At 76.2% G+C, this 55,231-nt stretch carries 58 protein-coding genes and 2 pseudogenes (1 of these 60 running past the window's edge); 35 read left to right on the top strand and 25 right to left on the bottom strand.

Going from position 1 to position 55,231, the window contains the following annotated elements; genetic code table 11:
* Positions 1 to 398 carry the start of a glycosyltransferase family 2 protein gene (locus FKM96_RS15040; RefSeq protein WP_147795921.1) on the bottom strand. Its footprint begins 1,573 nt before the window's first position, so the window shows 398 of its 1,971 coding nt (coding positions 1-398); its start codon is at positions 396 to 398; its stop codon lies beyond the left edge, outside the window.
* Positions 395 to 1,579, bottom strand: coding sequence for a PP2C family protein-serine/threonine phosphatase (locus FKM96_RS15035; protein ID WP_147795920.1), 1,185 nt, complete (start codon positions 1,577 to 1,579; stop codon positions 395 to 397). The genes FKM96_RS15040 and FKM96_RS15035 overlap by 4 nt, the downstream gene beginning before the upstream one ends.
* A 117-nt stretch (positions 1,580 to 1,696) precedes the next feature.
* Between FKM96_RS15035 and FKM96_RS15030 the strand changes: the two genes are divergently transcribed.
* The 3 genes from FKM96_RS15030 (at position 1,697) to FKM96_RS15020 (ending at position 5,392) form a co-directional block, all read left to right on the top strand.
* Complete coding sequence (locus tag FKM96_RS15030) at positions 1,697 to 3,979, top strand: bifunctional diguanylate cyclase/phosphodiesterase (RefSeq protein WP_147795919.1); 2,283 nt, start codon at positions 1,697 to 1,699, stop codon at positions 3,977 to 3,979.
* A gap of 70 nt (positions 3,980 to 4,049) precedes the next feature.
* On the top strand, positions 4,050 to 4,694 hold the full coding sequence (locus FKM96_RS15025; RefSeq protein ID WP_147795918.1) for a DUF3105 domain-containing protein: 645 nt from the start codon (positions 4,050 to 4,052) through the stop codon (positions 4,692 to 4,694).
* On the top strand, positions 4,691 to 5,392 hold the full coding sequence (locus FKM96_RS15020) for a DUF305 domain-containing protein (protein WP_210417283.1): 702 nt from the start codon (positions 4,691 to 4,693) through the stop codon (positions 5,390 to 5,392). Before FKM96_RS15025 ends, FKM96_RS15020 begins: the two co-directional genes overlap by 4 nt.
* Positions 5,393 to 5,404: 12 nt before the next feature.
* On the opposite strand, the gene FKM96_RS15015 is transcribed toward FKM96_RS15020, so the two are convergent.
* Positions 5,405 to 7,246, bottom strand: coding sequence for a sodium:proton antiporter (locus tag FKM96_RS15015; protein ID WP_147795917.1), 1,842 nt, complete (start codon positions 7,244 to 7,246; stop codon positions 5,405 to 5,407).
* A gap of 34 nt (positions 7,247 to 7,280) precedes the next feature.
* Positions 7,281 to 7,694 carry a MerR family transcriptional regulator gene (locus FKM96_RS15010; RefSeq protein WP_147795916.1) on the bottom strand — a complete coding sequence of 138 codons (414 nt, stop codon included), beginning with the start codon at positions 7,692 to 7,694 and terminating at the stop codon, positions 7,281 to 7,283.
* 92 nt (positions 7,695 to 7,786) lie between these two features.
* Between FKM96_RS15010 and FKM96_RS15005 the strand changes: the two genes are divergently transcribed.
* The 3 genes from FKM96_RS15005 (at position 7,787) to FKM96_RS14995 (ending at position 11,382) form a co-directional block, all read left to right on the top strand.
* A complete protein-coding gene (locus FKM96_RS15005; protein ID WP_147795915.1) occupies positions 7,787 to 8,791 on the top strand; it encodes an aldo/keto reductase in 1,005 nt (334 codons plus the stop codon).
* A gap of 174 nt (positions 8,792 to 8,965) precedes the next feature.
* Positions 8,966 to 10,342 (top strand): zinc metallochaperone AztD, encoded by a 1,377-nt coding sequence (gene aztD, locus FKM96_RS15000; RefSeq protein WP_147795914.1) that lies wholly within the window; start codon positions 8,966 to 8,968, stop codon positions 10,340 to 10,342.
* A 107-nt stretch (positions 10,343 to 10,449) separates the two neighbouring features.
* A complete protein-coding gene (locus FKM96_RS14995; protein WP_147795913.1) occupies positions 10,450 to 11,382 on the top strand; it encodes a metal ABC transporter substrate-binding protein in 933 nt (310 codons plus the stop codon).
* A gap of 102 nt (positions 11,383 to 11,484) precedes the next feature.
* Here the strand turns inward: FKM96_RS14995 and FKM96_RS14990 are convergent, their stop codons facing one another.
* The 3 genes from FKM96_RS14990 to FKM96_RS14985 all read right to left on the bottom strand — a co-directional run bounded on the left by FKM96_RS14990 (position 11,485) and on the right by FKM96_RS14985 (position 12,941).
* Positions 11,485 to 11,754: a Rho termination factor N-terminal domain-containing protein gene (locus tag FKM96_RS14990; protein ID WP_147795912.1), complete on the bottom strand. Its 270-nt coding sequence runs from the start codon at positions 11,752 to 11,754 to the stop codon at positions 11,485 to 11,487.
* A 78-nt stretch (positions 11,755 to 11,832) separates the two neighbouring features.
* Positions 11,833 to 12,195: a GTP-binding protein gene (locus FKM96_RS21675; protein WP_246855004.1), complete on the bottom strand. Its 363-nt coding sequence runs from the start codon at positions 12,193 to 12,195 to the stop codon at positions 11,833 to 11,835.
* Entirely contained in the window at positions 12,177 to 12,941 is a 765-nt protein-coding gene (locus FKM96_RS14985) for a CobW-like GTP-binding protein (protein WP_246855003.1), read from the bottom strand. The genes FKM96_RS21675 and FKM96_RS14985 overlap by 19 nt, the downstream gene beginning before the upstream one ends.
* A 54-nt stretch (positions 12,942 to 12,995) precedes the next feature.
* Between FKM96_RS14985 and rpmB the strand changes: the two are divergent.
* The 7 genes and pseudogenes from rpmB (at position 12,996) to FKM96_RS14950 (ending at position 15,045) form a co-directional block, all read left to right on the top strand.
* Positions 12,996 to 13,233: pseudogene (gene rpmB, locus FKM96_RS14980) on the top strand (50S ribosomal protein L28).
* The gene (rpmG, locus tag FKM96_RS14975) at positions 13,233 to 13,400 is read left to right on the top strand and encodes a 50S ribosomal protein L33 (protein WP_147795911.1); all 168 of its coding nucleotides are present in this window, start codon (positions 13,233 to 13,235) and stop codon (positions 13,398 to 13,400) included. The pseudogene rpmB and the gene rpmG overlap by 1 nt, the downstream one beginning before the upstream one ends.
* Positions 13,400 to 13,705, top strand: coding sequence for a 30S ribosomal protein S14 (gene rpsN, locus FKM96_RS14970; RefSeq protein WP_147795910.1), 306 nt, complete (start codon positions 13,400 to 13,402; stop codon positions 13,703 to 13,705). Before rpmG ends, rpsN begins: the two co-directional genes overlap by 1 nt.
* An 11-nt stretch (positions 13,706 to 13,716) precedes the next feature.
* Positions 13,717 to 13,980 (top strand): type B 50S ribosomal protein L31, encoded by a 264-nt coding sequence (locus FKM96_RS14965; RefSeq protein ID WP_147795909.1) that lies wholly within the window; start codon positions 13,717 to 13,719, stop codon positions 13,978 to 13,980.
* Entirely contained in the window at positions 13,977 to 14,099 is a 123-nt protein-coding gene (ykgO, locus tag FKM96_RS14960) for a type B 50S ribosomal protein L36 (RefSeq protein WP_034227039.1), read from the top strand. Before FKM96_RS14965 ends, ykgO begins: the two co-directional genes overlap by 4 nt.
* Positions 14,099 to 14,269, top strand: coding sequence for a 50S ribosomal protein L32 (rpmF, locus tag FKM96_RS14955; RefSeq protein WP_147795908.1), 171 nt, complete (start codon positions 14,099 to 14,101; stop codon positions 14,267 to 14,269). Before ykgO ends, rpmF begins: the two co-directional genes overlap by 1 nt.
* A 125-nt stretch (positions 14,270 to 14,394) precedes the next feature.
* Positions 14,395 to 15,045 carry an alpha/beta family hydrolase gene (locus FKM96_RS14950; RefSeq protein ID WP_147795907.1) on the top strand — a complete coding sequence of 217 codons (651 nt, stop codon included), beginning with the start codon at positions 14,395 to 14,397 and terminating at the stop codon, positions 15,043 to 15,045.
* A 68-nt stretch (positions 15,046 to 15,113) separates the two neighbouring features.
* Here FKM96_RS14950 and FKM96_RS14945 read toward each other — a convergent pair whose 3' ends face one another.
* The 3 genes from FKM96_RS14945 to FKM96_RS14935 are packed head-to-tail and all read right to left on the bottom strand — an operon-like array spanning position 15,114 to position 17,483.
* The gene (locus FKM96_RS14945; protein ID WP_147795906.1) at positions 15,114 to 15,593 is read right to left on the bottom strand and encodes a heme-degrading domain-containing protein; all 480 of its coding nucleotides are present in this window, start codon (positions 15,591 to 15,593) and stop codon (positions 15,114 to 15,116) included.
* A gap of 58 nt (positions 15,594 to 15,651) precedes the next feature.
* A complete protein-coding gene (locus FKM96_RS14940; protein ID WP_246855002.1) occupies positions 15,652 to 16,422 on the bottom strand; it encodes a bifunctional 2-polyprenyl-6-hydroxyphenol methylase/3-demethylubiquinol 3-O-methyltransferase UbiG in 771 nt (256 codons plus the stop codon).
* Positions 16,419 to 17,483 carry an FAD-dependent oxidoreductase gene (locus FKM96_RS14935; RefSeq protein WP_210417282.1) on the bottom strand — a complete coding sequence of 355 codons (1,065 nt, stop codon included), beginning with the start codon at positions 17,481 to 17,483 and terminating at the stop codon, positions 16,419 to 16,421. The genes FKM96_RS14940 and FKM96_RS14935 overlap by 4 nt, the downstream gene beginning before the upstream one ends.
* 90 nt (positions 17,484 to 17,573) lie before the next feature.
* On the opposite strand from FKM96_RS14935, the gene FKM96_RS14930 reads away from it, so the two are divergent.
* Positions 17,574 to 18,218, top strand: coding sequence for a helix-turn-helix domain-containing protein (locus FKM96_RS14930; RefSeq protein WP_147795904.1), 645 nt, complete (start codon positions 17,574 to 17,576; stop codon positions 18,216 to 18,218).
* Positions 18,219 to 18,240: 22 nt separating this feature from the next.
* On the opposite strand, the gene FKM96_RS14925 is transcribed toward FKM96_RS14930, so the two are convergent.
* Together FKM96_RS14925 and FKM96_RS14920 are read right to left on the bottom strand one after the other, a co-directional pair.
* A complete protein-coding gene (locus tag FKM96_RS14925) occupies positions 18,241 to 19,413 on the bottom strand; it encodes an SLC13 family permease (RefSeq protein WP_147795903.1) in 1,173 nt (390 codons plus the stop codon).
* Positions 19,414 to 19,532: 119 nt separating this feature from the next.
* Positions 19,533 to 20,765, bottom strand: a complete 1,233-nt coding sequence (locus FKM96_RS14920) for an AGE family epimerase/isomerase (protein WP_147795902.1) — start codon at positions 20,763 to 20,765, stop codon at positions 19,533 to 19,535.
* Between the two features lie 320 nt (positions 20,766 to 21,085).
* Here FKM96_RS14920 and FKM96_RS21115 point away from each other — a divergent pair, with 320 nt between their 5' ends.
* The 4 genes from FKM96_RS21115 to FKM96_RS14905 all read left to right on the top strand — a co-directional run bounded on the left by FKM96_RS21115 (position 21,086) and on the right by FKM96_RS14905 (position 25,594).
* Positions 21,086 to 21,517 carry a LacI family DNA-binding transcriptional regulator gene (locus FKM96_RS21115; protein WP_210417281.1) on the top strand — a complete coding sequence of 144 codons (432 nt, stop codon included), beginning with the start codon at positions 21,086 to 21,088 and terminating at the stop codon, positions 21,515 to 21,517.
* Positions 21,518 to 21,655: 138 nt separating this feature from the next.
* On the top strand, positions 21,656 to 22,219 hold the full coding sequence (locus FKM96_RS21110) for a substrate-binding domain-containing protein (RefSeq protein WP_210417280.1): 564 nt from the start codon (positions 21,656 to 21,658) through the stop codon (positions 22,217 to 22,219).
* A gap of 88 nt (positions 22,220 to 22,307) precedes the next feature.
* The gene (locus FKM96_RS14910) at positions 22,308 to 23,084 is read left to right on the top strand and encodes an HAD family phosphatase (RefSeq protein WP_147795901.1); all 777 of its coding nucleotides are present in this window, start codon (positions 22,308 to 22,310) and stop codon (positions 23,082 to 23,084) included.
* Complete coding sequence (locus FKM96_RS14905; protein ID WP_147795900.1) at positions 23,081 to 25,594, top strand: glycoside hydrolase family 65 protein; 2,514 nt, start codon at positions 23,081 to 23,083, stop codon at positions 25,592 to 25,594. The genes FKM96_RS14910 and FKM96_RS14905 overlap by 4 nt, the downstream gene beginning before the upstream one ends.
* A gap of 23 nt (positions 25,595 to 25,617) precedes the next feature.
* On the opposite strand, the gene FKM96_RS14900 is transcribed toward FKM96_RS14905, so the two are convergent.
* The 3 genes from FKM96_RS14900 to FKM96_RS14890 form a co-directional block, all read right to left on the bottom strand.
* The gene (locus FKM96_RS14900; RefSeq protein ID WP_147795899.1) at positions 25,618 to 26,136 is read right to left on the bottom strand and encodes a hypothetical protein; all 519 of its coding nucleotides are present in this window, start codon (positions 26,134 to 26,136) and stop codon (positions 25,618 to 25,620) included.
* 31 nt (positions 26,137 to 26,167) lie between these two features.
* Positions 26,168 to 26,545 carry a hypothetical protein gene (locus FKM96_RS14895; protein ID WP_147795898.1) on the bottom strand — a complete coding sequence of 126 codons (378 nt, stop codon included), beginning with the start codon at positions 26,543 to 26,545 and terminating at the stop codon, positions 26,168 to 26,170.
* 125 nt (positions 26,546 to 26,670) lie between these two features.
* On the bottom strand, positions 26,671 to 27,039 hold the full coding sequence (locus FKM96_RS14890; RefSeq protein WP_246855001.1) for a hypothetical protein: 369 nt from the start codon (positions 27,037 to 27,039) through the stop codon (positions 26,671 to 26,673).
* Positions 27,040 to 27,386: 347 nt separating this feature from the next.
* Between FKM96_RS14890 and adhE the strand changes: the two genes are divergently transcribed.
* From adhE to FKM96_RS14860, 6 genes are all read left to right on the top strand, one after another.
* Positions 27,387 to 30,101: a bifunctional acetaldehyde-CoA/alcohol dehydrogenase gene (gene adhE / locus FKM96_RS14885; RefSeq protein WP_147795897.1), complete on the top strand. Its 2,715-nt coding sequence runs from the start codon at positions 27,387 to 27,389 to the stop codon at positions 30,099 to 30,101.
* A 140-nt stretch (positions 30,102 to 30,241) separates the two neighbouring features.
* Positions 30,242 to 30,766 carry a hypothetical protein gene (locus FKM96_RS14880; protein ID WP_147795896.1) on the top strand — a complete coding sequence of 175 codons (525 nt, stop codon included), beginning with the start codon at positions 30,242 to 30,244 and terminating at the stop codon, positions 30,764 to 30,766.
* Positions 30,767 to 30,881: 115 nt separating this feature from the next.
* Positions 30,882 to 31,004 carry a molybdopterin oxidoreductase gene (locus tag FKM96_RS14875; RefSeq protein WP_147795895.1) on the top strand — a complete coding sequence of 41 codons (123 nt, stop codon included), beginning with the start codon at positions 30,882 to 30,884 and terminating at the stop codon, positions 31,002 to 31,004.
* Positions 31,005 to 31,089: 85 nt separating this feature from the next.
* Entirely contained in the window at positions 31,090 to 31,347 is a 258-nt protein-coding gene (locus tag FKM96_RS14870; RefSeq protein WP_147795894.1) for a type II toxin-antitoxin system Phd/YefM family antitoxin, read from the top strand.
* On the top strand, positions 31,332 to 31,733 hold the full coding sequence (locus FKM96_RS14865) for a PIN domain-containing protein (RefSeq protein ID WP_147795893.1): 402 nt from the start codon (positions 31,332 to 31,334) through the stop codon (positions 31,731 to 31,733). Before FKM96_RS14870 ends, FKM96_RS14865 begins: the two co-directional genes overlap by 16 nt.
* An 82-nt stretch (positions 31,734 to 31,815) precedes the next feature.
* Complete coding sequence (locus FKM96_RS14860) at positions 31,816 to 33,096, top strand: aminotransferase class I/II-fold pyridoxal phosphate-dependent enzyme (RefSeq protein ID WP_147795892.1); 1,281 nt, start codon at positions 31,816 to 31,818, stop codon at positions 33,094 to 33,096.
* Between the two features lie 156 nt (positions 33,097 to 33,252).
* On the opposite strand, the gene FKM96_RS14855 is transcribed toward FKM96_RS14860, so the two are convergent.
* The 4 genes from FKM96_RS14855 to FKM96_RS14840 all read right to left on the bottom strand — a co-directional run bounded on the left by FKM96_RS14855 (position 33,253) and on the right by FKM96_RS14840 (position 37,048).
* Positions 33,253 to 34,560 (bottom strand): multidrug effflux MFS transporter, encoded by a 1,308-nt coding sequence (locus FKM96_RS14855; protein ID WP_371300536.1) that lies wholly within the window; start codon positions 34,558 to 34,560, stop codon positions 33,253 to 33,255.
* Between the two features lie 93 nt (positions 34,561 to 34,653).
* On the bottom strand, positions 34,654 to 35,100 hold the full coding sequence (locus FKM96_RS14850; RefSeq protein WP_246855000.1) for a glyoxalase/bleomycin resistance/extradiol dioxygenase family protein: 447 nt from the start codon (positions 35,098 to 35,100) through the stop codon (positions 34,654 to 34,656).
* A complete protein-coding gene (locus FKM96_RS14845) occupies positions 35,097 to 36,161 on the bottom strand; it encodes an adenylate/guanylate cyclase domain-containing protein (RefSeq protein ID WP_147795891.1) in 1,065 nt (354 codons plus the stop codon). The genes FKM96_RS14850 and FKM96_RS14845 overlap by 4 nt, the downstream gene beginning before the upstream one ends.
* The gene (locus FKM96_RS14840) at positions 36,158 to 37,048 is read right to left on the bottom strand and encodes a biotin--[acetyl-CoA-carboxylase] ligase (protein WP_147795890.1); all 891 of its coding nucleotides are present in this window, start codon (positions 37,046 to 37,048) and stop codon (positions 36,158 to 36,160) included. Before FKM96_RS14840 ends, FKM96_RS14845 begins: the two co-directional genes overlap by 4 nt.
* Positions 37,049 to 37,167: 119 nt before the next feature.
* Between FKM96_RS14840 and FKM96_RS14835 the strand changes: the two genes are divergently transcribed.
* The 4 genes from FKM96_RS14835 to FKM96_RS14820 are packed head-to-tail and all read left to right on the top strand — an operon-like array spanning position 37,168 to position 41,374.
* Positions 37,168 to 38,793, top strand: a complete 1,626-nt coding sequence (locus tag FKM96_RS14835) for an acyl-CoA carboxylase subunit beta (protein ID WP_147795889.1) — start codon at positions 37,168 to 37,170, stop codon at positions 38,791 to 38,793.
* Entirely contained in the window at positions 38,790 to 39,374 is a 585-nt protein-coding gene (locus tag FKM96_RS14830) for a hypothetical protein (protein WP_246854999.1), read from the top strand. The genes FKM96_RS14835 and FKM96_RS14830 overlap by 4 nt, the downstream gene beginning before the upstream one ends.
* Positions 39,371 to 39,604: an acyl-CoA carboxylase epsilon subunit gene (locus tag FKM96_RS14825; protein WP_246854998.1), complete on the top strand. Its 234-nt coding sequence runs from the start codon at positions 39,371 to 39,373 to the stop codon at positions 39,602 to 39,604. Before FKM96_RS14830 ends, FKM96_RS14825 begins: the two co-directional genes overlap by 4 nt.
* A gap of 51 nt (positions 39,605 to 39,655) precedes the next feature.
* Positions 39,656 to 41,374, top strand: a complete 1,719-nt coding sequence (locus tag FKM96_RS14820) for a DUF885 domain-containing protein (RefSeq protein ID WP_147795888.1) — start codon at positions 39,656 to 39,658, stop codon at positions 41,372 to 41,374.
* A 76-nt stretch (positions 41,375 to 41,450) separates the two neighbouring features.
* On the opposite strand, the gene FKM96_RS14815 is transcribed toward FKM96_RS14820, so the two are convergent.
* Positions 41,451 to 42,158 (bottom strand): vitamin K epoxide reductase family protein, encoded by a 708-nt coding sequence (locus FKM96_RS14815; RefSeq protein ID WP_147795887.1) that lies wholly within the window; start codon positions 42,156 to 42,158, stop codon positions 41,451 to 41,453.
* 97 nt (positions 42,159 to 42,255) lie between these two features.
* On the opposite strand from FKM96_RS14815, the gene FKM96_RS14810 reads away from it, so the two are divergent.
* The 4 genes from FKM96_RS14810 to FKM96_RS14795 all read left to right on the top strand — a co-directional run bounded on the left by FKM96_RS14810 (position 42,256) and on the right by FKM96_RS14795 (position 47,664).
* Entirely contained in the window at positions 42,256 to 42,933 is a 678-nt protein-coding gene (locus tag FKM96_RS14810; RefSeq protein ID WP_147795886.1) for a nucleoside triphosphate pyrophosphatase, read from the top strand.
* Positions 42,934 to 43,277: 344 nt separating this feature from the next.
* Positions 43,278 to 45,077, top strand: a complete 1,800-nt coding sequence (locus FKM96_RS14805) for a biotin carboxylase N-terminal domain-containing protein (RefSeq protein WP_147795885.1) — start codon at positions 43,278 to 43,280, stop codon at positions 45,075 to 45,077.
* Between the two features lie 5 nt (positions 45,078 to 45,082).
* Positions 45,083 to 45,583 carry an NUDIX domain-containing protein gene (locus FKM96_RS14800; protein ID WP_246854997.1) on the top strand — a complete coding sequence of 167 codons (501 nt, stop codon included), beginning with the start codon at positions 45,083 to 45,085 and terminating at the stop codon, positions 45,581 to 45,583.
* Between the two features lie 338 nt (positions 45,584 to 45,921).
* Positions 45,922 to 47,664 carry an endonuclease/exonuclease/phosphatase family protein gene (locus tag FKM96_RS14795; protein WP_246854996.1) on the top strand — a complete coding sequence of 581 codons (1,743 nt, stop codon included), beginning with the start codon at positions 45,922 to 45,924 and terminating at the stop codon, positions 47,662 to 47,664.
* 30 nt (positions 47,665 to 47,694) lie between these two features.
* On the opposite strand, the gene FKM96_RS14790 is transcribed toward FKM96_RS14795, so the two are convergent.
* Positions 47,695 to 49,110, bottom strand: a complete 1,416-nt coding sequence (locus tag FKM96_RS14790; protein ID WP_246855393.1) for an NAD(P)H-quinone dehydrogenase — start codon at positions 49,108 to 49,110, stop codon at positions 47,695 to 47,697.
* Between the two features lie 457 nt (positions 49,111 to 49,567).
* Here FKM96_RS14790 and FKM96_RS14785 point away from each other — a divergent pair, with 457 nt between their 5' ends.
* The 3 genes from FKM96_RS14785 (at position 49,568) to FKM96_RS14775 (ending at position 52,882) form a co-directional block, all read left to right on the top strand.
* A complete protein-coding gene (locus tag FKM96_RS14785) occupies positions 49,568 to 50,398 on the top strand; it encodes a purine-nucleoside phosphorylase (protein WP_147795882.1) in 831 nt (276 codons plus the stop codon).
* A 126-nt stretch (positions 50,399 to 50,524) separates the two neighbouring features.
* Positions 50,525 to 52,414 (top strand): phospho-sugar mutase, encoded by a 1,890-nt coding sequence (locus tag FKM96_RS14780; RefSeq protein WP_147795881.1) that lies wholly within the window; start codon positions 50,525 to 50,527, stop codon positions 52,412 to 52,414.
* A 117-nt stretch (positions 52,415 to 52,531) separates the two neighbouring features.
* Positions 52,532 to 52,882: a hypothetical protein gene (locus FKM96_RS14775; protein WP_147795880.1), complete on the top strand. Its 351-nt coding sequence runs from the start codon at positions 52,532 to 52,534 to the stop codon at positions 52,880 to 52,882.
* Positions 52,883 to 52,980: 98 nt separating this feature from the next.
* Here the strand turns inward: FKM96_RS14775 and deoC are convergent, their stop codons facing one another.
* From deoC to FKM96_RS14760, 4 genes and pseudogenes are all read right to left on the bottom strand, one after another.
* Positions 52,981 to 53,655, bottom strand: coding sequence for a deoxyribose-phosphate aldolase (gene deoC, locus FKM96_RS14770; protein WP_147797143.1), 675 nt, complete (start codon positions 53,653 to 53,655; stop codon positions 52,981 to 52,983).
* Between the two features lie 102 nt (positions 53,656 to 53,757).
* A pseudogene (locus tag FKM96_RS22305) lies at positions 53,758 to 54,102 on the bottom strand (adenosine deaminase); the annotation flags it as partial.
* A 35-nt stretch (positions 54,103 to 54,137) separates the two neighbouring features.
* A complete protein-coding gene (locus FKM96_RS22300) occupies positions 54,138 to 54,743 on the bottom strand; it encodes a hypothetical protein (RefSeq protein WP_371300429.1) in 606 nt (201 codons plus the stop codon).
* An 83-nt stretch (positions 54,744 to 54,826) separates the two neighbouring features.
* Positions 54,827 to 55,048, bottom strand: coding sequence for a hypothetical protein (locus FKM96_RS14760; protein WP_147795879.1), 222 nt, complete (start codon positions 55,046 to 55,048; stop codon positions 54,827 to 54,829).
* Positions 55,049 to 55,231: the final 183 nt, after the last annotated feature.

Below are 55,231 nucleotides of genomic sequence, written 5' to 3'. Positions count from 1 at the left end.
GAGCGCTCGATGTACCCGACCCCGGCGGCGCGCGCGGCGGCGGCCAGGTCGGGCCGCGATCCGTCGTCCAGCACGAAGGTGCGGTGCGGGTACGCGATGTCGCGCGCGGCCTCCGCGGTCCGCATCACCAGCTCCACGGGCTCGTCGTACGTGGTGACGAACACGTCGACCGTGATCCCGGGCGCCGGCGCGGGCGGGTCGTCGCGCCGCTTCGCCTTCCACATCGTCATGCCGAACAGCGCGACGTCGATCAGCGAGTACGTCTCCGCGATCACCAGCGGGACGGCGATCCACCACGCCGACCAGTTCACCGAGTCGAGCCAGCGCCAGGCGATGTAGTTCACGCCCAGCAGGAGCGTGAGCACCACGACGACCCGCAGCACGAGCTGCTGCCTCATCCGTTCTCCCTCTTCAGCACCACGACGGTCACGTCGTCGGGGCGGTCCGTGGCGGTACCGGCGGCCGCGAGCACGCGGGCCACGGCGTCCGCCGCCGACGTGGCGGCGCCGAGCGGCCCCGCCAGCACGTCCTCCGGGTCCAGCGCCCGGTCGCCGCGCTCGAGCAGGCCGTCGCTCACGACGGCCAGGGTGTCGCCGGGCGCGAGCACGACCTCGGCCGCCGCGCGCGGCACCCCCACGACCACGCCGAGCGGCGGACCCTGCGCGGGCAGCCGCCGCAGGGTCCCGTCGGCGGCGCGCAGCACCGCGAGGCCGTGTCCCGCGTCCGTGTACCGCAGCACGCCGGTCGCCGGGTCGAGCTCCGCGTGGAACGCGGTGACGAACGCGCCGGCCCGGTCGAGGTCGGGCTCGAGCACCCGCTCCGCGAGCGCCACCGCCGCCGCCACGTCCTCGTGCCGGCCGACGCCGCGGAGCACCGAGCGCACCGTCGCGGCGATGATCGCGGCCCCCAGGCCCCGGTCCATCACGTCCGCGAGGGTCAGCAGCAGGCGCTCCGGGGTCGCCTGCCAGTCGTAGAAGTCGCCGCCCACCCCGTGCGCGGGGAGGCAGGCGCCGGCCAGGTCCCACCCCGGGACGTCCGGCGCGCCGGTGGGCAGCAGCCCGCGCTGCACCTCGGCGGCGCGCCCGAGCTCGGCGTCCGCGGACAGCTCCTTCTCCACCCACGCGGCGAGGTCGACGAGCAGCGCCTCGTCCTCCGCGGAGAACTCCCGCGGCCGGCGGTCCATCAGGCACAGCGTGCCGACCCGCTGGCCGCCCGCGGTCGCCAGGGGCCGCCCGGCGTAGAACCGGATGTGCGGCTCGCCGGTCACGAAGGGGGCCACCGCGAACCGGGGGTCCAGGGCGGCGTCGGGGACCACCAGCGTCGCGGGCTGCTCGATCGCGACGGCGCAGAACATGCCGTCGCGCGGCGTCTCGCGGGCGCCGGTGCCCTGGTGCGACTTGAGGAACAGCCGGTCGGCGTCCACCAGCGAGACGAACGCCATCTGGACCCCGAACAGCTGCTGCGCCAGCCGGGTCACCCGGTCGAACCGCTCCTCCGGGGGCGTGTCGAGGACGTCCAGCTCGCGCAGCGCCGCGACGCGTCGTGCCTCGTCGACGTCGCCCCGTGCGGTCTCGCCCATGCCTCACCCCCCGGCGCGACCCTACCCACAGGACCCCTGACCCGCAGGGCGGCGCGGCGTGCCGAGACCACCCGCCTGACGGGTCAAGGAGCACCGCAGGATGCCGATGAGGAGTCCGTGCTCCACCGTGTCCCCGTCCCGCCGGTCGCGGTCGCCGTCGCCGCGCTGACGGTGCACGCGGTGCTGCCCCCGGGCACGCCGCGGGACGTGCTCTACGTGGCGGTCGGCGCGGTGTGCGCCGCGCGGGCGCTCAGCGCCGCGGGCCGCGTCGTCGGACCGCAGCGGCGCGCCTGGCGGCTGCTGGCGCTCGGGCTGGTCGCCTGGGTGGTCGGCGACGCGCTGTGGACCCTGCTGGAGCGCGGCCTCGGGGTGGAGCCGTTCCCGTCCGTGGCCGACGTGGCCTACGTCGCGTCCTACCCGCTGCTGGCCGCCGGGCTGGTCCGCGCGTTCCCCGCGCCGCGGGGGAGGCGCCCGACCTGGCTGCTCGACGCGGTGCTGGTGACGAGCGGCGCCCTGCTCGTCCTGTGGCTCGCGGTCCTGGAGCCGACGCTGTCCACCTGGGCCGCCGACCCGCTGGGCACCGCCGTCGGCGCGGCCTACCCCGTGGGCGACGCCGTGCTGCTCGTCCTCCTCGCCCGCGCCGCCACCGCCGCGGGTACCCGGCCGCCGGCCCTGCGGCTCTCGACCTGGGGCGTGCTGGCGATCCTGCTGGCCGACGAGCTGTTCCTGCTCGCGCCGGGCTGGCCCGCGCTCGACGCGCGCGTGCACCTGCTCGACTCCCTCTGGCTCGCGGGGTACGTGCTGCTCGCGGCCGCCGCCCGGCACGCCTCCGCCGGCCGGGTCGCTCCCCCGCGGGCCGACGGGGACCTCGGCACCGGGTACCTGATGCTCCTCGGCGCCTCGGTCTGCGTCCTGCCCGGCACGGCGCTCCTCGAGGCGGCGCTCGGTCTGCCCGTGCACGTCGCCGAGGTGTGCGTCGCCGCCATCGTCGTGATCGCCGCGTTCCTCCTCCGGTTCGGCGGGGTCCTGCGGGCGATGCGCCGCCAGCACGGCCGGCTGGAGCACCTCGCGGTGACCGACCCGCTCACCGGCCTCGCCAACGCCACCGGGCTCGCGCGCCGGCTGGAGACGCCGGCCGACGACGCGCCCGCCGGGACGGTGCCCGCCGTGCTGCTCGTGAGCCTCGACGGGTACCGCGACGTGGCGCAGACGCTCGGGCACGCGGTGGCCGACGACCTGCTGCGCGCGGTCGGCGCCGTGGTGGGCCGGGAGGCCGAGGAGGGCGGCACGCCCGCGCGGCTGGCGCGCGACGTGTTCGCGGTGGGGCTGGACGTCGCCGACCCCGCCGGGGCCGAGGAGGCCGCCCGCCGGCTGGTCGCCCGGCTGACCCCGCCCCTGGCGGTGGGCGGGCTCGACCTGTCGGTCCGGCCGATGGTCGGCGGTGCCGTGGGAGCCGGGCGGCCGGCCGCGGCGGACGCGCTCGTCGCGCGGGCCGACGCGGCGCTGGTCACCGCCCGGCACCGCGACGAGCGCGTGGCGCTGGACGTCGTCGGCGCCGCGCTGCCCGCTCAGCGCGGGCCGGGGCCCGGGCCCGCGGCCGGGCCGAGCGCCCCCGCGCTGTGCGCGACCGACCTGCTGCGCCGGCTGCCCGCGGCCGCCGCGTGCGGCGAGCTGGTGGTGCACTTCCAGCCGCAGGTCGCGGTCGCGGCCGGCCGGGTCGACGGAGCCGAGGCGCTGGTGCGCTGGCAGCACCCCGCGCACGGCCTGCTCGGCCCCGACGCGTTCGTGCCCGCCGCGGAGCGCACGGGGTTCGTCCGCCCGGTGACGCTGCACGTGCTCGACGTCGCCCTGACGCAGTGCGCCCGCTGGCGCGCGGCGGGCGCCCGGTCCTTCGTGGTGTCCGTCAACGTCTCCGCGCACGACCTCGACGACCCCCGGCTGGTCGGCGACGTGCGCGCCGCGCTGGACCGGCACGGGCTGGCCGCGGACGCGCTGGGGCTCGAGGTGACCGAGACGATGGCGATGCGCGACGCCGCGCAGGCCGGGCGGACGCTGCGGGCGCTCGCGGACCTCGGCGTCGTGCTCGCGGTCGACGACTACGGCGTCGGCTACGGCTCGCTGGACTACCTGCGCCGGCTGCCGTTCACCGTGCTCAAGGTCGACCGGGCGTTCGTGGCGCCCGCGGCCGACGACCGGGTGTGCGCCGAGATCCTCCGCTCGACGATCGACCTCGGGCACGCGCTCGGCATGCAGGTCGTCGCGGAGGGCGTCGAGGACGAGCGCACGCTCGCGCTGCTCCGGGAGCTGGGCTGCGACGCCGCGCAGGGCTGGGCGCTGGGGCGGCCGGGGCCGCCGGCGGCGCTCGACGCCCGCCTCGGCACCGGGGCACCTGTCAATTAGTAGATCCTTCAAGTATTCTCGCCGGACCGACCGGCCCGCGGGCCGCGCCGACCGACCGGAGGAGTACCCCATGCCCGACCGCCGTCCCACCGCGGCCGAGCGCCAGGCCCGCCTGGCCGCCGTCCGAGCCGAGCAGCGCAAGAAGGAGCGCGGCCGCGCCGTCTGGATCGGCTCGATCGCCGGCGTCCTCGTCCTCGCCCTCGTCGGCGTCAGCGCCTGGGTGATCGTCGACGCCGGCCGCGACAAGGCCGCCCTCCAGGCGCAGGCGGACGCCGACATCGAGGGCGTCGAGGCGTTCGACGGCCTCACGTTCGACCACGTCACGACCGCCGTCGACTACCCGCAGTCCCCGCCGGCCGGCGGGGACCACAACGCCGCGTGGCTGAACTGCGGCGTGTACACCGAGCCGGTGCCGGACGAGAACGCGGTGCACTCGCTCGAGCACGGCGCCGTGTGGATCACCTACGACCCCGCGCTGCCCGCCGCGGACGTCGCGACGCTGCAGGCGTTCGCCGAGAACCAGTCCTACGTGCTGGTGTCCCCGTACGAGGGCCTCGACTCCTCCCCGGTCGCCGTGAGCGCGTGGGGCTACCAGCTCAAGGTCGACTCGGTCGACGACGAGCGGCTGCCGGTCTTCATCCAGAAGTACCTGCTCAACCCGGAGCTCGCCGAGGTCGGCGCGCCCTGCTCGAGCGGCGTGGGCACCCCGGCGTGACGTCGGAGGACCTGCGCACCGACGCGCCCGTGGCGCCGGACCCCGCACCCGCGGGCCGGGGTCACGGGCGCGTCGTGCTCGTCGTGGTGGCGCTCGCCGCCCTGGTGCTGGGCGCGCTCGGCGGGGCGCTGCTCGCCCGGCAGCCGGCGCTCACCGCGGCCCCCGAGGGGTCGGTCGACGCCGGGTTCGCCCGGGACATGCAGGCGCACCACGCGCAGGCGGTCGACCTGGCGGTGCTGCTCCGGGACCGCAGCACCGACGAGGAGGTGCGGACGGTCGCGCTCGACATCCTGCTGACCCAGCAGAACCAGATCGGCCAGATGGCCGGCTGGCTGTCGACGTGGGGGCTGCCGGCCGCGGCGTCGGCGGCCCCGATGGCGTGGATGACCGGGACGGAGCACGGCCACGGGTCGACCGCGGCGACCGGCGACGCGTCGGGCTACGCCGCGATGCCGGGGTGGGTGTCCCGCGAGGACCTCGCCCGGCTCACCGCCGCGACCGGGACCGAGGCCGACCGGCTGTTCCTGCAGCTGATGATCCCGCACCACCAGGGCGGCGTGGAGATGGCCGAGTACGCCGTCGAGCACGCGCAGCGCCCGCAGGTGGTGGCGCTGGCCCGGAACATCGTCACGTCGCAGGAGCGCGAGCTGACCGCCCTGCAGGACATGCTCGACGCCCGGGGCGGCCCGGTCGGCTGACGCCGCCGCGCGCTAGTCCCGCTCGCGCAGCTCCAGGCTGATCTGGTCCGCGTCGAGCACCCGGAGCGCCTCGGTCAGCGCGCCGGAGCTCGCGGTGCCGAGGTCGCGGACCTTCAGCAGCGCCTCCCGCTGCGCGTCCAGCACCGCCAGCCGCAGCTCGCGCACCTGCGCGGCGGCGGAGGCGCGGTCCTCGGCCTCCTCGTCCTCGTCGAGCTCGCCGCCCTGCCGCTCCGCGATCCGCCGGGCCTTCTCCAGGACCCCCGCGTCGTACGGGGTGCCGTCGGGCCGGCGCAGGTCGGGGTCGCCGAGCAGCGCCGCGGCGGCCACCGCCATCTCCCCCGCCAGCCGGTCCACCTCGGCCCGGTCGTCGGCGCCGTCGCGGCCCAGGCCGAGCCGGCGCACCAGCCACCCGAGCGTGCCGCCCTGCACGAGCAGCGTGCCGGCCGCCACGACGAACGCGACGAGCACGAGCAGCGCGCGGTGCGGGGTGTCCCGCGGCAGCGACTGCGCGGCGGCGAGGGTGACGACGCCGCGCATCCCGGCCCACACGAGGATCGCCCCCTCGCGCGGCCCGAGGTGCTCGGCCTGCAGGTAGTCGATGTCGGCGATCCGGCGGGTGATCCGGTAACGCAGCCGGACGCCACGGGCCTCAGGCGCGTCGTCCCGGCCGAGACGCGGCCGGCGACGGCCGAGCACCCGGCGCACCTTCGCCGCGTCCACCGGTGCGGTGGTGGCGCGCGGCGCGGCCCCCGCCGGCGGCGCGCCCGGGATCCGGCGCTCGGCCAGGTCCTCCCGGGTCAGGGTGGCGAGCGAGTCCGCGCGGTCGTTGAGCGCGCTGAGGTAGCCGCGGACCGTGACGCCGCGGCGCGCGCGCCGGGACAGCCGGGACAGCAGGTAGGCGACGTACCCGGTGCGGACCACGAGCACCACGACGGCCGACAGCGCGCCGAGCCCGATCGCGACCCACAGGTGGCCGTGGTCCGCCTGCACCTCCGCGACGAGGCCGTACAGCTCGAGCCCCATCACCAGGAACACCGCGCCCTCGAGGAGCAGCTCGAGCGTGCGCCAGTTGGCGGCCTCGGCGATCCGGTCCTGCGGCCGCAGCCGGACGCTGCCCGACCCGGCGACGAGGCCGGCGCTGACGGTCGCGACCAGGCCGGACGCGTTCAGGTGCTCCGCGGGGATGTACGCGACGAACGGCACGATGAACGAGATCGCGGTCGTCAGGTGCGGGTCGGCGACCCGGGTCCGCACCCACAGGCTGACCTTGCCGATCAGCCCGCCGATCGCGACCGCCACGACCACCGCGTAGACGAAGTCCGTCGCCACCTCCCACAGGGTCACCGACGCGGCGGTCGCCGCCACCGCGGAGCGCAGGAGCACCAGGGCGGAGGCGTCGTTCAGCAGGCTCTCGCCCTCCAGCACCGTGACGATGCGGGGGCTCACCCCGGACTTCCGCACGATCGAGGTCGCCACGGCGTCGGTCGGGCTGAGGACGGCGCCCAGGGCGATCCCGGTCGCGAGCGTGACGTCCGGGATGAGCCAGGAGAAGATCACGCCCAGCACCACCGACGTCGCGACCACGAGCAGCACCGACAGGCCGCTGATCGCGGTGAGGTCGCGCCGGAAGTCCATCGTCGGCACCGACACCGAGGTCGCGTAGAGCAGCGGCGGCAGGACCACCCCGAGGATCCACTCCGGCTCGATCTCGACCGCCGGCACCACCGGGAGGAGGCTGATCCCGACGCCGAGCGCGACGAGCAGCAGCGGGGCCGACACCCCGACCCGCGGGGCCAGGGCGGTGACCGTGACCACCGCGACGGCGCCGATCACCCCGATCAGCAGCAGGTCCATGCGCTCCGCCCCTCCGTGGCCGCCCGCCGCGCGCTCAGCCGACGGACCCCGCGGCCGCGGGGGCCGGGTCCGCGTCCCGCACGAGGCCGCGGTAGTGCTCGATCTTCTCCGCGAGGTGCTCCTGCTGGTGCAGCAGCAGCTCGACGGTCGAGGCTACGTGCTCGGCGTGGGCCTCCAGCAGCGCGAGCCGCTCGGGCACGGTCGCGTCGGCACCCGGGCCGGTCGCCAGGGCGAGCCCCGCGTACCGGCGCATCGCGGCGATCGGCATGCCGGTGTCCCGGAGGCAGCGGAGCACGCCGAGCCAGTCCAGGTCGGCGTCGTCGTACTGCCGCCGTCCCGCGGCGTCGCGCCGGACGTCGCGGACCAGGCCGATCTTCTCGTAGTAGCGGAGCGTGTCGAGGCTGAAGCCGGAGCGCCGGGCGGCGTCGGCCGGGGCGTAGGTGGTCACGGTCGCCAGTGTGACGCGGCCCGGGCGGGCGCGGGGCGGGTTCGGCCCCGGGCCTTGCGCTGGAGCGCGCTCCAGCCGCCACGCTGGCGCGCATGACGACGACCGCGCCCGCCACGGGGCCCCGCACCTCCGACGACGCCACCACCCCGACCCCCGTCCCGCCGATCGCGCTCGGCGCGATGCTGTTCGGCACCCGGCACGACGACGCCGAGTCCTTCGACCTCCTCGACGCGTACGTCGCGGCCGGCGGCGTGTGGATCGACACCGCCGACTGCTACGCGTTCTGGGCCGACGACTCCGGCCGCGGCGGCCAGAGCGAGCCCGTGCTCGGCCGCTGGCTCGCCGCCCGGCCCGGGATGCGGGACCGGGTGCGGATCGCGACCAAGGTCGGCTGCGAGCCGCTGTGGCCAGGCTCGTTCCCGGAACGCACGACGGGCCTGCGCGCCGACGTCGTGCGGTCCGTGGCCCGGCAGAGCCTGGACCGGATGGGGATCGACCGCATCGACCTGTTCTGGGCGCACCGCGACGACCGCTCGACGCCGCTGCCGGAGGTCGTCGACGGGTTCGGCGGGCTGGTCGCGGACGGCGTGGTCGGCGCGTGGGGGTTCTCCAACACGGCGCTGTGGCGGGCCGAGCGCGCCGCCGGGCTCGCCCGCGCGCGGGGCCTCGCGGAGCCGACCGGGCTGCAGCTGCGCTACTCCTACCTGCAGCCCCGCCCGATGGTCCGGGACCACGAGCACGACCACCGGTTCGGCTGGATCACCGACGAGGTCCTGGACTACGCGGAGGCCAACCCCGCCGTCGGCCTGTGGGCGTACAGCCCGCTGATGTCGGGCGCGTACGAGCGCGCCGACCGGCCCGTCCCCGACGGCTTCGACCACCCGGGGACGGCGCGGCGGCTCGCGGTGCTGGCGGCGGTCGCCGCGGAGCTGGGGGTCAGCCGGAGCGAGGTGGTGCTCGCGTGGCTCGCGGGCGGGACGCCGCGGGTCAGCCCGGTGGCGGGGGTGAGCAGCCTCGCGCAGCTGGGCACCGCGATGGCGGGCGTGCGGCTGGTGCTGCCGCCCGAGGCCCGGGAGCGGCTCGACGCGGCCTGGTGAGCGCGCGCCGGGGGCAGGTCGGACGCGGGGTCGGGCGCGTGCGAGACCGGTAATGAGACTGAGTATCAGTTGTGTTAGCGTGGCCGCGCTGATCATCCGACCCGCGACCGGAGAGGAGACGGCGGCGAGGGCACCCGTGCGCCCGCACGGGCCCCGCGACCGCCGGCCCCCCACATGACCCTTTCGACCCGTACCCGCCCCCGACTCGCGGGGGCGCTCGGCCTCGGCGTGGCCGCCGCGCTGCTCGCCGCGTGCGGCTCCGGCGACGCCGCCGCGGAGCCCTCCGCGACCACCGAGGAGACGGCCGCCCCCGCCCCCACCGAGGTCGCCACCGCGAAGCCCCGCCTCGCGCTCACCTACGACGGCGGCATCCAGGTGCTCGACGCCGACACGCTCGAGGTCGTCTCCGACATCGAGCTCGCCGGCTTCAACCGGCTGAACCCGGCCGGCGACGAGCGGCACGTCCTCGTGTCCACCACCGGCGGCTTCCAGGTGCTCGACGCCGGCACCTGGACCGAGCCGCACGGCGACCACACCCACTCGTTCACCAGCGACCCGGTGCTCACCGAGGTGCTGTGGCCCGCCGAGAAGCCCGGCCACGCCGTCCGGCACGAGGGCCGCACCGCCCTGTTCGACGACGGCACCGGCCAGGTCACCGTCGTCGACTCCGACGCGCTCGCCGACCCGGACGCCGCGACCCGCGACTACACCACCCCGTCCGCGCACCACGGCGTCGCGGTCGAGCTCACCGACGGCACCCTCGTCGTGTCCGAGGGCGACGAGGACACCCGCACCGGCGTGCGGGTGCTCGACGCGGAGAACACCGAGATCGCCGCGCTCGACACCTGCCCCGGCGTGCACGGCGAGGCCGTCGCCGCCGACGAGGCCGTGGTCATCGGCTGCGAGGACGGGGCCGTGGTCTGGGCCGGCGGTGCGCTGACCAAGGTCACCGCCCCCGACGCGTACGGCCGCATCGGCAACCAGGCCGGGTCCGAGGTCTCGCCGTACGTCCTGGGCGACTACAAGTCCGACCCGGACGCCGACCTGGAGCGCCCGACCCGGGTCTCGCTGATCGACACCCGCGACGCCTCGATCCGCCTGGTCGACCTGCCGGCCTCCTACACGTTCCGCTCGCTCGCCCGCGGCGACGCCGGCGAGGCCCTGGTGCTCGGCACCGACGGCGCGCTGCACGTCATCGACCCGGAGTCCGGCACCGTCGTGCGCTCCGTCCCGGTGATCGACGCCTGGGAGGAGCCCGAGGAGTGGCAGCAGCCGCGCCCGGCGATCACGGTCCTGGACGGCTCGGCGTACATCACCGACCCGGCGACGAACAGCGTGCACGCGGTCGACGTCGAGACCGGCGAGGTCTGGCTGTCGGCCGAGCTCGAGGTGACGCCGAACGAGATCGCGGGCGTCTCGGGCGCCGTGGCGGAGCACGGGTCCCACGAGGACGGCGCGGACGCGCACGGCGACGAGGCGCACGAGGGTCACGACCACGAGGACGAGCACGACCACGCGCACGCGCACGACGAGGAGACCGCCCAGGGCTGACCCCTGGTCACCCCTCGCACCTCCGGAGTGGAGCGTGCTGCCCGGACACGCCGTGCGTGTCGGGCAGGACGCTCCACTCCGGCGCACCCCGACCCGGAAGGACCCCCGTGGCCCGCAGCACGACCCGCCCCCGCACGACCCGCCCCACCCGCGCCCTCGCCGCCGCGGCCGCCGTCGCCGTGGCCGCCGGCCTCGCCGCCTGCTCCCCCGCCGACGCGGACGACCGGCACGACGTCGTCGCCGCGTTCTACCCGCTGCAGTTCGTCGCCGAGCGGGTCGGGGGCGAGCACGTCGCCGTCACCTCGCTGACCCCGCCCGGCGGCGAGTCGCACGACCTGGAGCTGTCGCCCAGCGCGGTGTCGGGCCTGGGCGCCGCCGACCTCGTCGTCTACCTGTCCGGGTTCCAGGCCGCGACCGACGCCGCCGTCGCCGCCACCTCCCCCGCGCACGTGGTCGACGCCGCCGAGGCCGCGGGGCTCGAGGTCGCGCCCGACGGCGTCGCCCCGGGCGCCGGCGACAGCCTCGACCCGCACTTCTGGCTCGACCCGACCCGGCTCGCCGACGTCGCGCACCAGGTGGCGGACGCGCTCGCGGAGGTCGACCCGACGCACGCGGACGACTTCGCGACCGCGGCGGACGACCTGGTCGCCGACCTGGACGCCCTGGACGCCGAGCTCGCCGACGGGCTGGCCGCCTGCCGGGGCGCCACGCTCGTCGCGTCGCACGAGGCGTTCGGCTACCTCGCGCGGCGGTACGGCCTGCACCAGGTCGGGCTGAGCGGCATCGACCCCGAGGTCGAGCCGTCGCCCGCCCGTCTCCGCGACGTCGCCGCGACCGTCGAGGCCGAGGGTGTGCGGACGCTGTTCTTCGAGACGCTCACCAGCCCCAAGGTCACGCAGACGCTCGCCGACGACCTCGGGGTCGCCACGGCCGTGCTCGACCCGCTGGAGGGGCTGGCCGAGGACGACGAGCGCGACTACCTCGACGTCATGCGGGACAACCTGGCGGCGCTGACGGGCGGGCTGACCTGCGGGGCGTGAGCCCGACGCGTCGGGCCACCCCCGCGTCCGGTGGAAGGTTGTGACCGACTCGCCGTCGGCGTGTCCGTCACAACCTTCCACCGACGGGTCTGTGCGTGCCCGTCAGTGCGAGCGGAGCGCGTCCACCAGGTCGGCCTTCTTCATGGACGAGCGGCCCTCGATGCCGATCTCGGCCGCGCGCTTGCGCAGGTCCTCCACGGTCCAGTCCTCGTAGGACCCGGACTCGCCGCCCTTCTTCCCGACGGACGACCGCCCGCGCGCCGCGGCGGCGTTGGCGATGCGCGCGGACTTCTCCTTGCTGTTGCCCTCGTCCCGGAGCTCTTCGTACAGCCCCTTGTCCTTCACGCTCGGGCCCGGGTCACGGCGCGGCATGGCGACCTCCTCGATCTGGACGACGTCCGACCCTGACGACCATGCCCCTGGCCCGCGGCGCCCGCATCCGGGCGCCGATCACGCCGCGCGGTCCCCCAGCCACGGCGCCAGCACGTCGTCCGCGCCGAGCCACGGGTGCAGGCCCCGGGCGTGCTCGTCGGCGGTCAGCAGCACGTCGTCGAACGCCGCCAGCAGGTCGGCCCGCACGTCCTCGACCCCCGTGAACACCAGCCGCGTCCCCGCCGCGCGCCGGCCCCAGGTGCCGAGCGCCCCGACGCTGAGCTGTCCGCCGGCCCCGTCCCACACGCACACCGAGTCGGGCCGGCTCGGCACCCAGAAGTGCCCGCGGCTGCGGTGCCGGCCCTGCCCGAGCCGGGCGACCTCGGCCACCAGCCGCTCCGGGTGCAGCGGCCGGTCGGCGCTCAGCTCGAGCGTCCACACCCCGTGCGCGGTCGGCGCACCCGGCACCGGCGCGGCGAGCCGCGGGTCGAGCCGCCGGTCGCCGGCCCGCACGTCGTGCTGCCCGGCGAGCAGCGCCGCGACGTCCGCGGCGTACACCCCGTCGACCCGGCGACCGTCGGCCGCCCGCACGTGGTCGAGCAGGTCGGACGCGACCGGGTGCTCCGCCGGGTCCCCCGCCACCAGCACGACGTCGGCGTGCCCGACCTGGGCCGCGAGCGCCTCGCCGACCGCGCGCCCGTCGTCCTGGGTGAGCGCGAGCCCGCGCTCTCGTCGAGCAGGTCGTCGCCGAGCAGGTCGTGCTCCAACGTCGCGAGGTCGAGCGCCGCGACGACCCCGGCGAGGCGCAGCGACCGCAGCCCGCCCCCGCGGCGGACCGCCCAGCCGAGCGCGCGGGTCACGGGCAGCGACTCCGCCGACACCGGGAGCGCGAGCAGCACGGCGTCCCAGCGCGGGTCGCGCGCGAGCCGCTCCAGCGTGGGCACGGCGTCCTCGCGCACCGAGCAGCTCAGGCAGGCGTGCTCGAGCGGGACCAGCACGTCCTCGACGACGCCGGACGCGTCGGCGACCACCCGGCGGATGCCCCCGCCGTCGGGTCCGTCGACGATGTCGTGCCGCAGCACGACGGTCCGGGGCCGGTCGACGACGACGCCGAACGCGACGGCGTCGCGGAGCAGCGGGTCGACGGTGGCGAGCACGAGCAGGGGCGTGAGGTCGTGTCGGGACATGCGGCTCAGCCTAGCGCTTGTCGCGAACGATTCTCATTACCTATGATGGCTCGCATGTCCGCTCACTGCCAGGTCCTCGGCACGTCGCCCGGGTTCGGCCACTCGATCTCCCACTCGCACCGGCGCACCAAGCGCCGGTTCGACCCGAACATCCAGCGCAAGCGCTACTGGGTGCCCTCCCTCGGGCGTCACGTCACGCTGACCATCAGCGCCCGGGGCATCAAGACGGGTCGACAAGCTCGGCATCGAGGTCGTCGTCGCCCGGATCCGCGCCCGCGGGGAGCGCCTCTGATGGCCCGCGCCGCCGACGTCCGCCCGATCATCAAGCTGCGCTCCACAGCGGGGACCGGCTTCACCTACGTCACCCGCAAGAACCGCCGCAACGACCCCGACCGCCTCGTGCTGAGCAAGTACGACCCCGTGGTGCGGCGGCACGTCGACTTCAAGGAGGAGCGCTGATGGCCAAGAAGAGCAAGATCGCGAAGAACGAGCAGCGCCGGGCCGTCGTGGCCCGGTACGCCGAGCGGCGCCTGGAGCTGAAGGCCGCCGCGGTGGACCCGCACCGGTCCGAGGCCGAGCGGGTCGCGGCGCGCGCCGCACTGCAGGCGCTCCCCCGCGACGCCAGCCCCACCCGCGTCCGCAACCGGGACGTCGCCGACGGCCGGCCGCGCGGGTACGTGGGCAAGTTCGGGCTGTCGCGCGTGCGGATGCGGCAGATGGCGCACCGCGGCGAGCTGCCCGGTGTCACGAAGTCGAGCTGGTGAGGGAGATCGGCATGAAGCAGGGCATCCACCCCGAGTACCGACCCGTGGTGTTCCGTGACGTCAGCGCGGACTTCGCGTTCCTGACCCGGTCGACGATCACGTCTGAGAAGACCGTCGAGTGGTCGGACGGCAGGACGTACCCCGTCGTCGACGTCGACGTCTCCTCCGCGAGCCACCCGTTCTACACGGGCAGGTCCCGCGTCCTGGACACCGCGGGCCGCGTCGAGAAGTTCCGGCAGCGCTACGGCCTGGCCACCCCCAAGGAGACCCGATGAAGGTGCGCGCGTCGCTCGCGTCGCTGAAGAAGAAGGAGGGCTCGATCGTGGTGCGGCGCCACGGCAAGACCTTCGTGATCAACAAGAAGAACCCGCGCTGGAAGGCGAGGCAGGGCTGATGGCGGTCCCGAAGCGGAAGCTGTCCCGGTCGAACACCCGCGCCCGGCGGTCGCAGTGGAAGGCGACCCCGGTGCCGCTCGTGGCGGCGCGCACCCCGGACGGCGACGTGGTCGAGGTCCCGCGCCGCCTGCTCCGCGCGGTCGAGCGGGGCCTGGTGGACCCGCGCTGATTGCCCCACGGCCGCGAGGTCGTCACTCGTCGGCGAGGTCGTCACGTACGGGTGACGACCTCACCGGCTCGTGACGACCTCACCCCGGCGGCGTCGCCGCGCCGGCCGCGGGTACCGTGCCGGGCGTGAGCCCCGACGTCCCGAGCCTCGAGATCGACACCCCGCAGGGGCCCGCGCGGGCGCACCTGCACCTGCCCGCCGGCGCCGCGCCCGGCGCGGACGGGCGGGTGGCCGTCCCCGGCGCGCTCGTGCTCGGGCACGGGGCCGGCGGCGGGGTCGACGCCCCGGACCTCCGCGCGGTCACGGCGGCCGCCACCGCCCTGGGCCTGGCGGTGGCGCTCGTCGAGCAGCCGTACCGCGTCGCCGGCAAGCGGGTCGGCCCCCGCGGCCCCGCCCTGGACGAGGCGTGGACCGCGGTCGTCACGGACCTGCGGGCCCGCGCCCTGGACGTCCCGCTGGTCACGGGCGGCCGGTCGGCGGGCGCCCGCACCGCGTGCCGGACGGCGCTCGCCACCGGCGCCGTCGGCGTGCTCTGCCTGGCGTTCCCCACGCAGCCGCCGGGACGGCCGGACGCCCCGAGCCGGCTCCCCGAGCTCGACGCCGCGGGCGTGACGGTGCTGGTGGTCCAGGGCACGACCGACCCCTACGGCACCCCGCCGACCTCGCCGACGCGTCGGGTGGTCCCGGTCCCGGGTGACCACTCCCTGAAGAAGGACACCCACGCGGTCGCCACCGCCGTCACGGCCTGGCTCCCCACCGTCCTGCCGCTCCCCTGACACCGAGGTCGAGGGTGTCCGGCCGGATGCCGCCTCGACCTCGCCGGGAACGCTGGACCGCGCGGCGGTCAGCCGTCGAGGAAGGTCCGCACCGCCTCCGTCACCAGGGCGTGGTCGTCGGCCTGCGGGAGGCCCGAGACCGTCACCACGCCCACGACCCCGACGCCCTCGACGTGCACCGGGAAGGCCCCGCCGTGCGCGGCGTACTCCTGCAGCGGCAGCTCGTGCACCGCGCCGAACGTCGTCCCCTTCGCGCGCGCCCGCAGCCCCTGCAGGTACGACGACGTGCCGAACCGCTCGACGACCCGGACCTTGCGCTGGATCCAGGAGTCGTTGTCCGCGACCGTCCCGGGCCGCGCGGCGTGGAACAGCTGCTGCGCGCCGCGCCGGATGTCGACGGTCACGGGCAGCCCGCGCTCGGTGGCCAGCCGGACCAGCAGCGTCCCGAGCTCCCACGCGTCGTCGTTGGTGAAGGTGGCGAAGCGCAGGTCGCGCTCCTGCCGCTCGACCTCGGCGATCAGGGCCCGGACCTCGGTGTCGTCGCTCATGGGCGCGATCCTGCCACCCGCCGGCGCCGGCGGGTGGCAGGGACCGCGACGCCGGGCGTCAGCCCCGGCGCACCGCCCGCACGACCGTGTCCCGGATCGTGACCTCCCGGCCGTCCGGGTCGGTCGCCGTGCGGGGCCGCGCCTCGGCCACCGGCACCTCCCAGTCCGCGGGGTCGAGCGCCGCGACCACGTCCTCGGGGTCGAAGAACAGCTCCGGCAGGTCCGGGCGCCCGATGGTGGTGCGCAGGTCGCTCGCGTGGTGCGCGACGACCAGCAGCGTGCCGCCCGGGGCCACCGCGCGCGCCATCCGGTCGAACGCCACGGCCCGGACGGCCGGCGGCAGGTGCAGGAAGTGCGTCGTCACCAGGTCGTACGCGCCGTCCCCGGCGTCCCACGTCGCGATGTCGGCCCGCTCCGTCCGCACCCGCCCGGCGACCTCCGGCCCGGCCTCCGCGGCGGCGGCCGCGACCCGGTCGAGCGCCGTCTGCGCGAGGTCGACTGCCGTGACCGCCCAGCCGCGGCCGGCGAGCCACAGGGCGTCGCCGCCCTCGCCGCACGCGACGTCGAGCGCGCGCCCCGGCGCCAGGTCGCCGACCTCGTCGACCAGCTGCGGGTTCGGCCGGCCGCTCCACACCCGAGGCGCCGAGCGGTACCGGTCCTCCCAGAACTCCCGGTCGTGCCGCACCTCGCCCGGGTCCCCGCCGTGCCCGTGCGCGTGGCCGTGCGTACCGGCCTCCTCGGCCCCGCCGTGCTGCTGCCCCATGCCCCGCTCCTCCTCGTCGTCCCCGCCGCGGGACCACCCCGCGGCGACCTCGTCGCGCGCCGTCACAGCCCGATCGCCCCGGCGCCCGCCCGGCGCGCGGCCACCTCGCGCTCCGCGCGCCCCGAGAACGGCGCCGCCTGCTCCGCCCGGTACCGCGCCACGGCGGCGTCGGCGTCCTCGACGGCGAGCTCGGCGACCAGCGCGGCCCCCGCGGTCAGGCCGGCCGCCGCGGCGACCTGCACCTGCGCCCGCAGGTCCGTGACGTTGCCCGCGACCCGCACGCCGGGCACGGTCGTGGATCCGTCCGGCGCGGCGGCGACCCGGGTGCCGATCACGCGGTCGCCCATCGTCACCGGCTCGGTCGGCAGGCCCAGGCCCTCCAGCCCGTCGAGCCGCGCCCCCAGGCCCGTGGCGACGACGACGGCGTCGCACGCCAGCACCGTCCCGGTCGCCAGCTTCACGCCGGTCAGCACGTCGTCCGCCACCTCCAGCCCCGCCACGGGGCCCTCGACGACCCGTACGCCCAGCGCGGCGAGCCGCTCCCAGTCGTCGTCGGTCAGCCCGTCCCCGCCGGCCGCACCGGCCCCGCCGGTGCCGCCGGTGCCGCCCAGGAACAGCGTCACGTCCCCGGTCCAGCCGCGCCACAGCTGCGCCTGGTGCACCGCCACCGGGCCGGACCCGAGGACCGCGACGGCCCGGTCCCGGACCTCCCAGCCGTGGCAGAACGGGCAGTGCAGCACGTCGCGGCCCCAGCGCGCCGCGAGCCCGGGAACGTCCGGCAGGGCGTCCACGAGCCCGGTCGCGACCAGCACCCGGCGCGACCGGACGACGCGACCGCCCGCGAGCGCCGCGCGGAACCCGTCGCCGTCGCGCCGGACGTCGACGACCCGGTCCTCGACGACCTCGGCGCCGTAGCCCTCGACCTCGGCCCGGCCGCGCGCCAGCAGCTCGGCCGGCGGCAGCCCGTCCAGCCCGAGGTAGGCGTGCATGTGCGCCGCGGGCGCGTTCCGGGGCGCGCCGTCGTGCACCACGAGCACGCTGCGCCGCGCGCGGGCCAGGGTGAGCGCGCCGCCCAGCCCCGCCGCGCCGCCGCCGACCACCAGCACGTCGTGCTGCTCCGTCACCATCGGGTCCTCCACTCTTTCGTCCGTGGTGACCACCGTGCGCGCGGGGTGGCCCACTTGACAAACATCGTTGCCGGAACGGCAAATGAGGGCATGGCCGAGTCCCGTCGCCCCCGCACCGTCCCGCCGACGCCGGCGCCCCCCGCCGACGCACCCGCCGACCTGGAGCCCGTCCTCGAGGCCGTCGGCCCCCGGCTGCGCGACCTCCGCCAGCGCCGCGGCGCCACGCTGGCCGACCTGTCCCGCAGCACCGGGATCTCGGTCAGCACGCTGTCGCGCCTGGAGTCCGGGCAGCGCCGCCCGACCCTGGAGCTGCTGCTGCCGCTGGCCCGCGCGCACCAGGTCCCGCTGGACGAGCTGGTCGGCGCCCCCGAGACCGGCGACCCGCGGGTGCACCTGTCCCCCGTCGAGCGGCACGGGGTCACCTTCGTCCCGCTGAGCCGGCGGCAGGGCGGCCTCCAGGCCTACAAGCAGGTGTTCCCCGCGGGCCACAACCCGGGGCCCGTCGACCCCCGCACCCACGAGGGCTACGAGTGGATGTACGTGCTGTCCGGCCGGATGCGCCTGGTGCTCGGCGACCACGACCTGATGATCGAGCCCGGGGAGGCCGTCGAGTTCGACACCCGGATCCCGCACTGGTTCACCAACCCGGGGCCCGGCGCCGCCGAGGTGCTGACGCTCTGGGGCCCGCAGGGCGAGCGCATGCACGTCCGCGCCCGCTCGACCACGAGGTCCTGACCGCTCCGGTCGGGGCCCCGCGTCAGGCCACGGCCGCGAGCGCCAGCACCGACGCCACCACGCAGAGCGGTGCCAGCCACAGCCCCTGCACCACGAACGCCCGCACCGGCACGTGCACCATCGCCTGCCGGCACCGTCGCCACCACAGCACGGTGGCGAGCGAGGCCCACGGGGTCAGCAGCGGCCCGACGCCGGTCCCGATCAGCACGGCCGCGAGCCGCCGGACGTCCTCGCCGGCGACCGGCTCGAGCAGCAGGTACGCGGGCAGGTTGTTCACCACGTTCGCGACGGCGGCGGACAGCCCGGCGACCCCTAGCAGCGCACCCGCGTCCGCGCCGGCCGGCGCCGCGTCGAGGACCCAGTCGCCGAGGCCGCGGACGTGCAGGGTCTCGACGACCACGAACAGCGCGCCGACGACCAGGATCATCCGCCACGGCACCAGGTCCCGCGCCCGGCCCGGCACCGGCCGGCGGCGCACCGCGAACGCCACCAGCAGCGCGGCCGCCGCCCCCAGGGCCACCGCCCACACCGGCAGCCCGGCGACGAACCCGACCGCCATCACACCGACCGTCGTCCCGGTCGCGACCACCAGCGCGCGGTCCGGCGGGACGTACCGCTCGCCCTGCTCGAACCGGCCGCGCAGGTCCCGGCGCCCGCGGACGGCGAGCACGGCGACGGTCACGACGACGGACGCGAGCGCCGGTGCCCACATCACGCCCAGGTAGCCGACGCCCTGCTCGGCGAACCGGTGGTCGGCGAGCAGGTTGGTGAGGTTGGAGACCGGGAGCAGCAGCGACGCGGTGTTCGCCAGGGCCACGACCGTCAGCACCAGCAGCAGCGGCGACGTCCGGGTCCGCCGGGCCAGGGTGATCGCCAGCGGCGTCAGCAGCACCGCCGTGGTGTCGAGCGACAGCAGCACGGTCGACGCGACCGCGATCCCGACGAGCAGCAGCCACAGCAGCCAGCGCCGGCCGCCCGAGGCGCGCGCGGCGGCGTCCGTCGCGAGGTCGAACAGCCCGGCCGACCCGCACAGCTCCGCCACCACGGTCAGCGCCGCGACGAAGAGCAGCACCGGGCCGACCCGCTCCGCGAGCGCCACCGCGTCCGCCCGCGGCAGGGCGCCCGTGAGCACCACGGCGACGGCCGGCACCAGCGCGACCGCCCACCACGGGACGGCACGCCGGGGCCTGGGCACGGCGGAACTCTAGGTCCCGCGCCGCGTCGCCGCGCGACGGCGTCCGCGGTGCGGGGGGTGCGGGCGGCGCGGGGTGCGGGCGGTGCGGGAGCGCCGCGACCGTCCCCGCGCCCGCGCCGTCAGTCCAGCAGCCCCTGCGCCAGAGCCGGGGCGAGCACGGGCGCGAGCGGCAGCCGCGGGATCAGCGTCGCCTGCACCGCGTGGTAGAGGTCGGCCTTGCCCTCCCAGACCGTGCGCGACACCCGGTTGTCGGTGCCGAGCTCGTGCCACCAGGAGCCGCCCTCGTGGTCGAGCAGGTGCTCGGCGGCGTAGTCCCACCAGGTCGCGTACCAGTCGTCGAACCGCTGCTCGCCGGTGGCGGCGTGCAGGGCGGCGGCCGCGGCGATGCCCTCGGCGGCCACCCAGTGCATCCGCTCGCGCACGACCGGCTTCCCGGACCAGTCGACGGTGTAGACGAACCCGGGTGCGCCGTCGACGGACCAGCCCTCGCGGACGGACGCGTCGAACAGCGCCGTGGCGTCCTCGACCATCCAGGCGGGGGCGACGTCGCCGGCGGCGGTGAGCGAGGCCCGGGCGTGCAGGGTGAGCCGCGCCCACTCCAGCCAGTGCCCCACGGTCGCGCCGTACGGCCGGAACGGGTGCGCCGGGGAGTCGGCGTTGTACTCCAGGTCCGCGTTCCACCCGGCGTCGAAGTGCTCGGGGATCCGCCAGGCGTTGTCCCGCGCGAAGCCGTGCACCACGCGGGTGAGGATCCGCACGGCGCGGTCGAGCCACACCCGCTCGCCGGTCACGCCGTGCGCGGCGAGGTACGCCTCGACCGTGTGCATGTTGGCGTTGACGCCGCGGTAGGTGTCGAGCTCGGTGAACGTCCGGTCCCAGGACTCGACGGCCATCCCGGCCTCCTCGTCCCAGAACCGCCGCTCGGAGACCTCGAGCGCCGCGCGCAGCAGCGCCTGGGCGCCCGGCCGGCCCGCGGCGACCGCGGAGGACGTCGCGAGCACGACGAACGCGTGCGGGTACGCCGCCTTCGCGTCGTCGCGCGGTGTCCCGTCGGCGTCCACCTCGGCGTACCAGCCGCCGTGCTCGGCGTCCCGGAACAGCCCGTCGAGCGCGGCGAGGCCGTGGTCGACCAGCGCCGCGGAGCCCGGCCGCCCGAGCAGGTGGGCCAGCGCGTACACGTGCGTCATCCGGCAGGTGATCCACAGCTCGGCGGGCCCCGGCAGCGGCCGGCCCACGTCGTCCAGGCGGAGGAACCCGCCGGACGGGGCGGCGGCGGCCTTCCCGAAGGCGAGCAGGCGGTCGGTCTCGGTCTCGAGCCAGCGGGCGTGCGCGGGCGTCGTCAGCCACGTCATGGGTGTCACCCTAGTCACATCCCCGGCCTCGCCCCGCCCGCGCGACGCCCCCGCACGGCGCCGGCGGCGGGCCCGCCCCCGCCCCGCGGCGGCGCGTCCCCGCAGCGCACGGCGCCGCGACCGACCACCTGGTCGCGATGTGCACGAACGTGCAGGCCAGCGGTAGCGCGGTCCGGTTCGTCCGGGTCGTCCTGGGGCTTTGACACCGGCCCCGGCGCGCGGGCAGGATCGACGCGGATTTGACCGGTCAAAGCGGCTCCGTCGGTCCCGCTCCACCCGCACCCGCACCCCGCCCCGACGGACGCCCCGAGGACCGCCGCATGCCCACGCCCGACGCCCCGCGCGCCGCCACCGCGCGCGCCGCCGCGCGCGTCCCGCGGGTGACCATCCGCGCGGTGGCCGAGCACGCGGGCGTCTCCCGGCAGACGGTCTCGAACGCGCTCAACGCGCCGGACCGGCTGTCTCCCGGCACGCTGGAGCGCGTGCGCCGCTCCGTCACCGCGCTCGGGTACCGGCCCGACCACGCCGCCCGCGCCCTGACCTCGCGCCGCTCCGGGCTCATCGGGATCCGGGTCGGCGCGACGGCCCACCGCACCCCGCGGCGCACCCCGACCGACTGCTGCACGAGCTCGTCGCGGCGGCCCGGCCGCACGGCTACCGGTTCCTCGCGTTCGACGCCCCGTACGGGGACGACGCCGCGGAGACCGCCGCCTACGCCGAGCTGCTGGCCGCCGGCGACGTGGACGCCGTGATCCTCGCGGACACCCACCCCGGCGACGCCCGCCCGGCCTGGCTCGCGGCGCGCGGCGCGGCGTTCGTGGCGCACGGGCGGCCGTGGGGCGACCCCGACGCCGCCCACCCCCTGGGTCGACGTCGACGGCGCCCTCGGGGTGCGGCTCGCGGTCGAGCACCTGGCCGAGCGCGGCCACCGGCGCATCGGGTTCGTCGGCTGGCCCGCGGACGGGGCCGGTGGCGACGCGCGGCGCGCGGCCTGGAGCGCGGCGACGGCCGGCGCCGAGGGCACCCGCGGACCCGAGGTCACGGCCAGCTCGGACGACCCGGACGCGGCCGCCGCGGTCGTCGCCCCGCTGCTCGGGCGGCCGGGCGCCGCCCCGACCGCCCTGGTCTGCGCGTCCGACGCCCTGGCGCTCGGGGCGCTCGCGGCGGTCGTGGACGCGGGAGCCACCCCCGGCCGGGACGTCGCGATCACCGGGTTCGACGACTCCGACCTGGCGTCGTTCGCCCGCCCGGGGCTGACGAGCCTGCGGCAACCGATCAGACTGGTGGCGCAGACCCTCGTCGAGCAGGTGCTGGACCGGCTCGGCGTCGGCCTCGGGCACCGTCCGGCCCCGGCCGGGCTGGTCCCGCCCGAGCTCGTCGTCCGGGACTCCAGCGCCGGGCCCGCACCCCGCGACGCCGTCGCCGGACCCACCAGCCGCACCACCGCCGCCTGACGCAGCACCCCGCACCACCGCCGCACGACGCACGACGAACGACCCCGCACCACCCGCACCCGCACACCACGCCCCTGGGAGCTCCACCGTGGCAACCGCACCCGACCGCCCCACCGCGGTCCTCGACGGCCTCGACGCCGTCCTGTTCGACCTGGACGGGGTCCTCACCCCCACCGCCGTCGTGCACATGCACGCCTGGGCGCGGCTGTTCGCGCCCCTGCTCGACGCCCGCGGGGCCGCGCCGTACACCGACGCGGACTACTTCGCGCACATCGACGGCAAGCCGCGCTACGAGGGCGTGCGGTCCCTCCTGGCGTCCCGCGGGATCGAGCTGCCCTGGGGCGACCCGACCGACTCCCCCGACACCGAGACGGTCTGCGGCCTCGGAAACCGGAAGAACGCCGTCTTCACCCAGGTGCTCGAGACCGAGGGCGTCACGCCCTACCCGGGCTCGGTCCGGCTGGTCGACGCGCTGCTCGCGCAGGGCCGCGAGGTCGCCGTGGTGTCGAGCAGCCGGAACGCGGTGCCCGTGCTGGCCGCCGCGGGCCTCACCGACCGGTTCCCGCTCGTCGTCGACGGCCTGGTGGCCGCGGCGCAGGGCCTGGCGGGCAAGCCGGACCCGGCGACGTACCTGTACGCCGCCGAGCAGCTCGGCGTCCCGCGCGAGCGCGCGGTCGTCGTCGAGGACGCCGAGTCCGGCGTCGCCTCCGGCCGCGCCGGGGCGTTCGGGCTCGTCATCGGCGTGGACCGCGGCGCGGGCGCCGACGTGCTGCGCGAGCAGGGGGCAGACCTGGTGGTGGACGACCTCGCGGAGCTCGTCACCACGACCGACGACACCGACGAGCACGAGAGCACCCTGCCGTGAACCCCACCTCCCTGTTCACCCCGGACCCCCTGGACCGCAACCGGTTCCCGAAGGACGAGTGGCGGCTACGCGAGACGCGCCACGACGCCGCCGACCTGGGCCGGACCGAGACCCTGTTCGCCGTCGGCAACGGGTACCTCGGCATGCGCGGCAACGTCGAGGAGGGCCGGGACAGCCACAGCCACGGCACCTTCATCAACGGCTTCCACGAGACCTGGCCGATCCGGCACGCCGAGGAGGCGTACGGCTTCGCCCGCGTCGGCCAGACGATCGTCAACGTCCCGGACGCCAAGATCATGCGGCTGTACGTGGACGACGAGCCGCTGCTGCTCACGGTGGCCGACCTGCACTCCTACGAGCGCAGCCTCGACTTCCGCGACGGCGTGCTCTCCCGCGACCTGGTCTGGCAGACCCCGTCCGGCAAGCGCGTCCAGGTGCGCACCCGGCGCATGGTCTCGTTCGCCGAGCGGCACCTGGCCGTCATGACGTACGAGCTGACGATGCTCGACGCCGACGCCCCGGTCGTGCTGAGCAGCCAGATCCTCAACCGGCAGGACGGCCAGGACGAGTACCACGTCCGCGCCGCCGCGATGGGCGAGGGCTTCGACCCCCGCAAGTCCGAGACGCTGACCGCGCGGGTGCTCGAGCCGAAGACGCACTGGGGCTCCGAGGGCCGGTACGTCATGTCCTACCGGGCCGCCGCGTCCGGCATGACGCTCGCCGTGGCCGCCGACCACGCCATCGAGACGGACAACGCCTACGAGGAGCTGTCGCTCGTCGAGGAGGACCTGGCGAAGCACGTCTACCGGATCGACGCGAAGCAGGGCCAGACGGTCCGGATCACCAAGGTCGTCACCTACCACTCGTCCCGCGGCGTCCCCGCGCGCGAGCTCGCCGACCGCTGCCGCCGGACGCTCGACCGGGCCGAGGCGGCCGGCGTCGACCGGCTGTTCGCCGACCAGCGCGCATGGCTCGACGACTTCTGGGCGCGCAGCGACGTCGAGGTCCCCGGGCAGCCCGACCTGCAGCAGGCGATCCGGTGGAACCTGTTCCAGCTCGCGCAGGCGACGGCGCGCGCCGAGGGCAACGGCATCGCCGCGAAGGGCCTCACCGGCTCCGGGTACAGCGGGCACTACTTCTGGGACACCGAGGTCTACGTCCTGCCGTTCCTGACCTACACCTCGCCGCGGATCGCCCGGAACGCGCTGCGGTTCCGCTACACGATGCTCGACGCCGCGCGCCGCCGCGCCGCCGAGCTGAACCAGAACGGCGCGCTGTTCCCCTGGCGCACGATCAACGGCGAGGAGGCGTCCGCCTACTACGCGGCCGGCACCGCGCAGTACCACATCGACGCCGACATCGCGCACGCCGTGCGGCAGTACGTCGCGGCCACCGGCGACGACGACTTCCTCGCCCGCGAGGCCGTCGACATCCTGGTGGAGACCGCGCGCATGTGGGCCGACCTGGGCTTCTGGCGCGGGACGAACGGCGACGCGTCGTTCCACATCCACGGCGTCACCGGGCCGGACGAGTACACGACCGTGGTGAACGACAACCTGTTCACCAACGTGATGGCCCGCGCCAACCTGCGCGGCGCCGTCGAGGCCGTGGACCGCCTGGCGCACGAGCACCCCGCCGAGCACGCCGCGCTCGTCGCTCGGCTGCACCTGACGCAGGACGAGCTGGACGAGTGGGCGCACGCCGCCGAGCGGATGCACATCCCGTTCGACGAGCGCCTCGGCATCCACCCCCAGGACGCGAACTTCCTCGAGAAGGAGCTCTGGGACCTGGCCAACACCGACCCGGCCAAGCGCCCCCTGCTGCTCTACTACCACCCGCTGGTGATCTACCGGTTCCAGGTGCTCAAGCAGGCGGACGTCGTGCTGGCGCTGTTCCTGCAGGGCGACCAGTTCACCGCCGAGGAGAAGCTCGCCGACTTCGACTACTACGACCCGCTGACCACCGGCGACTCGACGCTGTCCGGCGTCGTGCAGTCGATCGTGGCCTCCGAGGTCGGGTACCAGGAGCTCGCGCTGCGCTACTTCACGTCGGCGCTGTACGTGGACCTGGCCGACCTGCACCACAACACCGCGGACGGCGTGCACGTCGCGTCGGCCGGCGGCGTGTGGAGCGCGCTGGCCTGCGGGTTCGGCGGCATGCGGGACCACGAGGGCGTCGTGTCCCTCGACCCGCGGCTGCCCGAGGTCTGGGACGGGCTGACGTTCCGGCTCACGCTGCGCGGCAGCCGGGTGCGCGTCGACGTCCGGCACACCGAGCTGCGGCTCACCGTCGAGGAGGGCGACGCCGCGGACCTGGTCGTGCGCGGCGAGCCCGTCAAGGTCACCGCGGGCGACCCCGTCGTGCTGCCGCTGGCCCCCGCGCCGCGGCTGATCGGCACCCCGACGGTCCGGGACATCGAGGGCACCCGCCGTGCCGACGGCACCCTGATGACCGCGAGCGTGCCGGACCACCCGACGGTGCTCACGCCGCCGCCGGTCTCGCACGACTGAGGGCGGCGCGGGGCGCTCGCGGGTCAGCCCGTGAGCGCCTCGCGCAGCTGACGGAGGACCTCGACGTCCTCCGGCTCGTAGCGGAAGTCGGTCACCCGGGCGGCGGGCGCGCGTCGCGGCAGGGCCGGCACCGGACCCTCGGCGGCGGGCTCCGCGACGGCCGCGGCACCGGTCCCGGTGGGCCCGCCGGGGGCGTCGTGGGCACCGCGCGGCTCGCCGTCCGCGAGCGCCGTGCGGACCAGCCGACGGACCAGCGCCAGGTTGAGATCCGGCCCCGCCACGACCACGAGCGTGCCGTGGCCGCCGAGCCGGTGGGCGAGCAGCGTCCGCGCCGGCGACTCGACGAGCAGGCTGCTGCTGTCCCCGGCGAGGTCGCCCCCGTCCCGGGCGACCGCGGCCGCGAGGGCCGCGACCAGCGCCGCGATGCCCGGCTCGGGCGCCGCCACCCCGGGGGCGGCGGCGCCGTCCGGCGCGAGCCAGGACGCCGTCGCCCCGGGCGGCAGCGCGCGGGTGAGGGTGTCGAGCACCTGCGCGGCGTCCACGCGCACCTCCTGGGTCGTCGCCGGGGTCGGCTCAGCGCTCGAGCTCGATGCCGGCCTGGGTCAGGTCGCGCAGCCGCCGGCGGGCGAGCGCGAGGTTGCCCCGCTGCCGGTCGAGCACCAGGTACGAGAACAGGCCGGCGTAGCGCGGGTCGTCGCTCAGGGTGATGAGGTGCAGCTCGTCCGACAGCGAGATGAGGATGTCGTCGATCGACTGCCCGCCGCCCAGCTGGTCGATCGCGCGCATCTGCGCGCGCACCACCTCGGTGGCGACGGCCGCGGCGAGCTCGATGTCGAACGGCTTCACGACGGTCGACATGATCGTCATGCCGCTCGTGTAGTCGACGCCCGCGAGCGCGATCGCGCCGTCCAGCGCCATCACCTGGGCCGTTGCTTCCTCCATGCTGATCATGCGTCACTCCTCGTCGTCCGGTGGAACGGGAGCGACGCTGCCACCGGGAGGCACCACCCCAATCGCCGTTCCGCGCCCCCGAACGCGATTCGGGGGCGCGGCCCGGCGCCGGGTCCCCGCTCCGGCTAGAGCTCGACGGACCCGCCGAGCGAGCGCAGGGTGCGCCGCGCGAGCGCGAGGTTGCCGCGCCGGCGGTCGAGGGCGAGGTAGCCGAACACACCCTGGAGGCGCGGGTGGTCGCACACCAGCGTCAGGTGCAGCTCGTCCTCCAGCGTGACGAGGATGTCCTCGACCGCCCCGCCGCGACCCATCTGCTCGACTGCGCGCAGCTTGGCGCGGACGAACTCGGTGGCGACGGCCGCGGCGAGCTCGATGTCGTACGGCACGGAGGTGGCGGACGCGAGCACGAGCCCGTTCGTGTGGTCGACGAACGCGAAGGCGATCGCGCCGTCGAGGTCCATCAGGTCCTGGGCGACGTCCTGGAGCGTGGGCACGGGGGCCTCCTCGGCGGCGGCCGGCCGGGGGTCCGGCCGCGGGTCGGTGGTCGCGGACGGCGGGGGCCGACGCGCGGTGCGCCGCACGTTACCGACATTTCGACGCACTGTCAGCAATGCGCTGACCAGCGACGCAAATGTACGCAATCGATCCCAGATCCGCCTTTGTGCGCATTTTCGCGACATATCGTGCGCCGCGCGCACGACCGGCGGCCCACCCGCCGAGGCGGGACCGAGGTCCCCGGGACTCCGGTCCCAGACTTTGTGAAACTTTTCTCGATACCGTTCTGGTCGTGAGGTCGACGGAGCCCTCCGCACCCCAACCCACCACCCTCGGGAGAGTCCCCGTGACCACCACGACGACGAGCACCGACACCGCCGCGGCCATCGACCAGCTGGTCGCCGGCGCGACCAAGGCGCTGGCCGAGTACGCCCGCTTCACCCAGGAGGACGTGGACCGCCTGGTCAAGAAGGCCGCCGTCGCGGCGCTGGACCAGCACGGGCAGCTCGCCGAGCTGGCCGTCGAGGAGACCGGCCGCGGCGTCTTCGAGGACAAGGCCGTCAAGAACATCTTCGCCTGCGAGCACGTCACCAACTCGATGGCGGCGCTCAAGACCGTGGGCGTCATCTCCCGCGACGAGATCAACGGCATCACCGAGATCGCCGAGCCGGTCGGCGTCATCTGCGCCATGACCCCGGTGACCAACCCGACGTCGACGGCGATCTTCAAGGCGCTCATCGCGCTGAAGACCCGCAACCCGATCATCTTCGCGTTCCACCCGAACGCGCAGCAGTCCTCCGTGGCCGCCGCCCGCGTCGTGCGGGACGCGGCGATCGCCGCCGGCGCCCCCGAGCACTGCATCCAGTGGGTCGAGACCCCGTCGATGGAGGCCACCGGCCTGCTGATGAACCACCCGGGCGTCTCGACGATCCTCGCGACCGGCGGCAACGCGATGGTCCGGGCCGCGTACTCCTGCGGCAAGCCGGCCCTCGGCGTCGGCGCCGGCAACGTCCCCGCCTACATCGAGAAGACCGCCAAGCTCAAGCGGGCCGTCAACGACGTGGTGCTGTCCAAGTCCTTCGACAACGGCATGATCTGCGCCTCCGAGCAGGCCGTCATCCTGGACGACGAGATCTACGACGCCGCGCTGGCCGAGTTCGCCGTGCTGCACGCGTACCGCGCCACCAAGAAGGAGAAGGCGCTCCTCGAGAAGTTCATCTTCGGGGTCGAGGCCAAGGGCAAGAACTGCGGCGACGCCAAGCTCAACCCGACCGTCGTCGGCAAGTCCCCGCAGTGGATCGCCGAGCAGGCCGGCTTCACCGTCCCCGCCGATACCTCGATCATCCTGGCCGAGGTCGGCTCGGTCGGCCCGAACGAGCCGCTGACCCGCGAGAAGCTCTGCCCGGTGCTCGCCGTGCTGCGCGCCACCTCGACCGAGCAGGGCATCCAGCTCGCCGAGCAGATGGTCGAGTTCGACGGCCTCGGCCACTCCGCCGCGATCCACACCCAGGACGACGCCCTCACCGAGGAGTACGGCAACCGCGTCAAGGCGATCCGCGTCATCGCGAACGCGCCCTCCTCGCTCGGCGGCATCGGCGACATCTACAACGCCTTCATCCCGTCGCTGACCCTGGGCTGCGGCTCCTACGGCCACAACTCGGTGTCGAACAACGTCTCGGCGATCAACCTCGTCAACATCAAGCGCGTGGGCCGGAGGAACAACAACTTGCAGTGGTTCAAGGTCCCGGCCAAGACGTACTTCGAGCCGAACGCCATCCGCTACCTGTCCGACATGGCCGACGTCGAGCGCGTCACCATCGTCACCGACGCCACGATGACCACCCTCGGCTTCGTCGACCGGGTCCTCGACGTCCTGCACCGCCGCGGCAACAACGTGTCCGTCCAGATCATCGACCAGGTCGAGCCCGAGCCCAGCGTCAAGACCGTCCAGGCGGGCGCCGCGCAGATGCGCCACTTCCGCCCCGACACGATCATCGCGCTCGGCGGCGGGTCGCCCATGGACGCCGCCAAGGTCATGTGGCTGCTCTACGAGCACCCGGAGATCGTGTTCTCCGACCTCAAGCAGAAGTTCTTCGACGTCCGCAAGCGCGCGTTCAAGTTCCCGACCCTGGGCGAGCTCGCCAAGCTGGTGTGCATCCCGACGACCTCGGGCACCGGCGCGGAGGTCACCCCGTTCGCCGTCATCTCCGACCCGGACGCGGGCAAGAAGTACCCGCTGGCGGACTACGCGCTGACCCCGACGGTCGCGATCATCGACCCGGTCCTCACCTCGAAGATGCCGCGCTCGCTGGCCGCCGACTCCGGCTTCGACGCCCTGACCCACGCCACCGAGGCGTTCGTCGCGGTGTACGCCAACGACTTCACCGACGGCATGGCGCTGCAGGCGATCCGCCTGATCTTCGACAACCTGGCGCAGTCCGTGAACGGCGACCCGGCCGACCCGGCCACCAAGGACGCCCGGGAGAAGATGCACAATGCGGGCACCATCGCCGGCATGGCGTTCGGCAACGCGTTCCTCGGCATCGTGCACGCGATGGCGCACGTCATCGGCTCGACGTTCCACCTGGTGCACGGCCGGACCAACGCCACGCTGCTGCCGCACGTGATCCGGTACAACGGCCAGATCCCGACCAAGCTCACCAGCTGGCCGAAGTACGAGCACTACGTGGCCCCGGAGCGGTTCCAGCAGATCGCCCAGATGCTGGGCCTGCCGGCCGAGACCCCGGAGCAGGGCGTCGAGTCCTACGCCCTGGCGATCGAGGCGCTGCGCGCCAAGGTCGGCATCCCGTCGTCCTTCCAGGCGCAGGGCGTCGACGAGCAGGACTTCCTGTCCCGGCTCGACGAGGTCGCCATGGGCGCGTACGAGGACCAGTGCGCGCCCGCCAACCCCCGCATGCCGATGCGGGCGGACATGAAGGACATCATGACCGCGGCCTACTACGGCACCTCCGTCGCGGAGGTGCGGGGCCGCCGCGAGCAGCAGCAGGGCGCCGAGAGCGCGCCCGCCGGGGCGGGGGCCCCGGCGGAGGCCGACGCCTGAGCGTCCCTCCGACCTGACCCAGGTCGCTGCTCGCCCGAGCGCCCCGCCCGCGACCACCCGTCGCGGGCGGGGCGTTCCTCTGCGTCCGCTCCCAGGTGCGGCTGGCACACTGGGCGGTCCACCGACGAGGAGGCCCGCCGATGACCACCCGCCGCACCGCACGTCCCGCCCGCCGCGCCCGCGCCGCGGCCGCCCTGCCGCTCGCGCTCGCCGCCGCGCTCGCGCTCGGCGCCTGCTCCCAGGCCGAGGAGGTCGCGTCCCAGGCGCAGTCGGTCGCCGACTCGGCCAGCGAGGCCGCCGGCAACCTGCGCGACCTCGCCGACCAGGTCCGCGAGCGCGTCGAGTCCGCGCAGTCCGCCGTCGACGACGCCCGCGCCCGGCTCCAGGACCTCGACGCGAGCGCGCGCGAGGCCGCGCAGGGCGCGGTCGACCAGTCGTCCACCGCGATCGACGACGCCACCGCGGCGCTCGAGCAGGCCCAGGCCGACGGCACCGCCGCGACCCAGGAGCAGCTCGACTCCGCGCGCTCCGCGCTCGACTCGGCCCGCTCGGCTCTCGACTCGGCGTCCTCGCAGGTCGACGCCACGACGGCCGACGCCCTCGACACGCTCGCGCAGCAGGTCGAGCAGCTGTCCCAGCAGGTTCAGGAGACCGAGCAGGGCTGAGGCCGGCCGCCGGCCGGGGCCGGGTGGCGACCGGGTGACACCCCCGCCGGGAAGTCACCCGGGCGAGTCGGTCCCGACCGCTTGAGCCCGGCCGCGTGGTGCCGATCACACAGGCATGACCACGCACCACACGCGCACCCGGACCCGGCACCACGTGCCGTGGTGGGTCGCGTGCGCGTGGGGGTCGCTGGTGCTGCTGGTTCTCGCGGGCCTGGCGGCGGCGTCCGGCGTGCTCTGACGCCCGGGACCCGCACGCGCGGCCGTCGTCCACAGGTCGGGAACTCCCTCTGTCGTCTCCGTGCCCGCGTCCCTAGGCTCGACGCATGCGCACCGTCACCGCCACGCACGCGTCCCGCCACCTGCCCGGGATGCTCGACGCGGTCGCGCACGGCGAGACGTTCACGATCACGCGGTCCGGTCGGGCGGTGGCGGAGGTCCGATCGGCGGGCAGCTCGTCGACGGCGGGCGCGCTGCGTCGGGCGCTCGCCGGCCTGCCTCCGCTGGACGACCACCTCGAGGCGGACATCGGGACGGCGACCCGGCTGCTCACCCGCGACTCCGTGCCGTGGCGCGACGCCTGATCCTGGACACCGGGGCGCTCATCGCGTTCGAGCGCGGTCGCGCGGGACCCCAGGTCGTCGCGGACGAGGACGACCTGGCGATCGCGGCGGTCACGGTCGCCGAGTTCCGGGTCGGGATCGAGCTGGCGGCCACGGCGGACCGCGCGGCGCGTCGCCGTCGCGTGCTCGCCGCGATCACCGCGACCACCACCGTCCTCGACTACACCGCGCGCACCGCTGCCGAGCACGCGCGGCTCCTCGCCCACGTGCGCCGGACCGGCGGCCCGCGCGGCGCGCACGACCTCATCATCGCGGCGCAGGCGGCCGAGCACGGCCGGGTCGTGGTGACCCCCGACCGGCGGGCGCGCTTCGCCGAGCTCCCCGGCGTCCACGCCGTCACCCTGTGACGGACGACCGGTCCGCGGGCACCGGGGCCCCGGGCCGGCAGGCCGGACTACCCTCCTCGCGTCCCCTCACGACAGGACCGCGATGACCGGCACGCCCTCCCCCGCCCGCCCCACGACGCCCGGCCGCTGGCGCGACGCCGCCCGGGCCGCCGGGCTGCTCGGCGCCGACGGCGTGCCGCGACCGACGATCTTCGCCGAGATGTCGGCGCTCGCCGTGCGGACCGGCGCGCTGAACCTCGGTCAGGGGTTCCCGGACGTCGACGGCCCGGAGTCCGTCAAGCGGGTCGCCGCCGAGGCCATCGCCGCCGGCGTGAACCAGTACCCGCCCGGCCCCGGCATCCCGGAGCTGCGCCGCGCCGTCGCCGAGCACCAGGCGCGGCACTACGGCCTGTCCCCGGACCCGGACACGGAGGTGCTGATCACCACCGGCGCGACCGAGGCGCTGGCCGCCGCGGTGCTCGCGCTGACCGAGCCCGGCGACGAGGTGCTGACCCTCGAGCCGTTCTACGACTCGTACGCCGCGGTGATCGGCCTGGCCGGCGCCCGGCACACCACCGCCCCGCTCGCGGCGACCCCGGACGGGTTCCGGCTGGACGCCGACGCGCTGCGCGCCGCGGTCACCGACCGCACCCGGGTCATCCTGCTCAACACCCCGCACAATCCGACGGGCGCGGTGCTGACCCGCGAGGAGCTCGCGGTGGTCGCGGAGGTCGCCGCGCGGCACGACTGCGTGGTCGTCACGGACGAGGTCTACGAGCACCTCACCTACGACGGCGTCCCGCACGTCCCGTTCGCCACGCTGCCGGGCGCCGCGGAGCGGACGCTCACGATCTCGTCGGCCGGCAAGACGTTCTCGTTCACCGGCTGGAAGATCGGCTGGGTCACCGGCCCGGCGGGACTGGTGGACGCCGTGCGCGCCGTGAAGCAGTTCCTCACCTACGTGTCCGGGGCGCCGTTCCAGCCCGCGATCGCGCACGCGCTGGACCTGGAGACCACGGACTCCCCCGACGCCGGCTACGTGCGCGGGCTCGCCGGCTCGCTCGCCGGGCGCCGCGACCTGCTGAGCGCCGGGCTGACCGCCGCCGGGTTCGACGTCGTGCGCCCGCAGGGCACCTACTTCGTCGTCGCGGACGCCGCGCGGCTGCTCGCGGGCCCGCTGGCGCGGCACGGCCTGCGCGACGCCGCGGACCTGTGCCGGGCGCTGCCGGGGCTCGCGGGCGTGGTCGGCGTGCCGGTCGGCGCGTTCACCCACGACGGCTCGGCCGCGGACCGCGCGCTGGGCACGGCGGTGCGGTTCACGTACGTCAAGCAGGAGGCAGTGCTGCGCGAGGCGGCGGAGCGCCTGGCGGGCCTGGCGGGCTGACGCGGCGCCCGCCCACGCCGGCGCCGAGCGCGGTGGGTCGCGCCGAGCGCGGTAGCCGGAGCGACCGCGCTCGGCCGGAACCACCGCGGTGGGCACCGGCACGGGCGCGGCCCCGCCGGTGCAGGTAGCGACCGCGCTCGGCCGCCCCGGCGCGGGTCAGCGGGTGTCGACCGCCGAGCCCAGGCCGCCCTCGGTCCAGCCGCCGCGGCGGTACGCCGGCGTCGCCAGCGCGAGCACCAGCAGCGCGCCGCCCGCGCCCGCGAGCATGACGGTCGCCATCGCCCAGGCCGACTCGCCGAGCACGCCGACCAGCGGCGCGACGACACCCGACACGCCGGCCTGCAGCGCGCCGATGAACGCCGCCGCGGTGCCGGCGCGCTCGCCGTGGCGCGACAGCGCGATCGCCGAGGCGTTGGGCGGCGTGAAGTTGACCAGGGACATGGTCAGGAACAGCACGACGAGCAGCGCGGGCAGGCCGCCCGCGCCGGTCACCGCGAGGACCAGCAGCGTCAGCACCAGGACGAACGACGCGGGCAGCGCGACCCGGATGATCTGGATGGGCGCGTACCGGCGGACCAGCGCGGCGTTCACCTGCGCGCCGCCGACGAGCCCGATGCCGTTGATCGCGAACACCAGCGCGAACTGCCCGGCGGTCAGGCCGAACCCCTCGCGGAGCACGAACGGCGAGCCGACGACGTAGCTCATCAGCACCGCCAGGCCGAGGCCGGGCAGCAGCGCCAGCGCGACGAAGTGCCGGTCCCGGAGCAGCACCCGGTAGCCGCTCCACACGCCGCGGGCGGACGACAGCCGCCGCTCGCGGGGCAGGGTCTCGGGGAGCCGGAGCAGCACGACCACCCAGAGCCCCGCGCCGTAGATCGCGAGCGCCACGAACACCGCCCGCCAGCCCCACTGCCCCGCGATCAGCCCGCCGACGCTGGGGGCGAACAGCGGGGCGACGCCGATCACCAGCATCAGCCGGGACAGCAGCCGCGACGCGTCCGGGCCGACGAACCGGTCCCGGATCACCGCCATCGCGACCACCGACGCCGACGCGTTGAAGAACCCCTGCACCATGCGCAGCCCGATGAGCGGGATGATCGCCGGCGCGATCGCGCAGAGCAGGGACGTGACGACGTGCAGCGCGACGCCGATCAGCACGGGCAGCCGGCGGCCGAACCGGTCGGACAGCGGGCCGATGACCAGCTGCCCGGCGGCGCCGCCGACCAGCATCATCGTCATCGTCAGCTGGGCCGCGGCCGCGCTGGTGTCGAGGTCGCGCGCCACGTCGGGCAGCGACGGCAGGTAGATGTCGGTGGTGATCGCGGGCAGCGCGGTCATCACGCCCAGCAGCAGGACGTACTTCGCGGTGGGCCGGAACGCGGGCGCGGAGGCCGGGGTGGCCGCCGGCGCCGCCGCGGTCGTCGAGGGTCGGGCGGGGGTCGGGACGGGTTCGCCGGTGCTCATCTCGTGCTGCATCGTCGCACGCGCCACGGCCCGGAGCGAATCGATTCGATCCCCGCGCAGGTCACCGTCGCACGGGCCCGTGCCCCCGGCGGGTCAGTCCTCCGGGCCCAGCTCCTGGAACACCGTCAGCTGCAGGCCCGCCGGACCCTCGAGCCGCGCGTTCAGCGAGCGCCACGGCGTCTCGGTCGGCGGCGCGACCAGCTCGGCGCCGCCCTCGTCGACCAGCCGGGCCGTCGTCGCCCGGGTGTCGGCCACCTCGAAGGCGACCCGCACGTGCCGGGCGACCTGGCGGCCGACCTCGACGTCGTCGATCAGACGCACCTGCGCGGGGTTCGCGATCTCGAGCGTCGCGCGGCCGGCGTCGAGGATCGCCACGTGCGCGCCGTCGCCGCCCTCGTAGGCCTCGAGCTGCTCGAGCCCGAGCACGTCGCGGTAGAACGCCAGCGCCGCGTCGTAGTCCTCGGCCTCGACGACGAGCCGGAGCTGGCGCACGGGGCGCCCGCCGCCCGCGCCCCCGGCCTCCGGCCCCGCCACCGTCACGCCGTCCGGATCCGGACCGGCGCCAGCGCCCCGATCCCCTCGAGCTCCCGCTCCGGGAGCGGCTCCAGCAGCATGCCGGGCGCGTCCAGCAGCAGGCGCGCGGTCGCCGGGTCGGTGAGCACCGTGCTCGGGTCGGCGATGTCGGTGAGCCGTGCCGCCACGTTGACCGACGGCCCGAACACGTCGCCGAACCGGGACAGCACCCGGCCCCACACGACGCCGACGCGCACGGGCGTGACGCCCCGCGCGCCCTCCGCGAGCCCCCCGGCGCCGCGCTCGCGCTCGACGTCCAGGTCCCCGCCGAGCACCCGCGCGAGCTCCAGGGCCACCTTCGCCCCGGTTCGCACGTCGTCGGCCACGAACAGCACCGCGTCGCCGATGGTCTTGACCACGCGACCGCCGCACTGGGTGACCACGTCCCGCGCCGCGGTCTCGAACCGCTGCACGAAGTCGGACAGGTCGGTGGAGCCCAGGCCGGCGGTGCGGCGGGTGAACGACACCATGTCGGCGAACCCGACGGCGCGCGCGAGCGGAAGCGCGGCGGGGTCGGCCTCCGCCGCCCCGGTCTCGCCGTCGGCGGCGAACTCGACCGCGTACCGCGCCGCGATCGACGCCAGGTGCCGGCGGTAGGAGTGCAGCAGCTGCGCCTCCAGGACGGGCGCGAGCCGCGGCAGCTCGTCGAGGACGGCGCGCCGGGCGGCCGGGTCGTCGAGGTCCCGGCGGGTCGCCATGTCCTCGACCAGGGCCTCGACCTGCCAGAGCGCGAGCCGGTCGCTGGTGTGCCCGAGCGCCCGGGTCAGCGAGATCATCGTGCGGCTGCGGACGTGGTCGTCGCGGAGCAGCGCCGCGACGCGCTCGACGGCCTCGGCGTCCCGGCCGGTGAACGCGACGTCGTCGGCGTCCGGGTGCGGCAGCCCGAGCGTCCGCCAGTACAGCCGCACCAGCTCCAGGTCGAGGCCCGAGCGCGCGGCGAGGTCCCGCAGGGACAGCGTCCGCGGGCCGCCGAGCAGCGCCGCGTCCAGCGCGGCCGCCCGCACCCCGTCCTGCACCTCGTCCGTCACGACTGCGACCCTAGTTCACCGACCGGGCGCACGTGACGCACGTCACCGGCGAGCAGCACCCGCTCGGCCCCGTCGACGTCCCGGACCACCAGGGCCCCGTCCCGGTCGATCCGCTCGGCCGTCCCGCGGAGCTCCGAGCCGTCCGGCAGCGTGGCGCGGACCGTCCGGCCCAGCGTGAGGCACGCGGCCGCCACGTCCGCGTCCAGCCCCGCCGCCGCGACGTCGCCGCCGCGGTCCTGCCAACGCTCGAGCACCGCGACGACCTCGCCGACCACGGCGAGCAGCAGCGCCGTCCGGTCGGCGCCCGGCGCCCCCGCGACCCGCAGCGACGTCGCGCTCGGCACCGGCAGCTCCTCCGGCACCTGGTCGACGTTGATCCCGATGCCGAGCACGACGGCGTCGCCCGCCGGCGCCACCTCGGCGAGCACGCCGACGGCCTTGCGGTGCGCGCCCCAGCCGGGCAGGTCGACCCCGTCCGCGGCCGGCAGCAGCACGTCGTTCGGCCACTTCACCCCGGCCCCGAGCCCCGTGGTCGCCCGCACCGCGCGCGCCACCGCCAGCCCGGTCAGCAGCGGCAGCCAGCCCCATCGGTCGCGCGGCACGCCCGGGCGCACCGCGAGCGACAGCGTGAGCGCGGCGCCCGGCGGCGTGCTCCACGCGTGGTCGGCCCGGCCCCGGCCGGCCTGCTGGTGCTCGGCGACGAGCAGCCCCCCGTCCGCCCACGCGGGGTCCGCGGCCACCCGCGCGAGCAGCTCGGTGCTGGTCGAGCCCGCCGCGGGCAGCACCTCGCACCGGCGCAGCGGCCCGGCGGGGTGCAGCAGCGCGGCGCGCACCTCGGCGACGCGCAGCGGGGCGCGGGCCGGTCCCTCCGGGTTCGTCTCGTCCACGGGTCCATCCTCGCCCGGCGCGCTCGCGGGGACGTTGTGGCATTCGCACGACCCGGCGCGCGCGAGTCCGTGCCCGTCGCCCAGGTGTGCCGCGCCGTCCGGCCACTAGCCTCGTGCGGGTGACCGACCAGCTCCCGGCGGACCAGACCGCCGCCACGCCCGCCGCCCCCCGGCCCGCCGGCACCGCCGCCAAGGTGGCCGACCTCGCGGACCGGCACCGCCGCGCCGTCGCGGAGCCCGAGCAGACCGCGGCCGAGAAGCAGCACGCCCGCGGCAAGCGCACCGCCCGCGAGCGCATCGAGGCCCTGCTCGACCCGGGCTCCTTCACCGAGCTCGACGCGTTCGTCCGGCACCGCTCGACCAACTTCGGCCTCGACAAGAAGCGCGTCCCGGGCGACGGCGTCGTCGTCGGGCACGGCACGGTCGACGGCCGGCCGATCGCGGTCTACTCCCAGGACTTCACGGTGTTCGGCGGCAGCCTCGGCGAGGTGCACGGCCAGAAGATCACCAAGGTGATGGACCTCGCGCTGCGTACCGGGATGCCGCTGGTCGGCATCAGCGACGGCGGCGGCGCGCGCATCCAGGAGGGCGTCGCGGGCCTCACCCAGTTCGCGGAGATCTTCCGGCGCAACGTCGCCGCGTCCGGCGTGATCCCGCAGATCAGCCTCATCCTCGGCCCCTCGGCCGGCGGCGCGGTGTACTCCCCCGCGCTCACCGACTTCATCGTCATGGCCGACGGCACGTCCAACATGTTCATCACCGGCCCGGACGTGATCCGCGCGGTGACGGGCGAGGACGTCGGCTTCGAGGAGCTCGGCGGCGCGACCACGCACAACACCCGGTCGGGCGTCGCGCACTACCTGGCCTCGGACGAGGACGACGCGCTCGACTACGTGCGCTCGCTGCTGTCCTACCTCCCGCAGAACAACCTCACCGACCCGCCGGCCTACCCGCAGGAGGCCGAGCTCGAGGTCACCGACGAGGACCTCGAGCTCGACACGCTCGTCCCGGACTCGGACAACCAGCCGTACGACATGCGCACCGTCGTCGAGCACGTGCTGGACGACGGCGACCTGCTCGAGGTGCAGCCGCTGTTCGCGCGGAACGTGCTGGTCGGCTTCGGCCGGGTCGAGGGGCACGCGGTCGGGATCGTCGCCAACCAGCCGCTCACGATGGCCGGCACGCTCGACATCGACGCGGCGGAGAAGGCGGCCCGGTTCGTCCGGACCTGCGACGCGTTCAGCATCCCGGTGCTGACGTTCGTCGACGTCCCGGGCTTCCTCCCCGGCACCGACCAGGAGTGGAACGGCATCATCCGCCGCGGTGCGAAGCTCATCTACGCGTACGCGGAGGCGACCGTCCCGCTCGTCACCGTCATCACGCGCAAGGCGTACGGTGGCGCCTACATCGTCATGGGGTCGAAGCAGCTCGGCGCCGACGTGAACCTGGCGTGGCCCACGGCGCAGATCGCGGTCATGGGCGCCGGCGGTGCGGTGAACATCCTGCAGCGCGGGGCGCTCAAGCAGGTGGCCGAGGCAGGCGGGGACGTCGAGGCCGAGCGCGCCCGGCTCACCCGCGAGTACGAGGAGGCCATCGTGAACCCGTGGGACGCCGCGGACCGCGGCTACGTGGACGCGGTCATCGCGCCCGCCGAGACCCGGTCGCAGATCGTGCGCGCGCTGCGCGTGCTGCGGACCAAGCGCGCCGCGCTGCCGCCCAAGAAGCACGGGAACATCCCGCTGTGACCGGCGACCCGCTGCTGCCCGGCCCCGACGACCACGGGGGTCACGACCACGGCGCCCACGACCACGCGGGCGGCGCGCACGGCCCCGAGCCGCTGCCCGGCGTCGACACCGGCGCCATGCACGGCGTGGTGGACGGGCTCGCCGCGGCCCTGCACGAGTACGTGGACACCGCAGCTGGCGTGCGCGCGGAGTTCGGCGCCTCCGAGGCCGACGAGGACCCGCGGGTGCTCGCGCTCGAGTCCCGCGTCTCCGCGCTCAACGCCCGGCTGTACGACCTGCTGCACGAGAGCCTCGGCATGCACTCCGAGCTCACCGGCATGACCTGGGAGGACGACGCCGCGCCGTCCGAGGCGCCCGCCGCGGACGAGGACACCGACGAGTTCCACCTCGGGTTCGTCGTCAGCGTCCCGGCCGCCCCGCACGACCAGTCGATCGACGCCGTGCTCGGCATCGTCGACAACGGGGGCGCCGAGATCGTCGAGCGCCTGCTGGACAGCGGCTTCACCGTCGAGGGCTGGGGGGCGTCCCGCGGGGCGCCCGTCACGTTCGACGACGACGAGGACGGCGGGGACGAGGCGTGAGCGCGGGCGACGCCGCGGCGCTGCCGCACGTCCAGGTCGTCCGCGGCACGCCGGACGACGTCGAGCTGGCGGCCCTGGTGGCCGGGCTGGTCGCCGCGTCGGTGCCCGGCGACGACGTGGTCGAGGAGGCGCTGCCGCGCGCGGGCTGGGCGGACCGCGCCCGCACGCTGCCCGGCGCGCGCGGGGCGTGGCGCACCGGGCCGGACGCCTGGCGGCGCAGCCTGCGCTGACGCGCCGGAAAAGCCCGGGCGCCCCGGCTCGGCGCGGGTAGGGTCGACCGGGTGAGCACTGCACCCGACACCACCGGGGCGCCGCAGCGCCCCGCGACCCCGATCGACGCCGTCGCCGACGCCTACGTCGCCACGACCGCCGCCCTGGACCCGTTCGGCGCGACCGCGCTGGGCGTCCCGGGCCACGACCACGAGGTCACCGACCTGTCCCCCGCCGGGCACGACGCGCGCGCCGACGCGGCCCGCGCCACGCTCGCGCAGCTGGACGGCCTCGCCCCCGCCGACGAGGTGGACGCGATCACGCTCGCCGCGATGCGCGAGCGCCTCGGCCTGGACCTGGAGCTGCACGAGGCCGGCGAGTGGCTCGCCGACCTCAACGTCATCGCCTCGCCCGTCCAGGGCATGCGGGACGTCTTCGACATCATGGCCACCGACGGCCCCGAGGCCTGGGCGACGACCGCCCAGCGGCTCGCCGGGCTGCCGAGCGCCGGCGCGGGCTACGTCGAGTCGCTGCGCCTGGCCGCGTCGCGCGGGCAGGTCCCCGCGATCCGCCAGGTCCGCGAGGCGATCGCGCAGGCGGAGGACCTGGCCGACCCGTCGTCCTCGTTCTTCACCTCCTTCGTCCAGGGCCCGGAGGCCGCGGCCGCGATCGAGGCCGGGGGCGACGCACTGCGCGCCGACCTGGAGCGCGGGGCCGAGGCGGCCCGGCAGACCTACGCCGACCTGGTGACGTTCCTGCGCGACGAGCTCGCCCCGCAGGCGCCCGTCGAGGACGCCGCCGGCCGGGAGCGCTACGCGCTGTGGTCCCGGTACTTCCTGGGCGCGACCGTCGACCTGGACGAGACCTACCGGTGGGGGCTCGAGGAGCTCGCGCGGGTCGTCGCCGAGCAGGAGGCCGTCGCCGCCGAGATCGCCGGCCCCGGGGCCACCGTCGAGCAGGCCGTGGCCGCGCTGGACGCCGACCCGTCGCGCCGGCTCGAGGGCACCGAGGCGCTGCAGCGCTGGATGCAGGAGACCTCCGACGCGGCGGTCGCCGCGCTCGACGGCGTGCACTTCACGATCCCGGACGCCATCCGCACCCTGGAGTGCCGGATCGCCCCGACCCAGAACGGCGGGATCTACTACACCGGCCCGTCCGACGACTTCAGCCGGCCCGGCCGGATGTGGTGGTCGGTGCCGCCGGAGGTCACCACGTTCAACACCTGGCGCGAGAGGACCACCGTCTTCCACGAGGGCGTCCCGGGCCACCACCTGCAGGTCGGCCAGGCGGTCTACAACCGCGCGCAGCTCAACTCCTGGCGCAGGCTGGCGTGCTGGGTGTCGGGCCACGGCGAGGGCTGGGCGCTGTACGCCGAGCGGCTCATGGCCGACCTCGGGCACCTGGACGACCCGGGCGACCGGCTCGGCATGCTCGACGGGCAGCGGATGCGCGCCGCCCGCGTCGTGCTGGACCTCGGCGTGCACCTCGGCCTCGAGGCGCCGGAGCGCTGGGGCGGGGGGACCTGGGACGCCGAGAAGGCGTGGGAGTTCCTCCGCGCCAACGTCAACATGCCGGAGCAGTTCATCCGGTTCGAGCTGAACCGCTACCTCGGCTGGCCCGGCCAGGCGCCCTCGTACAAGATCGGCCAGCGGATCTGGGAGCAGATCCGGGACGGCGCCCGCGACTCCGCGCAGGCCCGCGGCGAGGCGTTCGACCTGCGCGCGTTCCACGCCCGGGCGCTCGGCATGGGCGCGCTGCCGCTCGACGTGCTGCGGACCGCGCTGGCCTGACCGGCGCGGGACGCACGAGGGCCCCCGGACCTGCGCGGTCCGGGGGCCCTCGTGCGTGCGGGGTGCGTCGCGCGGCTCAGGAGGCCAGGAGCGACGGGCCGTACTTGAGCAGGATCGCGGCCACGAACAGCACGAGCACGGCGATCGTCACGTACCAGTCCGTTCCGGAGGCCACGAACCCCCGCGCCCACGGGCCGGCGCGGCCGGGGAGCCGCAGGTGGCCGTCCCGGACGTTCCACCGGGTGAGGCCGGCCCACACCAGCGTCGTGGTCACGGTGATGAGCAGGCACCAGGGGCACAGCGCCTTGATGACGAAGTAGGACTGCAGGAACAGCCACCACGCGAACACCAGCGCGACGGTGTAGAGCGCCTGGGTGCCGAGCATGTACCAGCGCGGGAACCGCACCCCGGCGATGCCCGCGATCGAGATCGCGATCACCACGGACTCGAACGCGATGCCGAGGAACGCGTTCGGGAAGCCGAGCACCTCGGCCTGCGGGGACAGCGCCACGGTGCTGCACGAGATCACCGAGCTGAGGTCGCAGGACAGGGCCGCCGTCGGGTCCTTCGCCAGGTGCCACGCCTCGATCGACAGCACGAACGACGTGAACAGCCCGATGACGCCGGACACGGCCATCTCGATCGCGGTCCGGCGGCGCCACGCCGCGCGCGCCGGGGAGCCGGGGTCGTCGTCCACGGGGTCCTGGTCGAGCAGGTCGGTCGGGTCGGCTGCTGCGCCGCTCGGGCGCGTGGCCCGCGCGCTGTCCTCGGTCACGCCCGTCATCGTCGCATCCCCTCCTGGGAGTTCCCCGGACATCATCGGCACGCGGGCGGTGCCGGCCGAGGGACGTACGTCCCCGACCTGGCCGTACGCTCGCCGGGTGACGACCCTCGTGCTCGCCTCCGCCTCCCCCGCCCGGCTCGCGACACTGCGCGCGGCCGGGATCGAGCCGACCGTCGCGGTGTCGTCCGTCGACGAGCCCGCGGTGCTGGTCGCGGCCGGCGACGTGCCGCCCGCCGAGGCGGTGCTGCTGCTGGCCCGCGCCAAGGCCCGGGACGTCGCGCCGGGGCACGCGGGGTCGCTGGTGCTGGGGTGCGACTCGATGCTCGAGCTCGACGGGCAGGTGCTCGGCAAGCCCGCCGACGCCGCGGACGCCGCCGCGCGGTGGCGGGCGATGCGCGGCCGCAGCGGGCGGCTGCACACGGGGCACTGGCTCGTGGACGGGCGGGACGGCGGCGGCGGTGCGGGCGGCGGCGTGGGCGGGGACGGCGACGGGGCGGGCGACGGCGGCGGCGCGGGCCGCGAGTCGGGCGCCACGTCCACCACGGTCGTGCACTTCGCCGACGTCACCGACGCCGAGATCGACGCCTACGTCGCCACCGGCGAGCCGCTGTGGGTCGCGGGCGCCTTCACCATCGACGGCCTCGGCGGCGCGTACATCACGGGCGTCGAGGGCGACCACCACGGCGTCGTCGGCCTCAGCCTCCCGCTGCTGCGCGAGCTCCTGGCCGCGCGCGGCGTCCCCCTGCACACCCTCTGGACCCGCCTCCCGTCCTGACCCGCCGCCCCGCCCGCACGCGCCGGCCGCGCGGGCCGCGCGCCGCCCCGGACGCGAGCGGGTAGCCGACACGTCGAGGGGGTAGTCGGCGACTGCTCGCTCGACGTGTCGGCTACCCGGTCGGCGCGGCGGTCCGCGGGGTGGCCGGGCCGCCGCGGGGCGGTCGCCGGGCCTCGCGGGTTTGTCGGGGGCGGACAAGGGCGCGCCGGGCCGCGCACCCGGTGCCGCGTGCCCGCTGTGGAACCCTCCAACGGCGCGGGGACCCCGTTGGCCGGTTCGGCGATCTTCGCGGCGCGACCGGCCGCGGGCGTGAACGCCGGAGGCCCCCCGCGTTACGGTGAGCCGTGCCCCGCATCTCGAAGGTCCTCGTCGCCAACCGCGGCGAGATCGCCGTCCGCATCGCCCGCGCCTGCCGCGACGCCGGCCTCGCCTCCGTCGCCGTCTACGCGGACCCCGACCGCGAGGCGCTGCACGTGCGCGTCGCCGACGAGGCGTACGCCCTGGACGGCGCCCGCGCCGCCGAGACCTACCTCGACATCGCCAAGCTGCTCGACGTCGCCCGCCGCTCCGGCGCCGACGCCGTGCACCCGGGCTACGGGTTCCTCTCGGAGAACGCCGAGTTCGCCCAGGCCGTCCTGGACGCAGGGCTGGTCTGGGTCGGCCCGCCGCCCGCCGCGATCCGCGACCTCGGCGACAAGGTGAGCGCGCGGCACATCGCGCAGCGCGCCGGCGCCCCGCTGGTCGCCGGCACACCCGACCCCGTCTCGGGCGCCGAGGAGGTGCACGCGTTCGTCCGCGAGCACGGCCTGCCGGTCGCGATCAAGGCGGCGTTCGGCGGCGGCGGCCGCGGCCTCAAGGTCGCCCGCACCTCCGAGGAGATCGACGAGCTCTACGACTCCGCGGTCCGCGAGGCCGTCGCGGCGTTCGGCCGCGGCGAGTGCTTCGTCGAGCGGTACCTGGACCGGCCGCGGCACGTCGAGACCCAGTGCCTCGCGGACGAGCACGGCACCGTGGTCGTCGTGTCGACCCGCGACTGCTCGCTGCAGCGCCGGCACCAGAAGCTCGTCGAGGAGGCGCCCGCGCCGTACCTCTCGGACGCGCAGCGCGCCCAGCTGGTCGACGCCTCGGTCGCCATCCTCAAGGAGGCCGGCTACGTCGGCGCCGGCACCTGCGAGTTCCTGGTCGCCGCCGACGGGACGATCTCGTTCCTCGAGGTGAACACCCGCCTGCAGGTCGAGCACCCGGTCTCCGAGGAGATCAGCGGCATCGACCTGGTCCGCGAGCAGCTGCGCATCGCCGACGGCGAGCCGCTGGGCTACGACCACGTGGAGACCCGCGGCCACTCCTTCGAGTTCCGCCTCAACGGCGAGGACCCGGCCGCCGGGTTCCTGCCCGCGCCCGGCAAGATCTCGACGCTGCGGTTCCCCGCGGGCCCGGGCGTCCGGGTCGACTCCGGCGTGGTCGAGGGCGACACCGTGTCGGGCGCCTTCGACTCGATGATCGCCAAGCTGGTGGTCACCGGCGCGACCCGGCAGCAGGCCGCCGAGCGCGCCCGCCGGGCCCTGGCCGAGCTGGAGATCGCCGGCATCCCGACGGTCGTGCCGTTCCACCGCGCCGTCATGGCCGAGCCGGCCTTCGTCCCGACCGACCCGGAGCAGCCGTTCGCGGTGCACACGCGGTGGATCGAGACCGAGTTCGCCGACCGGCTGCCCACGCTCACGGGCACGCCCGCCGTCACCGCCAGCGGACCTGACGAGGACGGCGAGCCCACCGAGCTCGAGCGCGTGGTCGTCGAGGTCGGCGGCAAGCGCCTCGAGGTGGTGCTCCCGGCGGCGCTCGCGCTGCGCGCCGGTCGCGGCCGCGCCGCCGCAGCGGGTCCCCGCCGCTCGGCCCCCCGCCGCGCCGCGGGCCGCCCGGCCGCCGCGTCCGGCAACGCCCTCACCTCCCCGATGCAGGGCACGATCGTCAAGGTCGCGGTCGGGGAGGGCGACACCGTGGCCGAGGGCGACCTGGTCGTGGTGCTCGAGGCCATGAAGATGGAGCAGCCGCTGGTCGCGCACCGCGCCGGCACCATCGCGTCCCTGTCCGCCGACGTCGGCGGGATGGTCGCGGCGGGCACCGCCATCTGCGAGATCGTCGACTGACCGCGGTGCCGCGGCGACCCCACCACCCGGGCGACGGGTGGGTCGAGTGCCGGTGCGGCCGCCGGCACTGGGGCACCGCCGGCGCGGCCGGCCTCCTGCTGGCCCGCCCGGCGACGGCCACCGACGCCGCCGCCGTCGTGCTGCAGCACCGCGCGCCCTGGAGCGACCAGGGCGGCACCTGGGGCCTGCCCGGCGGCGCCCGGCACACCGGCGAGTCCGCCGTCGACGGCGCGCTGCGCGAGTCGGAGGAGGAGGCGGGCATCGAGCCCACGTCCGTCCGGGTGGTCGGCGAGCACGTCCTCGACCACGAGGACTGGTCGTACACGACGATCGTGGCCGTCACGTCCGGCCCGGTCGACGCGCGGCCCACCGACGACGAGAGCCTCGCGATCGCCTGGGTCGCGCTCGACGACGTCCCGGCGCTGCCGCTGCTGCCCGCGTTCGCGGACGCCTGGCCGGCCCTGCGCGCGGCGCTGCCGCCCGACGTCGAGGGCGCCGCGTCCTGACGCCCGCGGGCGCCCGCGCGGGGGATGTCGTTCGCCCGCGCGGCACGCCGCCCACTACGTTGACGGCGTGAGCGTCCCCGAAGCCGCACCGCCGTCGGTGCCCGCCGCGTCCGCACCGTCGCCGGCCGGGAGCCCGCTCCCGCCGGACGCCGGCACCGCGACCCGGGTCTCGCTCGTCGCGCTGGTCACCGTCCTCGCGCTCGACGCCGTGCGCGCCGCCGGCCCGGTGCTGAACCGGGCGTTCGCCGTCAGCACCGTCGCCGTCGCCGGCGCCGCGCTGGTCACCTTCCTCGGGGCGGGACTGCTCGCCGCGCTCGCGCTGCTCGGCACCGGCCGCCGTGGCCCGGGCACCGCGTCCGGCCGGACGGCCCCTCGTCGCCGTCGTCGCCCTCGGTGCGGCGCGGCTGGTCACGCAGGTGGTGCACGACGGGACGCGGTTCGCCGCCGGGCTCGTCACGGCCTCGCTCGCCGTCGCCGCGCTGGTGCTGGCGACGACGCTGGTCGCGGGCCGCCCGGGAGGCGGGCGGCAGGCGGCGCTGGGACTCACGCTCGGCACCGGGCTGTCGGCGGGGCTGCAGCTGGCGCTCGGCACCTGGGACCCGCTGTGGCGGGGCGGGGTGCTGGGCAGCGTGGTGGCCGTCGTCCTGGTGCTGCTCGCGGTCGCCCTCGCGTGGGTCGCGCGTCGCGAGACCGCGACCGGACGGCCGCGACGGACCTGGGTGCTCGGCCCCGCGCTCGCGCTGGTCGTGATGGTGCTGGGCAACCCGGCGTTCGCGGCGGCGCAGTCGCACCTGCCGCTGATGGCCGCGGGGACCGCGACCGTGCTGGCGTCGGCGCTCACCGCCTGGCTGCTTCTGGTCCCGCGGATCATGGCCCGTCCCGTGCGCTGGGCCGCGGCCGTCCTGCTGCCGGTCGCCACCGCGGTCGCGTTCCTCACCACCGGGGTCCCGGCGCTCGTCGCGATCCTGGTCGCGGAGGCCGCCGCGGGCGTCGTGCTCACGGTCGCGCTGAAGACCCGCCGGCCCGCGCCGCCCGGGATCCCGCGCACCGCGCTCGCCACCGGCGGCGTCGGGCTCGGGCTCGTCGTCGTGCTGCTGCTCTACCTGCTGGGCTACGACGTGCCGCTCGGCGTCGACAACGCGTGGGTCGTCGTGCTGGCGGCGGCGCTCCTCGCGACCGGCGGCCTGCGGTGGCGCACGCCGGCGGAGCCCGCCGAGGCCGCGGCGCCCACGGCGTCCGAGGCCGGGGCCCGCGAGCCCGCTCCCCCGCTGCGCGCGAACGCGCTGCGGTTCCTCGTGCTGCCGTCCGTCGTGCTCCTGCTGGTCGGCTGGGTGTCCGCGACGCTCGCCGCACCGGCCCCCGCCGCCGACGCGGACCCCGACACGTTCGTGGTGCTCGACTGGAACCTGCACTACGGCGTCGCCGCGCACACCGCCGTCGACCTCGAGCAGATCGCCCGCACCATCGAGGCGCAGGGCCCGGACGTCGTCGCGCTGCAGGAGGTGTCCCGCGGCTGGGTGCTCGGCGGCGGCGCGGACATGCTCACCTGGCTCGGGCACCGGCTCGGCATGCACGTGGCGTTCGCCCCGGCCGCGGACCAGCAGTTCGGCAACGCCCTGCTGTCCCGGACCGAGCTCACCGACGTCGAGGTCGTCGACCTGCCGTACGGCGCCGGGCCCCAGGACCGGTCGGCGCTCACCGCGCGGGTCGCGGGCCCGGGGGGCGAGTCCGTGCGGGTGACGTCGGTGCACCTGCAGCACCGGGACGACAACGTGGACACCCGGCTCGACCAGCTCGCGGCGCTCGAGGCCGCGCTCCCGGACGACGGGCCGTCGGTGCTGGCCGGCGACCTCAACGCCGAGCCGGGCTCCGCCGAGCTCGACGCGCTGGACGAGGCCGGCTGGGTCAGCGCCATGGACACCGCGGGCGCCGAGGGCGTCCTCACCCACCCGAGCAACGAGCCCGCCGTCCGGATCGACTGGGTGCTCGGGCGGGGCGGGGTCGCGTTCGCGGAGGCGCGGGTGCTCGCGGACGACTCGTCGGACCACCTGGCGCTGGTGACGGAGGTCCGGGCGGGCTGACCGCGCCGGGGCCGCCCACGCCCCCGGGGCTCAGCCCTGGTCGGTCCGGTGCAGCACCCGGGCCACCTCGCCGATCGACCCCGACAGCGACGGGTACACCGTGAACGCGTTCGCCACGTCGTCGACCGTCAGGCTGTGCGACACCGCGAGCGTGATCGGGAAGATCAGCTCCGAGGCGCGCGGCGCCACCACGACCCCGCCGAGCACCGTGCCCGCCGTCGAGTGCGCGAACAGCTTCACGAAGCCGTCGCGGACGCCGAGCATCTTGGCGCGCGGGTTCCGGGCCAGCGGCAGCGTGTGCGTGACGAAGTGCGCGTCCCGCTCGATCAGCGCCGTCTCGCTCAGCCCGACGGTCGCGATCTCCGGGGCGGTGAAGATGTTCGCCGCCACCCCGCGCAGCTTCAGCGGCGCCACCGCGTCGCCGAGCGCGTGCGACATCGCGATCCGCCCCTGCATCGCCGCGACCGACGCCAGCGGCAGCACGCCGGTCACGTCGCCGGCCGCGTAGACGCCGCGCGCCGAGGTGCGGGACACCTTGTCGACCTCGATGTGCCCCGACGGCGTGGTGCGCACACCCGACTCCGCGAGGCCGAGGCCCTCGGTGCTGGGGATCGACCCGACCGCCAGCAGCACGTGGGAGCCGTGGATCTCCCGGCCGTCCGCCAGGGTCACGACCACCCCGTCCTCGGTCCGCCGGGCCGCCTGCGCGCGCGAGCGCCCGACGACCTCCATGCCGCGGGTCCGGAACACGTCCTCGAGCATCGTCGCGGCGTCGGCGTCCTCGCCCGGCAGCACCCGGTCCCGGCTCGACACCAGGACGACCTGCGAGCCGAGCGACACGTAGGCCCCGGCGAACTCGGCGCCGGTCACGCCCGAGCCCACCACGATCAGCCGCTCCGGCAGCGCGTCCAGGTGGTAGAGCTGCGTCCAGGTGAGGATGCGCTCGCCGTCGGGCTGCGCGTCGGGCAGTGTGCGGGGCGTCGCGCCGGTCGCCAGGAGGACGACGTCGGCGTCGAGCGTCTCCTCCGCGTCGCCGGTGACCACGACCCGCTCCGGGCCGTCGAGCCGCCCGTGGCCGATGACCACGCGCACGCCCTCGCGCTCCAGCCGGGTGCGGATGTCGTGCGACTGCGCCAGCGCCAGGTCCCGCACCCGGGCGTTCACCGCGGCCAGGTCGATGCTGTGCCGGCGGCTGCGGCCGGTGTCGTGGGCGGGGTCCGCGTCCTCGCCGGGGCCCGCGGGCACGTCCAGGCGGATGCCCAGGTCCGGTGCGCGCTCCGCGATCGTCATCCACTCCGCGGTGGCGATCAGCGTCTTCGACGGGACCACGTCGGTGAGCACGGCGGCGCCGCCGAGCCCGGACCGCTCGACGACGGTCACCTCGGCCCCGAGCCGGCGCGCGACCAGGGCGGCCTCGTAGCCGCCGGGACCGCCGCCGACGACCACGACGCGCGGCGCGGGCCGACCGTCGTCGGCGGGGCCGGGCGCGGGTGCGGCGGCGCTGCTGGTCGAGGAGGCGGGCGGGGCCGCCGCGGCGTCGGGGGCGTCGGCCGCGGCGGGGGTGGTCGCGGCGGGGTCGGCGGGCGCGGGGGTGGGTGTCGACGACGTCACGGGACCATCTTCCCGGTTCGCGCCGCGGACGCACCTCGCGCCACGCCCCGCCCGCTCCCGCACCCTCCTTTCGTCGAGATGGCAACTCTCGACTGTGCGCGGGGGCGCCGGCGCAGTCGAGAGTTGCCATCTCGGCGAGGAGGCGACCGCGCGGTGCGGGACCTTCCGGGGTCCTGCGCGGCGGGTGCGGCCGGTACGCTCGACCGTTGCGACCGCACGTGTCCCGCGCGTCGGGTCGCCACCCGCACCGACCCGCACCACCACCGCCGCACGCACCGCGAGGAGCACCCGCATGGCCGACGACGCCCGTCTCGACGACCTGACCACCGACCCGCTGGCCGTCGCGGCCGACGCCGCCGCGTACCTCGCGGAGGCGACCGGGGTGGAGCAGCACGACGTCGCGCTGGTGCTGGGCTCCGGCTGGGGCGGCGCCGCCGACCTGCTGGGCGAGACCGTCGCCGAGATCGCCGCGCCCGACGTCCCGGGCTTCGCCGCGCCGGCCGTCGTCGGCCACGTCGGCACGATCCGCTCCGTCAAGATCGCCGCGACCGGCAAGCACGCGCTCGTGCTCGGCTCGCGCACCCACCTGTACGAGGGCAAGGGCGTGCGCCGCGTCGTGCACGGCGTCCGCACCGCCGCGGCCGCCGGTTGCTCCACCGTCGTGCTCACCAACGGCTGCGGCGGCCTGAACCCGGCCTTGGGCCCGGGCACCCCGGTGCTGATCCGGGACCACATCAACCTCACGACCGTGTCCCCGCTGGAGGGCGCCACGTTCGTCGACCTCACCGACCTGTACGCCGGCCGGCTCCGCGACGTGGCGCGCGAGGTCGACCCGTCGCTGGACGAGGGCGTCTACGTGCAGTTCCGCGGCCCGCACTACGAGACCCCGGCCGAGGTGAAGATGGCCGGGATCATGGGCGGCGACCTGGTCGGCATGTCCACCACCATCGAGGCCATCGCGGCGCGGCACGTCGGCATGGAGGTGCTCGGCATCTCCCTGGTCACCAACCTGGCGGCGGGCGTCGGCGACGAGCCGCTGTCGCACGCCGAGGTGCTCGAGGCGGGCGCCGCCGCGGGCCCGCGGATCAGCCGGCTGCTGGCGGACATCGTCGGCCGCATCTGATCGACGCGCCGCGCCGCCCGGGGTCCCCGCGGCGGCGCGGCGCCCAGCACGGCACCACCGCGGCCCCAGCGCCGCGCAGCAGGCAGCGAGGTCGGGGCGGGGCGCCCCGGGGAGGACGGCAGACGGATGACCGAGCGCACCGAGACCGGCGCGGACGTGACGGAGCAGGGCGACGCCTGGGCGGAGCTGGCGGGCCGGGTCCGCGAGTGGATCGCGGACGACCCCGACCCGCGCACCGCGGCGGAGCTGACCACGCTGCTCGACCGCGCCGAGGCCGGCGAGCCGTCCGTCTCCGGCGGCGCCTCCCCCGAGGACCAGCAGTCGGCCACCGACGTGCGCGAGGCACGCGAGGACCTGGCCGACCGGTTCCAGGGCCTGCTGCAGTTCGGCACCGCCGGCCTGCGCGGCGCCGTCGAGGGCGGCCCCCACCGGATGAACCGCGCGGTCGTCATCCGCGCCGCGTCCGGCCTGGGCGCCTACCTGCTCGGCGAGCTCGAGGGCGTGTCCCCCGCGCCGCGCGTGGTCGTGGGCCACGACGCCCGGCACGGCTCCGTCGACTTCGCGCGCGACACCGCCGCGGTGCTGACCGCCGTCGGCATCGAGGTCGTCATGCTGCCGCCGTACCTGCCGACGCCGGTCCTGGCGTTCGCCGTCCGGCACCTCGGCGCCGACGCGGGCGTCATGGTCACCGCGAGCCACAACCCGCCGCAGGACAACGGCTACAAGGTCTACCTCGGCGGCCGGGTCGTCACCGACTCCGGCCAGGGCGCGCAGATCGTCCCGCCGATGGACGGCGCCATCGCCGCGGAGATCGCGCGGGTCCCGTCGGTCGCCGCCGTGCCGCGCGCCGCCGAGGGCTGGTCGTCGGTCGGCCCCGAGATCGTCGACGCCTACGTCGCCGAGGTGCTCGGCCTCGCCGACCTGTCCGACGAGGCCCGCGCCCGGCACGCCGCCCTGCGCGTCGTGCTCACCCCGATGCACGGCGTCGGCGGCGGCACCGCCCGCCGGGTGCTCGCCGAGGCGGGCTTCACCGACGTGCACGTCGTGACGCTCCAGGCCGAGCCCGACCCCGACTTCCCCACCGTCGCGTTCCCGAACCCCGAGGAGCCCGGCGCGATCGACCTGGCCGTGGCGCTCGCCGCCGAGGTGCAGGCCGACCTGGTCATCGCCCTCGACCCCGACGCCGACCGCTGCGGCGCGGCCGTGATCGACCCGCGGGCTCGCACGCACATGAGCGCCGGTTCCGCGGGCTCCGACGGCTGGCGGATGCTGCACGGCGACGAGACCGGCGCGCTGCTCGGCAGCGTGACGGCTTCCCGGCTCGGCACGGCGGGCGCGCCGGTGGCGGACGACGCCCCCGTGCTCGCCAACTCGATCGTGTCGTCCCGGCTGCTCGGCCGGATCGCCGCGCACGCCGGCCTCCGGCACGCCCAGACGCTCACGGGATTCAAGTGGATCTCCCGCGTCGAGGGCCTCGTGTACGGCTACGAGGAGGCCCTCGGCTACTGCGTCGACCCGGCGCACGTGCGGGACAAGGACGGCATCTCCGCCGCCCTGACCCTCGCCGGCCTGGCCGCCCGCCTCAAGGCCGAGGGCCGCGCCCCGGTCGACGTCCTGGACGACCTCGCCCGGCAGCACGGCCTGCACCTCACCGACCAGCTGTCGGCCCGGTTCACCGACCTGTCGCAGATCCCCGAGACCATGCAGCGGCTGCGCGAGCACCCGCCGGTCGTCCTCGCGGGCTCGCCGGTCCTGGCCGTCGTCGACCTGGCCGCCGGGTCGGACGCCGACCGCGAGGGCCTGCCCCCGACCGACGGCATCCGGCTGCTCACCCAGGACGACACCCGGGTCATCGTCCGGCCCTCCGGCACCGAGCCGAAGGTGAAGTGCTACCTCGAGGTCGTCGTGCCGGTCGAGGAGCACGCCTCGGTCGCGGCGGTCGGCGAGGCGCGGGTGGCCGCGCGGGCGCGGCTCGACGCGGTGCGCGCGGACGTGGCGGCGGCGCTGGGGCTCTGACGACCTGCCGCCTCGGCGGCGGGACGAGGTAGCGGCCCGTCCCCCGATCGGGGGCGGGCCGTCGTCGTCGGTGCGCACGGCGCCCGCCGCACCGGACCGCCCCGCTACGGTGCCGGTGTGGACAGCGCGACCCCCGCCGCCGCTCGGACCGCCGCCGCGCGTGCGGTCGCCGGGCCGCTGCTCGCGATCGCCCTCGTCGCCGGGGCGGGCGTCGCGGCGCTGTGGCCCGCGGTTCTGGGACTGCCGCCGGACCTGATGTGCCCGGCGGTGCTCCCGGTGCCCTGGTGGTGCTCGGCCGGGGGCGCACGGGCGCACGGGCTGCGCCTCACCGGCGCGCTGCTGGCCGCGGCGGCCGGGGCGGCGGCACTCGCGGTCCTGCTCGGCCGCCGGTGGCCCCGTGCGGCGTGGCTGCTGCCCCTCGCCGTGGGCGCCGCGGGGTGGGCGGCGCACGCGGCCGCGGCACCCTGACCGCATTCCACCCGCGTCGGCCCCGGACGCGCCGACGGCCCGCCCCCCGCTGCCGGGGTGACGGGCCGTCGCTCGAGCGTGCGCGTGCGCGCCGGGGCTCAGTACCCGCCGTCCGCCTCGAAGCCGCCGAGCACCGCGGCGGTGCCGGACAGGCCGAGCCGGGTCGCGCCCGCCTCGATCATCGCGAGGGCGTCGGCCGTGGTGCGGATGCCGCCCGAGGCCTTGATGCCGAGGCGACCGCCGACCGTGGCGTTCATGATCTCGACGGCGTGCACGGAGGCGCCGCCGGCGGGGTGGAAGCCGGTCGAGGTCTTCACGAAGTCGGCGCCCGCGGCCTCGGCGGCCCGGCAGACCTCGACGATCTCGTGGTCGCTCAGCGCGGCCGACTCGATGATGACCTTGAGCACGACGGGCGCCGGGGTGGCGGCGCGCACGGCAGCGATGTCGGCCTGCACGTCGGCGAACCGGCCCTCCTTGGCGGCACCGACGTCGATGACCATGTCGACCTCGTCCGCGCCGTCGGCGACGGAGCGGGCGGCCTCGGCGGCCTTGACGTCGCTGTGGTGCTTGCCCGAGGGGAAGCCGCACACGGTGGCGATCTTGAGGCCCTGCGCGTCCAGCGGCAGGAACGACGGCGAGACGCACACGGAGTACACGCCGAGCGACGCGCCCTCCGTCACGAGCGCCTCGACGTCCGCGCGGGTCGCCTCGGGCTTGAGCAGCGTGTGGTCGACGAACTGCGCCAGCGCGGCGGCGTCGAGGGACTGGGTCATGCGCGGTGCCTTCCTGTTCCGGTCGGTGCGTGACCGGGGGACGATGACCCGGTCGATGAGGTCCTGGCGCTCGTCCGCGTGGACGAACGCGTGGCGGGCGGCGGTCAGGGTGACCGTCCGCACGTCGTCGAGGGTCCAGCCCGCCTCGGTGACGAGCAGGTGCAGCTCGCGGCTGAGGCCGGTGCGGGACTGCAGGCGGTTGTCGGTGTTCACCGTGACGGCGAACCCCAGCCGCAGCAGGGTCGTGACCGGGTGCTCGGCGATCGACGCGGCGGCACCGGTCTGCAGGTTCGACGTCGGGCACACCTCGAGGGCGATGCCGCGGTCCCGGACCCAGTGCGCCAGGCGGCCCAGCACCGGCGCGCCGTCGTCGTCGTGCCGGATGTCGTCGACCAGCCGCACGCCGTGGCCCAGGCGCAGGGCGCCCACGTCGACCGCCTCGTCCATCGAGTCGCGGCCCGCGGCCTCGCCGGCGTGCACGGTCACGGGGAACGGGCGGTACGCAGCTGCGCGAAGGCGGCGCCCAGGGCGCTCGCCGGGAAGCCCGCCTCGGGCCCGGCGATGTCGAAGCCGACGACGCCGCGGTCCCGGTTGGCGAGCGCCAGGGCGGCGATCTCGTCGGCGCGGTCGGACTGGCGCATGGCGCACAGCAGCAGGCGGGCACGGATCGGGCGGCCGTCCGCGGCGGCCTCGGCCTCGCCCTCGGCGAGCCCCTCCAGGACGGCGTCCACGGCCTGCTGGAGCGACAGCCCGCCCTCCTGGTGCAGCTCGGGGGCGAACCGCTCCTCGACGTACACGACGCCGTCGGCGGCCAGGTCCAGCACCGCCTCGCGCGCGACCCGGCGCAGGGCCTTGGGCCGCTGCATGACGGCCAGGGTGTGGCTGAACGTCGCGATGTACGCCTCGAGGCTGCCGCTGTCCGCGGCGTCCCGGAACCAGGCCGCCAGCGCGCCCGGGTCGGTCGTCGGCAGCTCGTGCCCGACCTTCTCCGCGAGCTCCACGACGGTCTGCGCGCGCACGCCCCCGTCGAGGTGGTCGTGCAGCAGGACCTTGGGCAGCGCGACGATCTGCTCGAAGGTCACGGTCATGCGCCCACCGTAGTGGCCGGGTGCCCGGAACCCCGCATCGGGGAGCCGGGCGCCCGGGTGGCCCGTCCGCGGCGCGGGAGACCTCAGGGGTAGTCGTCGCGCTCGTCCTCGGGGACGGGGGTCTTCTGCTCGGCGACGTCGCCCGGGTCGGCCTCGCCGACCAGGTCGGGTCGGGGGTCGTCGGGCTCGTAGGCGCCGTCGCGGGCGTCGCTGTCGTCGTCGGGCCGGACCTCCGGCAGGTCGGTCAGCGCGGGCTCGACGAGCCCGGCGTCGCGCCAGGTCCGGTCGCCGGGAACGGTGCTCATGGCCACTCCTCCGGTCGGCGGCAGGGGTACTCCCCCATCGTGTCCCCGACCCGCGCGTCCCGCCAGGCCGGCCGGGATCGCCGTGCGCGAACGCCCGCCCGCTCCACGGGCCGGGCACGCGCGCCCCCGGGGGCCCGGGCCTCGCGTCGTCTGAAACCGACGGGTTGCGCAACCTCGGCCACG

Origin of the sequence: Cellulomonas sp. Y8, from assembly GCF_008033115.1 — a bacterium.
GTDB lineage: Bacteria > Actinomycetota > Actinomycetes > Actinomycetales > Cellulomonadaceae > Cellulomonas.
The sequence above is the reverse complement of the archived record's forward strand: the minus strand, read 5'-3'. Positions and strand labels throughout refer to the sequence as shown.

Coding starts and splice junctions, on each gene's coding strand:
- FKM96_RS15035 (WP_147795920.1), bottom strand. CDS start 1,579: ATGGGCGAGACCGCACGGGGCGACGTCGACGAGGCACGACGCGTCGCG.
- FKM96_RS15025 (WP_147795918.1), top strand. CDS start 4,050: ATGCCCGACCGCCGTCCCACCGCGGCCGAGCGCCAGGCCCGCCTGGCC.
- FKM96_RS15015 (WP_147795917.1), bottom strand. CDS start 7,246: ATGGACCTGCTGCTGATCGGGGTGATCGGCGCCGTCGCGGTGGTCACG.
- FKM96_RS15005 (WP_147795915.1), top strand. CDS start 7,787: ATGACGACGACCGCGCCCGCCACGGGGCCCCGCACCTCCGACGACGCC.
- aztD (WP_147795914.1), top strand. CDS start 8,966: ATGACCCTTTCGACCCGTACCCGCCCCCGACTCGCGGGGGCGCTCGGC.
- FKM96_RS14990 (WP_147795912.1), bottom strand. CDS start 11,754: ATGCCGCGCCGTGACCCGGGCCCGAGCGTGAAGGACAAGGGGCTGTAC.
- FKM96_RS14985 (WP_246855003.1), bottom strand. CDS start 12,941: ATGTCCCGACACGACCTCACGCCCCTGCTCGTGCTCGCCACCGTCGAC.
- rpmG (WP_147795911.1), top strand. CDS start 13,233: ATGGCCCGCGCCGCCGACGTCCGCCCGATCATCAAGCTGCGCTCCACA.
- rpsN (WP_147795910.1), top strand. CDS start 13,400: ATGGCCAAGAAGAGCAAGATCGCGAAGAACGAGCAGCGCCGGGCCGTC.
- FKM96_RS14965 (WP_147795909.1), top strand. CDS start 13,717: ATGAAGCAGGGCATCCACCCCGAGTACCGACCCGTGGTGTTCCGTGAC.
- ykgO (WP_034227039.1), top strand. CDS start 13,977: ATGAAGGTGCGCGCGTCGCTCGCGTCGCTGAAGAAGAAGGAGGGCTCG.
- rpmF (WP_147795908.1), top strand. CDS start 14,099: ATGGCGGTCCCGAAGCGGAAGCTGTCCCGGTCGAACACCCGCGCCCGG.
- FKM96_RS14945 (WP_147795906.1), bottom strand. CDS start 15,593: ATGAGCGACGACACCGAGGTCCGGGCCCTGATCGCCGAGGTCGAGCGG.
- FKM96_RS14935 (WP_210417282.1), bottom strand. CDS start 17,483: ATGGTGACGGAGCAGCACGACGTGCTGGTGGTCGGCGGCGGCGCGGCG.
- FKM96_RS14930 (WP_147795904.1), top strand. CDS start 17,574: ATGGCCGAGTCCCGTCGCCCCCGCACCGTCCCGCCGACGCCGGCGCCC.
- FKM96_RS14920 (WP_147795902.1), bottom strand. CDS start 20,765: ATGACGTGGCTGACGACGCCCGCGCACGCCCGCTGGCTCGAGACCGAG.
- FKM96_RS21115 (WP_210417281.1), top strand. CDS start 21,086: ATGCCCACGCCCGACGCCCCGCGCGCCGCCACCGCGCGCGCCGCCGCG.
- FKM96_RS14895 (WP_147795898.1), bottom strand. CDS start 26,545: ATGATCAGCATGGAGGAAGCAACGGCCCAGGTGATGGCGCTGGACGGC.
- FKM96_RS14880 (WP_147795896.1), top strand. CDS start 30,242: ATGACCACCCGCCGCACCGCACGTCCCGCCCGCCGCGCCCGCGCCGCG.
- FKM96_RS14875 (WP_147795895.1), top strand. CDS start 30,882: ATGACCACGCACCACACGCGCACCCGGACCCGGCACCACGTGCCGTGG.
- FKM96_RS14870 (WP_147795894.1), top strand. CDS start 31,090: ATGCGCACCGTCACCGCCACGCACGCGTCCCGCCACCTGCCCGGGATG.
- FKM96_RS14860 (WP_147795892.1), top strand. CDS start 31,816: ATGACCGGCACGCCCTCCCCCGCCCGCCCCACGACGCCCGGCCGCTGG.
- FKM96_RS14855 (WP_371300536.1), bottom strand. CDS start 34,560: ATGAGCACCGGCGAACCCGTCCCGACCCCCGCCCGACCCTCGACGACC.
- FKM96_RS14815 (WP_147795887.1), bottom strand. CDS start 42,158: ATGACGGGCGTGACCGAGGACAGCGCGCGGGCCACGCGCCCGAGCGGC.
- FKM96_RS14785 (WP_147795882.1), top strand. CDS start 49,568: ATGGCCGACGACGCCCGTCTCGACGACCTGACCACCGACCCGCTGGCC.
- FKM96_RS14780 (WP_147795881.1), top strand. CDS start 50,525: ATGACCGAGCGCACCGAGACCGGCGCGGACGTGACGGAGCAGGGCGAC.
- deoC (WP_147797143.1), bottom strand. CDS start 53,655: ATGACCCAGTCCCTCGACGCCGCCGCGCTGGCGCAGTTCGTCGACCAC.
- FKM96_RS22300 (WP_371300429.1), bottom strand. CDS start 54,743: ATGACCGTGACCTTCGAGCAGATCGTCGCGCTGCCCAAGGTCCTGCTG.
- FKM96_RS14760 (WP_147795879.1), bottom strand. CDS start 55,048: ATGAGCACCGTTCCCGGCGACCGGACCTGGCGCGACGCCGGGCTCGTC.